This window comes from Nocardiopsis listeri (assembly GCF_020741345.1).
Classification (GTDB): Bacteria; Actinomycetota; Actinomycetes; order Streptosporangiales; family Streptosporangiaceae; genus Nocardiopsis; species Nocardiopsis listeri_A.
Map to the genome: position 1 here is coordinate 1 of NZ_DYZD01000008.1, position 43478 is coordinate 43478.

Annotated in this window: 41 protein-coding genes and 1 pseudogene; 17 read left to right on the forward strand and 25 right to left on the reverse strand. The window is 68.4% G+C overall.

Annotated elements, in window-relative coordinates; all coding sequences use genetic code 11:
* From K8V84_RS00250 to K8V84_RS00285, 8 genes are all read left to right on the forward strand, one after another.
* The coding region (locus K8V84_RS00250; protein WP_304069107.1) for an amidohydrolase family protein at positions 1-377 on the forward strand (377 nt) is incomplete at its 5' end.
* A gap of 1309 nt (positions 378-1686) precedes the next feature.
* Positions 1687-2637: a MaoC family dehydratase gene (locus K8V84_RS00255; protein ID WP_304069108.1), complete on the forward strand. Its 951-nt coding sequence runs from the start codon at positions 1687-1689 to the stop codon at positions 2635-2637.
* 38 nt (positions 2638-2675) lie between these two features.
* Positions 2676-4034 (forward strand): MFS transporter, encoded by a 1359-nt coding sequence (locus K8V84_RS00260; protein WP_304069109.1) that lies wholly within the window; start codon positions 2676-2678, stop codon positions 4032-4034.
* The gene (locus K8V84_RS00265; protein ID WP_304069110.1) at positions 4031-5026 is read left to right on the forward strand and encodes a MaoC/PaaZ C-terminal domain-containing protein; all 996 of its coding nucleotides are present in this window, start codon (positions 4031-4033) and stop codon (positions 5024-5026) included. Before K8V84_RS00260 ends, K8V84_RS00265 begins: the two co-directional genes overlap by 4 nt.
* 17 nt (positions 5027-5043) lie before the next feature.
* The gene (locus K8V84_RS00270) at positions 5044-6732 is read left to right on the forward strand and encodes a thiamine pyrophosphate-binding protein (protein ID WP_304069111.1); all 1689 of its coding nucleotides are present in this window, start codon (positions 5044-5046) and stop codon (positions 6730-6732) included.
* 16 nt (positions 6733-6748) lie between these two features.
* Positions 6749-7957, forward strand: coding sequence for a CoA transferase (locus tag K8V84_RS00275; RefSeq protein ID WP_304069112.1), 1209 nt, complete (start codon positions 6749-6751; stop codon positions 7955-7957).
* Positions 7957-8673 carry a GntR family transcriptional regulator gene (locus K8V84_RS00280; protein WP_304069113.1) on the forward strand — a complete coding sequence of 239 codons (717 nt, stop codon included), beginning with the start codon at positions 7957-7959 and terminating at the stop codon, positions 8671-8673. Before K8V84_RS00275 ends, K8V84_RS00280 begins: the two co-directional genes overlap by 1 nt.
* Positions 8670-10094 carry an FGGY-family carbohydrate kinase gene (locus tag K8V84_RS00285; protein ID WP_304069114.1) on the forward strand — a complete coding sequence of 475 codons (1425 nt, stop codon included), beginning with the start codon at positions 8670-8672 and terminating at the stop codon, positions 10092-10094. Before K8V84_RS00280 ends, K8V84_RS00285 begins: the two co-directional genes overlap by 4 nt.
* A 407-nt stretch (positions 10095-10501) precedes the next feature.
* Here K8V84_RS00285 and K8V84_RS00290 read toward each other — a convergent pair whose 3' ends face one another.
* Positions 10502-11398 (reverse strand): SDR family NAD(P)-dependent oxidoreductase, encoded by an 897-nt coding sequence (locus tag K8V84_RS00290; RefSeq protein WP_369696591.1) that lies wholly within the window; start codon positions 11396-11398, stop codon positions 10502-10504.
* A gap of 138 nt (positions 11399-11536) precedes the next feature.
* Here K8V84_RS00290 and K8V84_RS00295 point away from each other — a divergent pair, with 138 nt between their 5' ends.
* Both K8V84_RS00295 and K8V84_RS25785 read left to right on the forward strand, forming a co-directional pair.
* Positions 11537-12148, forward strand: coding sequence for a helix-turn-helix domain-containing protein (locus tag K8V84_RS00295; protein WP_304069115.1), 612 nt, complete (start codon positions 11537-11539; stop codon positions 12146-12148).
* A gap of 250 nt (positions 12149-12398) precedes the next feature.
* Positions 12399-12569: pseudogene (locus K8V84_RS25785) on the forward strand (ATP-binding cassette domain-containing protein); the annotation flags it as partial.
* Between the two features lie 180 nt (positions 12570-12749).
* Here K8V84_RS25785 and K8V84_RS00300 read toward each other — a convergent pair.
* Both K8V84_RS00300 and K8V84_RS00305 read right to left on the reverse strand, forming a co-directional pair.
* Positions 12750-12887 carry a hypothetical protein gene (locus K8V84_RS00300; RefSeq protein ID WP_304069116.1) on the reverse strand — a complete coding sequence of 46 codons (138 nt, stop codon included), beginning with the start codon at positions 12885-12887 and terminating at the stop codon, positions 12750-12752.
* Between the two features lie 147 nt (positions 12888-13034).
* Positions 13035-13994, reverse strand: coding sequence for a ketopantoate reductase family protein (locus K8V84_RS00305; protein ID WP_304069117.1), 960 nt, complete (start codon positions 13992-13994; stop codon positions 13035-13037).
* Positions 13995-14081: 87 nt separating this feature from the next.
* Between K8V84_RS00305 and K8V84_RS00310 the strand changes: the two genes are divergently transcribed.
* The 3 genes from K8V84_RS00310 (at position 14082) to K8V84_RS00320 (ending at position 16925) form a co-directional block, all read left to right on the forward strand.
* Entirely contained in the window at positions 14082-14645 is a 564-nt protein-coding gene (locus tag K8V84_RS00310) for a TetR/AcrR family transcriptional regulator (RefSeq protein WP_304069118.1), read from the forward strand.
* 1208 nt (positions 14646-15853) lie between these two features.
* Entirely contained in the window at positions 15854-16402 is a 549-nt protein-coding gene (locus K8V84_RS25790; RefSeq protein WP_369696592.1) for an Lsr2 family protein, read from the forward strand.
* A 184-nt stretch (positions 16403-16586) separates the two neighbouring features.
* Positions 16587-16925, forward strand: coding sequence for a hypothetical protein (locus tag K8V84_RS00320; protein WP_304069119.1), 339 nt, complete (start codon positions 16587-16589; stop codon positions 16923-16925).
* 619 nt (positions 16926-17544) lie between these two features.
* Here K8V84_RS00320 and K8V84_RS00325 read toward each other — a convergent pair.
* The 13 genes from K8V84_RS00325 to K8V84_RS00385 form a co-directional block, all read right to left on the reverse strand.
* On the reverse strand, positions 17545-17676 hold the full coding sequence (locus K8V84_RS00325; protein ID WP_304069120.1) for a hypothetical protein: 132 nt from the start codon (positions 17674-17676) through the stop codon (positions 17545-17547).
* A gap of 91 nt (positions 17677-17767) precedes the next feature.
* The gene (locus K8V84_RS00330; protein WP_304069121.1) at positions 17768-18787 is read right to left on the reverse strand and encodes a LuxR C-terminal-related transcriptional regulator; all 1020 of its coding nucleotides are present in this window, start codon (positions 18785-18787) and stop codon (positions 17768-17770) included.
* A gap of 454 nt (positions 18788-19241) precedes the next feature.
* Entirely contained in the window at positions 19242-20030 is a 789-nt protein-coding gene (locus K8V84_RS00335; protein WP_304069122.1) for a sulfotransferase, read from the reverse strand.
* Between the two features lie 2 nt (positions 20031-20032).
* Complete coding sequence (locus K8V84_RS00340; protein WP_304069123.1) at positions 20033-20905, reverse strand: sugar phosphate isomerase/epimerase family protein; 873 nt, start codon at positions 20903-20905, stop codon at positions 20033-20035.
* The gene (locus K8V84_RS00345) at positions 20902-21573 is read right to left on the reverse strand and encodes a hypothetical protein (RefSeq protein ID WP_304069124.1); all 672 of its coding nucleotides are present in this window, start codon (positions 21571-21573) and stop codon (positions 20902-20904) included. Before K8V84_RS00345 ends, K8V84_RS00340 begins: the two co-directional genes overlap by 4 nt.
* Before the next feature lie 92 nt (positions 21574-21665).
* A complete protein-coding gene (locus tag K8V84_RS00350; RefSeq protein WP_304069125.1) occupies positions 21666-22661 on the reverse strand; it encodes a Gfo/Idh/MocA family oxidoreductase in 996 nt (331 codons plus the stop codon).
* A complete protein-coding gene (locus K8V84_RS00355; protein ID WP_304069126.1) occupies positions 22627-23520 on the reverse strand; it encodes a glycosyltransferase family 2 protein in 894 nt (297 codons plus the stop codon). The genes K8V84_RS00350 and K8V84_RS00355 overlap by 35 nt, the downstream gene beginning before the upstream one ends.
* A gap of 2 nt (positions 23521-23522) precedes the next feature.
* A complete protein-coding gene (locus tag K8V84_RS00360) occupies positions 23523-24257 on the reverse strand; it encodes a polysaccharide deacetylase family protein (protein WP_304069127.1) in 735 nt (244 codons plus the stop codon).
* On the reverse strand, positions 24254-25768 hold the full coding sequence (locus K8V84_RS00365) for an Ldh family oxidoreductase (protein WP_304069128.1): 1515 nt from the start codon (positions 25766-25768) through the stop codon (positions 24254-24256). The genes K8V84_RS00360 and K8V84_RS00365 overlap by 4 nt, the downstream gene beginning before the upstream one ends.
* 33 nt (positions 25769-25801) lie before the next feature.
* A complete protein-coding gene (locus K8V84_RS00370; protein ID WP_304069129.1) occupies positions 25802-26215 on the reverse strand; it encodes a glyoxalase in 414 nt (137 codons plus the stop codon).
* A gap of 7 nt (positions 26216-26222) precedes the next feature.
* A complete protein-coding gene (locus K8V84_RS00375; RefSeq protein WP_304069130.1) occupies positions 26223-27410 on the reverse strand; it encodes an MFS transporter in 1188 nt (395 codons plus the stop codon).
* 54 nt (positions 27411-27464) lie between these two features.
* A complete protein-coding gene (locus K8V84_RS00380; protein ID WP_304069131.1) occupies positions 27465-28049 on the reverse strand; it encodes a peptide deformylase in 585 nt (194 codons plus the stop codon).
* 37 nt (positions 28050-28086) lie between these two features.
* Positions 28087-29421, reverse strand: a complete 1335-nt coding sequence (locus K8V84_RS00385) for a hypothetical protein (RefSeq protein ID WP_304069132.1) — start codon at positions 29419-29421, stop codon at positions 28087-28089.
* Positions 29422-30348: 927 nt separating this feature from the next.
* Between K8V84_RS00385 and K8V84_RS00390 the strand changes: the two genes are divergently transcribed.
* Positions 30349-31101: a MerR family transcriptional regulator gene (locus tag K8V84_RS00390; RefSeq protein ID WP_304069133.1), complete on the forward strand. Its 753-nt coding sequence runs from the start codon at positions 30349-30351 to the stop codon at positions 31099-31101.
* Positions 31102-31473: 372 nt separating this feature from the next.
* On the opposite strand, the gene K8V84_RS00395 is transcribed toward K8V84_RS00390, so the two are convergent.
* Positions 31474-32271, reverse strand: coding sequence for a CPBP family intramembrane metalloprotease (locus K8V84_RS00395; RefSeq protein ID WP_304069134.1), 798 nt, complete (start codon positions 32269-32271; stop codon positions 31474-31476).
* A gap of 24 nt (positions 32272-32295) precedes the next feature.
* Here K8V84_RS00395 and K8V84_RS00400 point away from each other — a divergent pair, with 24 nt between their 5' ends.
* Both K8V84_RS00400 and K8V84_RS00405 read left to right on the forward strand, forming a co-directional pair.
* Positions 32296-32928 (forward strand): TetR/AcrR family transcriptional regulator, encoded by a 633-nt coding sequence (locus K8V84_RS00400; protein WP_304069135.1) that lies wholly within the window; start codon positions 32296-32298, stop codon positions 32926-32928.
* Between the two features lie 229 nt (positions 32929-33157).
* A complete protein-coding gene (locus K8V84_RS00405) occupies positions 33158-33409 on the forward strand; it encodes a PLD nuclease N-terminal domain-containing protein (protein ID WP_304069136.1) in 252 nt (83 codons plus the stop codon).
* Between the two features lie 42 nt (positions 33410-33451).
* Here the strand turns inward: K8V84_RS00405 and K8V84_RS00410 are convergent, their stop codons facing one another.
* From K8V84_RS00410 to K8V84_RS00425, 4 genes are all read right to left on the reverse strand, one after another.
* On the reverse strand, positions 33452-33853 hold the full coding sequence (locus tag K8V84_RS00410) for a four-helix bundle copper-binding protein (RefSeq protein ID WP_304069137.1): 402 nt from the start codon (positions 33851-33853) through the stop codon (positions 33452-33454).
* Positions 33850-35208, reverse strand: a complete 1359-nt coding sequence (locus K8V84_RS00415) for a cytochrome P450 (RefSeq protein ID WP_304069138.1) — start codon at positions 35206-35208, stop codon at positions 33850-33852. Before K8V84_RS00415 ends, K8V84_RS00410 begins: the two co-directional genes overlap by 4 nt.
* A 68-nt stretch (positions 35209-35276) precedes the next feature.
* The gene (locus K8V84_RS00420; protein ID WP_304069139.1) at positions 35277-37301 is read right to left on the reverse strand and encodes a CocE/NonD family hydrolase; all 2025 of its coding nucleotides are present in this window, start codon (positions 37299-37301) and stop codon (positions 35277-35279) included.
* An 11-nt stretch (positions 37302-37312) separates the two neighbouring features.
* Positions 37313-38620: an acetyl-CoA carboxylase biotin carboxylase subunit family protein gene (locus tag K8V84_RS00425; protein WP_304069140.1), complete on the reverse strand. Its 1308-nt coding sequence runs from the start codon at positions 38618-38620 to the stop codon at positions 37313-37315.
* A gap of 288 nt (positions 38621-38908) precedes the next feature.
* Here K8V84_RS00425 and K8V84_RS00430 point away from each other — a divergent pair, with 288 nt between their 5' ends.
* Positions 38909-39874, forward strand: coding sequence for a TIGR03557 family F420-dependent LLM class oxidoreductase (locus K8V84_RS00430; RefSeq protein WP_304069141.1), 966 nt, complete (start codon positions 38909-38911; stop codon positions 39872-39874).
* Between the two features lie 60 nt (positions 39875-39934).
* Here the strand turns inward: K8V84_RS00430 and K8V84_RS00435 are convergent, their stop codons facing one another.
* The 4 genes from K8V84_RS00435 to K8V84_RS00450 form a co-directional block, all read right to left on the reverse strand.
* Positions 39935-41074, reverse strand: a complete 1140-nt coding sequence (locus K8V84_RS00435) for an aromatic acid exporter family protein (RefSeq protein ID WP_304069142.1) — start codon at positions 41072-41074, stop codon at positions 39935-39937.
* A 26-nt stretch (positions 41075-41100) separates the two neighbouring features.
* A complete protein-coding gene (locus tag K8V84_RS00440; RefSeq protein ID WP_304069143.1) occupies positions 41101-41952 on the reverse strand; it encodes a Rieske (2Fe-2S) protein in 852 nt (283 codons plus the stop codon).
* Positions 41953-42053: 101 nt separating this feature from the next.
* Entirely contained in the window at positions 42054-42410 is a 357-nt protein-coding gene (locus K8V84_RS00445; RefSeq protein ID WP_304069144.1) for a hypothetical protein, read from the reverse strand.
* Positions 42411-42458: 48 nt separating this feature from the next.
* Positions 42459-43478, reverse strand: a 1020-nt coding sequence (locus K8V84_RS00450) for a cbb3-type cytochrome c oxidase subunit I (protein ID WP_304069145.1), incomplete at its 5' end; no start/stop codon positions are given.

Sequence of the window (43478 nt, forward strand, 5' to 3'; positions counted from 1 at the left end):
GGGGGGTCTTCGACCGGCTTCCGGAAAGCCTGCGCATCTGCTTCGCGCACGGCGGCGGATCCTTCGCCTTCTGGCTGGGGCGGTTGGAGAACGCGTGGCATCGACGTTCGGACCTGATCGCGACCTCGCAGCTACCGCCGTCGGCCTACCGGCACCGGTTCAGCGTGGACACGGCGGTGTTCGAGCCGACCGCGCTTCGCACGCTCGTCGACACCCTCGGCGCGTCCCAGGTCATGACCGGAAGCGACTACCCGTACCCGTTGGGAGAGCGCCCGGTGGGCGACGTCGTACGACGCTCGGACTTCCTCACCACGCAGCAGCGGGAAGCACTGCTCTTCAGGAACGCCCAACGGTTCCTGGGCCGGCCCCAGGACTGAGCGGCCCGTTGCTCCCGTCCTCGGTCGAGGACGGGAGCAACGGGTCAGCGGTATCGATGTTCCTCGACCTGTGCCGACGGCTCCGGGGCCGAATCTCCGCCCGAAGAGATCACGAACGCATCCGGCAGCGCGAACGCGGGCGACCGATCGGATCCTTCTCCCTGACGGGCGCAGGTTTCCGGCGAAGACCATCCCGCTTCGGTGCGAGCCTGAACGCGGAGCGGGAACCCTGATCACCGTGGAGCGATCTCGTCACACCCCCAGGTGACGGGGGAACCCCTCGATGCGTTGCGGAAACCGCGGGCGGGACCGCGGTGGTCCCCGCGGCTCCTGTGAGTGCATCCCCTCGTGGGTATGGCGGGACCCGGAGATGGTGGACGCCGTCCGGAGCGCGACGCTCAGCGGGTGATCCGCACACCACGCCCGGACCCTCAAGCCGCCCCGCACTCACCAGCACAGGACACGGACGTCAGCAGGGCGCATGCCCGCCTCTTTTGCAATGCGGACACTCACGTCAGCGGACCTTTGATCCGATGGTCAACCTGGCCTGGCCACGAGGAGAGCCTGTGCCAGGCCGAGCGGACCGGTCACCCGCCGGGGAGGGCTACCGGCCCTCCCCGGCGTGGCGTGTGAACACCAACGGCTTCTTCTCTTGCTCCGCAAGCCCTCCGGCGGCGTGAGCACGCCCTTCGCTTGAATCGACCACGGCCGAAGGACTCGCCCTCGAAGTGGTGGCCGCGCGTAGACCCCGAGGTGTCCACGATCCGACTCCTCGACGCCCGGATCCGAACACCCCTCACGTCCGCGGCCACGACGGTCGCCGCCTGGCGTCGATCAGGTGATCGAGTTCGGCACTCCCCCTGGCCCGAACCACCGACCGCAAGGACCACCGCGAAAGGTGCTCACCCCAGGTCGAGTGACGGGAGGCTCTCCCGGCCGCGCCCGAGCCCTCATCGCACTCGGACGAAACCCCGGGCCCACCTCGACCGCGCCGCCCGGGCGGCTCGTGGTCACGTCCTCGGAAGATCCCGGTCCGGCACGCGTGCCGACGAGGGCCGCTCGTGAGCCCCCTTGTGCTGCGAACACGCCTCCCGCCTCAGGAACACATGCGCTCGGTCCGCCGGCGATCGACCTGGGAACCGGCATGCCCCTGCCTCGAGGGATCCGATGCCGGAGGGTCTTCCGGCGAAGCGAAACAGCGGTTCCTTGTGACCCTTGACACCACAGAAACCTCAGACGTAACATCCCTCTAGTTGTCTAGACATATTGCGTTGGTCCAGTCTTCTCCCTCACTCCAGCGGAGGACCCCATGGCATCCCTGAAGGAAGCGCGTTACGAACTCGTCGAGGTACCGGAACCCTTCGGCCCGGTCACCCTCCACGTCGACCAGCACAAAGTGCTGGACTACGCCTACGCTCAGCACGACTTCGGCGACTGGTACTTCCGCGAGTCCCCGTTCGGCGGACCGGTCGGTCACCCCCTGGTGCTCGCCAACGACCTGTTGTTCCTCTTCTACCAGGGCTACGACGGCAACACCGCCCAAGGACTGCACACCCACGAGACACTGCGCTTCCACTCTCCGGTCTCGGTGGGCGAGACGGTGACCGTCGACGGCGGCTACACCGAGAAGTACGAATCCCGAGGACAGGGCTACGTCACCCTGGAGGCCACGGCGCGCGGCGCCGACGGCCGAGTGCTCGTCGAGCACGTGGGCAAGGAGATCATGCGTACCGTGGCCGGCGACATCGTCGGCAAGGGGCGATCCTCGGAGTCCACCCGGGAACGCTCGGTGAAGGCCGTCATCGACGAGGGCGTCCCCGCGATCACCGTCGCCGTCCACGGCGCTCCCGTTCGAGCCGCGATCCCCGCCCGCACCGTGACCTTCACCCAGGACCAGATGTCGGTGTTCTCCTGGGCCGGCAAGGGCTACGCCAACGTGCACACCAGCCTGGAGAAGGCCGCCCAGACCGGCCTGGACCGCACCATCGTGCAGGCCCAGCAACAGACCGGGCACATCATCGCCAACCTCGTGGACGTGTTCGGGGCTAGCTGGTTCACCAGCGGTGAACTGGACCTGCGTTTCGTCTCCCCCGCCTATGTGGGCGACGTTCTCACCACCACCGGCGCGGTCCTGGGCGAGACGGACGGTCGCCTCGAACTCGAGGTGTGGGTCGAGAACGGTCAGGGCGTGAAGACCGCCGTCGGGTGGGCTTCGGCCGCCATCGATGACGCCCCGGCCCGTCCCACCCAACTGATCTGACCGGCACGTTCCGGCATCCCCCCAGCAGAGGAACCACCATGACCAACACCACGTCACCAGCGCCACAAACACCACAGGAACGGGCCAAGCTCGCCAGGCGGGCCGCCATCGCCAGCCTCGTCGGCACGGCGGTCGAGTGGTACGACTACTTCATCTTCGGTACCGCCTCAGCCCTGGTCTTCGGCCCCCTGTTCTTCCCCAACCCGGACGACCCGATCCTGGGCACCCTGTCGGCGTTCGCGGTCTTCGGTGTCGGCTTCGTCGCCCGGCCCCTCGGTGCCGTCGTCTTCGGCCACTTCGGGGACAAGTTCGGTCGCAAGGTCGCGCTCATCACCACGCTGATGCTCATGGGCGTGTCCACCTTCCTCATCGGCCTCTTGCCCACCGCCGACCAGATCGGCCTGTGGGCGGCGGCGATGCTGGTGGTGCTCCGCCTCGCTCAGGGCTTCGCCGTGGGAGGTGAGTGGGGCGGGGCCTCCCTGGTCGCCGTCGAGTACGCACCGGAGAACAAACGCGGTGCCTACGGCAGCTTCCCGCAGATCGGCAACGCGGTGGGGCTGGTGTGCTCCACCGCCATCTTCGCCGTCATCTCCCTGCTCCCCGACGAACAGCTCTTCTCCTGGGGATGGCGGATCCCCTTCCTGCTCAGCGCCGTGCTGATCGTCGTCGGTCTCTTCATCCGGTTCAAACTCACCGAGACCCCCTCCTTCCAGGCCGCTCAGGCCCGTCTGGTGACCGAGCGCGACAGCGCGAAGGCCAAGGAGAAGATGCCCCTCGCCGAGCTCTTCAAGAACTTCAAGAAGCCGTTGCTACTCGCGATGGGCATGCGTCTCGGCGAGGCCGTCTTCGGCTACATCGTGCTGACCATCGGCCTGACCTTCGTGGAGAACTACACCGACATCCCGCGCACCCACGTGTTGATCGCCTCGTCGATCGCGGCCGGATTCGCCATCTACACCTACTACTTCTTCGGCAAGTACAGCGACCGCATCGGACGGCGCAAGGTCTTCATCGGCGGGTCCCTGTTCGGCGCCGCCGTGGTCTTCCCCTTCTTCTGGATCCTGGCCGCCGAGAACATCCTGCTCATGTACGTGATCTACACGCTCGCCTACGCCGTCGGCGTCGGCGCGGTGTACGGGGTGGAACCCGCGTTCTTCTCCGAACTGTTCGGCACCAAGGTCCGGTACACGGGTGTCTCCCTGGCCGCACAGATCCCCTCGATCCTGATCGGCTTCTGGCCCATGCTCGCCACGGCCCTGTTCGCCGCCACCGACGGCGACCCCTGGCCCATCGCGGCGCTGACCGTGGTCTCCCTGGGCATCGGTCTGCTCTGCGCGTACCTGGCACCGGAGACCAACCGGTCGAACATCGACGAGGTCGGGGAGGAGGTCCGATGAGTTCTGAAAACGTTCGACGCGATCTCACCGACCCCCTCTCGGTGGCGGAGGGGGTGGACCCCGAGGCGGGCCTGAAGGAACCGCTCTTCGAGAACCTCGACATCCCGGAGGCGCTCGGTCCGGTGACCGTGCGGATCGACGACCACAAGATCAAGCGGTTCGCCTTCACCCAGGACGACCACCACCCGTGGCACCTCGACTCCAGCCCCTTCGAGGGACGGCGCATCGCGCACGCGGCGCTGCTGGGCAACGACCTCGTCCAGTTGTTCACCACGGTCTACGCGGCCAGCAGGGTCGTCGGTCTGCACACCGAGGAACAGCTGTGGTTCGACTCTCCGGCGTTCCTCGACGAGACCGTCACCCTGGCGGGCACCTACACGGAGGCCTACGAGCGGCGCGGCCAGGGCTACGTCGTCATGGAGGCCACCGCCACCGGCCAGGACGGACGGAGCGTACTGCGCCACCGCGGGGTCGAGATCCTGCGCACCAGACCGGGTGACATCGCGGGTCGCGGTTCCTCCGCACCCGGAGCAGGCTCGCGCCGTGTCACCGGGGAGGTGCCCTCCGACGCTCCCGCGTTCGACCCGGCGGCACCACGACCGGGCCAGGTCCTCACCCCCCTGGTCAAGTGCATCACCACGGAACAGGCCGCCGTCTTCTCCCGTGTCGGCGAATACGTGCGCAACATCCACAACGACCTCGACCTCGCCCGGAAGGCGGGGATGAGGGTGCCGATCGTGCAGGGGCAGCAACAGTTCGGGGTGCTCGCCGAGCTACTGACCCGGGCCACCGGCACCGCCTTCTTCACCGGCGGCTGGATACGCGCCAAGTTCCTCAACACCGTGGACGTGCACGAACCGATCGAAGCGGGCGGCGTCGTCACCGCGGTCGACCGGGACAAGACCGAGTTCGAGGTCTGGGTGCGTCGGGCGGACGGAAAGCTCAGCACCGCGGGGTGGGCCGGCGCCCCCCTCCAGACACCCAACAGATGAGAACGAAAGAGACCATAATGACGGAGATGACCGGCGGAGCGTTCGTCGTCAAGATGCTGGAATCGCTCGGCGTCACCCACGTCTTCGGTGTGGTCGGCGGACAAACGCTCGCCATCACCGACGCGATCATCGACACGGACTCCATCGAGTTCGTTCACACACGCCACGAGAACGCGGCAGCGGTCATGGCGGACGCCTACGGAAGACTCACCGGCCGCCCCGCGGTGGCGATCTCCACCACCGGGCCCGGCGCCACGAACCTGCTCACCGGTGTCGGTGGGGCGTTCCGTGACTCCAGCCCCGCGATCATCCTCACCTGCAACAACAACGGTGAGAACATCCACAAGGATGACGCCCAGAACGCGGACCACATCGACATCTTCCGCAACTACGTCAAGTACGGACGACTGGTCGCGCACTCCACGTCGATCAAGCAGGCCATGGAAGAGGCCTACATCAACGCCATGACCGGCAACCCGGGGCCGGTCCACCTGGACTTCGCCCGCGACACCATCGAGCAGCCGATGGAGAACCCGCCGGTCGTGCCCGCCGTGCACCCCGCGCGTTCCTGGGTGGGTGAGCGTCCGGTCGCGGCCAACGGTCAGGTCGAGGCGATCGCCGCCCGCGTGATCGCGGCCGAGAGACCGGTCATCTGGCTCGGCAACGGTGGGAACCGCGGTCAGGCGTCAGGCGAGGTCCTGGCGCTGGCCGACGCCCTGAACATCCCGGTCATCACCACGTTCAACGGCATGGGCGCGGTCCCCACGACCCACCCGCTGGTCTTCGGCGCACTGAGCCGCATGGGGACCAACCTGAGCACCCGGGTGATCGGCGAGGCCGATCTCGTGCTGGCGCTGGGCAACAGCCTCAACGCGGTCTCCACCACGCGCTGGCGCCGCAGGCTCCCCGAGGTCGTACAGGTGGACATCGACCCGGCCATGATCGGCCGGTACTACGCCGAGGTGACCACCGGAGTCGTGGGCGACCTCGCCTCCTTCGCCCGGGACCTGACCGCGGCCACCGCGGCGCAGGCCGAACGGGCCCGGGACTCCCGCGCCGACTGGATCGCGCAACTGCAAAAGGCCGAGCAGCAGTGGTGGGACCTCAGCTCCGGCGTCGAACCGGAGAACCCGGGCACCGTCTCCCCGGCCGTCGTCGTGCGCCGGCTCAGAGAGGTCACACCGGAGGACGCCGTACTGATCCCGGACGCGGGCAACCCCGGGGTGTGGTCGTTCCTGTGGGAGATGCCGCTCCCCTACCGCTACATCAAGCCGGTCGGGTTCGGGAACATGGGCTTCGCCCTCCCCGCCGCGATCGCCTCTGTGGCCGACGCACCGGAACGCCCCGTCCTGGCGCTGATCGGTGACGGGTCCCTCGGTATGAGCCTCGGTGAACTGGAGACCCTCGCCCGGGTCGGCGGCCCCGTGGTCATCGTCGTGCTCAACGACTCCAGTTACGGCAACATCCGTCAGGAGCAGGTCCTGCACTTCAACGGTCGTACGGTCGGTGTGGACTTCCAGGAGGTCGACTTCGCCCAGGTGGCCCGCGGGATGGGGTTGGAGGGGGTCCGGGTGACCGACCAGGAGTCGCTGGTGCACGCGGTGCGCGAGGGCTTCGCCTCCGGCGCGCCCCTCGTGGTCGACGTTGTCCTGGACCGCGAGGTGAACGCCTGGACCTACGAGGCTTTCACCCCCTACGAAGGCTGAGGAAGAGGAGACCGACATGGAACAGCAGGACACCGGGAAGGGCCCCGGGCCGCTCGACGGTGTGAAGGTCCTCGACCTCTCACGCTTCATCGCGGGCCCACTGTGCGCCCAGATCCTCGGGGACTTCGGCGCCGAGGTGGTCAAGATCGAGCGCCCGAGCGGTGAGGACTCCCGCCACCACGGCCCGTACTGGCAGGGCGAGAGCATCTACATGTTCCTGTACCACCGCAACAAACAGGCCGCGACCCTGAACACGCGGCATCCGCGTGCCAGGGCGATCCTGGAAGACCTGGTGCGGTGGGCCGACATCGTCGTCGAGAACTTCCGGCCCGGAACCCTGGAGAAGATGGGGTTGGGATACGAACGGATGAAGGAGCTCAACGAGTCCGTCATCCTCGTCTCGATCTCCGGTTTCGGGCAGACGGGGCCGGACTCCGAGCGGGCCCTGTTCGACGCGATCTCCCAGGCCTCGTCCGGTCTGATGAGCGTGACGGGCGAACCCGACGGCAAACCCACCCTGAGCGGGACCTACATCGCCGACTACACCACCGGGTACCAGGGCGCGATCGGTGCCCTGGCCGCGTTGACGCACCGAGAGCGGACCGGAGAGGGTCAACTGGTCGACATCGCCAGCTACGACACGATGTTCTCCGCTCTGGGCACCCGCCTGATCGCGGACCTCATGCTCGGGATGGAGATGCCCCGTTCGGGTTCGCGCGACCTGCTCACCGCCCCGGTGAACGTCTACGAGGCCGCCGACGGCCCGATCTACATTCAGGCCGGGACGAGCTCGTTGTTCCCGAAGCTCTGCTCGGCCATGGGCCGTGAGGACCTCTCCGAGGATCCGCGCTACGCCACGGTGGAGGGCAGGATGGACGACCAGGCCACCCTGGAGGCCGCCATCCAGCGGTGGGCCGAGGGACTGTCCCGGCAGGAGATCGCCCGTCGGCTCGACGCCGTCGGGGTGCCCTACGCCAACGTCGCCAGCATCCGTGAGGCCGCCGCCTCGCCACAGTTGGCGGCGCGTGGCATGATCGTCGAGGCCGAACACCCCTCACTGGGAACGATCCGCATGCCGAACAACCCCATCCACATGGAGAAGTCCCCGCCCACGGTGCGCAAGGCACCCCCTCGGGCCGGTGAGGACAACGACTACGTGTACGGGACCATCCTGGGGCTGAGCTCCGAGGAGATTCGGCTGCTGCGCGCAGAGGACGTCATCTGATGTCGCGCAGTGTCCTCTATCAGGTGATCTACGACGATCTCTTCTCCCAGATCACCTCGGGCACCCTGAAGGCCGGCTCGAAACTGGAGAGCGAGCCCGAGCTCGCCCGCCGGTACCAGGTGAGCCGTATGACCGTACGGCAGGCGCTCGACCTGCTCCTCGCCGACGAGCTGGTCACCCGCAAGCGCGGCAGTGGCACGTACGTGCGGGAGAACCCGCGCCGCGGGCGGCGTCTGAATCGGCTGCGCTCCTTCGCCCAGGAGCTCGCCGGTTCCGATGAGGCCGTCACCAGCCAAGTGCTCAAGGCCTCCGAGGAGAAGGCTCCGCAGGGGGTCGCCGAAGGGCTCGGCATGGAGGTCGGTGACGCCATGAGCCGGATCAAACGACTGCGGCTCGTCGGCGGTGTGCCGGCGGCGGTCCAGGACGCGTGGGTTCCCTACGCGGTCGCCCCCGGCCTGGCGCGGGATCCGCTGTTGGACGGTTCGCTCTACCGGACCCTGACGGAGAAACACGGCCTGAAGCTCCGTTGGGCGGACCAGACGATGACGGCGGCCCTGCTGGAACCGGGCGTGGCGGAGCCGCTCTCGGCGGAGGTCGGCGGAGCGGTGTTGCACTCTGTGCGCATCACCTACTCGGACACCGAGCGCGCCGTGGAGTACACCAACAGCTGGACGCTTCCGGAGTTCCCGCTCCTGCTCAGGGTCGACGCCGAATGAGCGCCCCCGAACCCACCGTGGTCTCCGTCGACGTCGGAACCTCCGCGGTGCGCTCCGGCCTGTTCGGCCTCTCGGGCGAACTGCTGCGCTCCGCGCGGGTTCCGCGCACCTCGGGGGCGGGTGACCTCTTCGACGCCACCGAACTCCTCACCGACGTCGGCGAGTCGCTGCGCAAGCTCGCCGTGGACTCCCGCCCCCGTGCGCTCTGCGTCTCCGCGCACATCGGTGGTGTCGCGGTGGACTCGCGCCTCGAACCGGTGCTGCCCGGGGGCGGCTGGTCCGACACCCGCGGCCTGGACCTGCTGCACCGGATCCCGGATGCGCGACGGGAGAGCCTCCTCCTCAGAGCCGGACGCCCCGCCCTTTCGGGCGGGGCCGCGGCCCTCGCCCTGGCGTTGGGCGAATCCGACCTCGGAGAACGGGTTCACGCGCTGCTGAGCCCCAAGGACTTCCTCGTGGCACGGCTGACCGGTCGTCTGGCCTGGGACACGGTGGACGCCGCCTACACCTTGGCCTCCGACGTGCGCACCCGGTCCTGGCAGGTCGACTCGCTTCATTCTCTCGCAATCCCGGATCACTGGTTCGCACCCCAGGTGGAACCGACGGCGGTGGTCGGGGAGGTCCACGCCCGCGGAGCGCGAAGTACCGGTCTACCGGAGGGGACCCCGGTGGTCTCCGGAGGGCCCGACGGTTCCGTCGGCATCGGCGTGCTGCTCGGTGAGAACCCCTCCGGGATCGCGGACGTGGCCGGGACGACCGATGTCCTGGCCCGTCTGATCGACGACCCCGCACGTGCGCGGCACGGCGCCGTGGTCAACCCCGCCATGGTCCCCGGGATGTGGACGGCGGGGGGTGCGACCGGGATGAGCGGCGGTGCGGTGGCCCGGTGGCGGTCGCTGGTGGGAGCGGTGGATGAGGAGGACCTGCGTGCCGTACCCGTGGGCGCTCACGGGCTACTCGTCTACCCCGGCCTCTCCGGGGAGAGGTTCCCCCGGTGGCGGCCCGACGCGCAGGGAGCGATCCTGGGCCAGGGCTCCCGGCATGGGGCGGCGGAGATCCTCCGCGCAGCCCAGGAGGGCGCCGGGTTCACGGTGCGGGAGGGGATCGATTTACTGGATCCTCATCGTGAACTGCCCGTACTGTTCGCGGGGGGTTCGGCCCGCTCGGCCCATGTGGCCCAGCTCCGTGCGGACATTCTCGGACGGGAGGTGCACGTCGCCGACGAACCCGACGTGACCCTGTTCGGAGCGGCCGCGGTCGCACTCGTGGGGGTGGGTGAGGTACCGGACCTCGACGAGGCTCGTGAACGACTGGGACTCACCTTCGACGTGGTGACACCGGACGATCGGCGCGGCTCCCGGTACGACGAGGTGTTCGACCGGTGGACCGCCGCACGTGAGTCCGGCCCCTCCGCCTTGTAGCCGCCGGACCGTGCCGTCCCCGGACCGGCCGGGGGCGGCACCACGTCTCGTACCGGGTTCGGTGAACGCGAACTCACCAGACCAAGCCCTGAGGGCTTTGAGCGCGTTCTTCGACCGATTGCGCGGACCCCGTACTCCTGCTCCAGGGACTCCTCCAGCGTGGACGGCCCGCGGGCACGGCGCAGCGTGTCCGTGTGGAAGGGGTCACCGAGCAGCCTCCCCTACACCGCGACCGTGTCCGATTCTCTACAGGACCACGACCGTCGCCGCGCCGGCCTCGCCACCGCCGTCCGCCGCGCCTTCACCCCCTGAGCACGCGCACTCCACCGGCCTGGCCGGATCGGTCACACGTTCAGCGGAGAGGCGGGCGCTCCCGGGTCAACCGGCGCGCCCGGTAGCGCTCCTCATCACGGCTGAAGGCCGACCAGTGAGGCGCTGTCCCGCCACAGAACGTCCCTCACCCTGTCGTCGCGAGCGAGCTTCGAGGGCTCGAGCCAAGTGAGCGCATCGCGCCGAACAGCCGCGTAGTAGCGCCCGGCGGGCGGGTTCACCCTCCCCAGTGCGATCGCGCCCAGGTGGGCACCGCCCGCCTCTTTGCTGTTGTAACGCCGCACCATCCGGCGGAGGAGACCGCCGAAGACCCGCCAGGCGATGTTGGCCACCGCAGGTGCGTTGCGAAGCAGCCCGGTTCCGGGCGTAGGGCCCGGGTCGTATGCCAGGACGGTCACATTCTTGGCCACCACCTCCGGCTGCAGCGCCAGCGCGCGCACAGCCAAGATCGTGCAGAGATTCGCCGCGGAGTAGGCCCTCCCGGCCGCCACACGCGGCTCGGCGTCACGGTCCGGGTCGCGGTCGGGGTGGGCCAGCAGGGCGGCATCGGCGTGACGAGGCGGGGGGAGCATCGTGTCCTCCTCCGGGTCATGCGTACCGCTCGTGGTCAGCGACACCACGGCTCCATCGGCCAGCCGGGGCGACAGCAACCGAAGCAGGAGGTAGTGGGCGAGGTAGTTGACGACGAAGCTCGTCTCGAACCCGTCGGGGGTGCGCCCATCACCGTTCGGCTGGTTCTCACCGGCGTTGAGAACCAGGGCGTCGATCTCGCTGGTACCGAGCCGGTCGTTCACCCCCTCGACGAAGGAGCGCACGTCCGCCAGCCTCGTCAAATCAAGACGGACGGACTCCGCACCGGCCGGTCCTCGTCCGCGTGTTCCAAGCAGAAGGCGTGTGTCCGGGGTGGCGAGGATCTGTCGCGCCGCCACTTCTCCGATGCCGGAGGTCCCACCGGTCATCACAATCGTTCTCATCAGAGAAACACCTCGATAGCACTAACATGAGTGGATACTCCGGTTAGCATAGTGAGTGAAGACTCGACTTAGCAAGAGTGCCGACATCCCCGCAGTAACGTGAAGCGACGAGGCAGGCGTTTGACGGAGATGAGACCGATGGAACGACAGACCCCGGAGACCACCCCTCGGCGGACGTCGCTGCGCGCCGACGCACGCCGTAACCGTGAACGAGTCCTGGAGGCCGCCGACGCCGTCTTCTCCGAGTTCGGCCCGGCCGCCTCCACGGAGGAGGTGGCCCGACGGGCGGGCGTCTCCATCGGAACGGTGTTTCGACACTTCCCCACGAAGGAGGCGCTGATCGAGGCGGTCGTGGTCGGGCGGCTCACACAACTGACGGCGGAGGCCGAGCGGCTTGCCGACGCCGTGGACACGGACGCGGCTTTCCTCGCCTTCTTCCATCGCTGGGTCGAGCTCTCGGCGACGAAGCACCAGTTCGCGGGGGCACTCGCGCACTCGGGAACCGACGTGCAAGAGATCGGGAACACCCATCCGGACGTCGGCCGGAGGCTGCATGACGCTGTGGGCGTTCTGCTCACCCGGGCACAGCGCACCGGTGGCATCCGGCGGGACGTGGGTGCCTCAGAGGTCATCGCACTGATGGTCGGAGCGTCTCGGGCGCACGAACACGTGGGCCTTGACGCCGACCAGCGCGCGCGTCTCCTCTCGGTGACCATCGACGGTCTGCGCAGGCCGCGATCGGCGACGTGAGCCGCTCCGGAATCGCTGGAGGGCGCGGGAGGACGCGAACGTCCCCCAATGGCGCCCAACCACCGGGAAGCCCCCTCAACGGAACCCTCTGACCTGGTCAAAGGATTGTCGAAGCAGGTCGATGTAGTGCTTGAACCACCTCGACTCGGTAGAGCTCACCGCAGACCGCGCATCAAAACGGCCCTGTTCACCCCACTCCTTGATCAACCGACCCCGGCGCTCCTTGCGGTGAGAACGAGCCGCTCCCTGCGTGCGCGACCGCGCGACCGAAGGGCTCGAGAAGCGCTTCGGTGAGGTCGAGGCCCTGCGCGGGGCGTCCCTCGCGGTCGAGCCCGGCACCGTCCTGGGGCTGCTCGGCCCCAACGGAACGGGGAAGCCCTCCACCATCGACATCCTCACCACCGCCCTGCGCCCCGGTGCAGGCACCGCACGGCGTCGCCGGGCACAACGTCGTCTCCGAGGCCGCGAAAAAGGGGACACGGTCCGGGACGAACCGGATGCCTTCGGACAGCGCCAGCAGGGCGGACACGTGCTCCGGTTCGACGACGCTGCGAGCCGGCCCTTCCCGCGCATCGGCACTCGCCACCGGGCCGACCTGGGACTATCGCGCGTCCAGCCGGGCCCGGTTGTCGGCGGGCCGGACCCGTACGTCTTGGAGCCCTGCCACGCCTTCGGCGATCTGCTGTCGTTGGAGGTCGAGGTCGTGTTGCGTCGCGAACCCGTCGGTGCTCTGCCTCACTCCGGGAATGTCGTTCAGGCCGTCGAGGAACGTCGCGAGGGCCCGCTCCTGGTCACTGGAGAACGGCGCGCCGGGAACCGACCGAGCCGCGAGAGCGGAGAAGCCGCGCGGGCATCCCCTTCCAGTGTGAGAAGTGAGGGGTCCGCGTCAGCGGTTCTGGCCAGGCGGGAAAGCGGGCGCCGCGGCGGACAGTCTGGGGGTCGGCACCCCGAGTCGTTGTGCTTTTGCGAGCACGTCGCGGCAAACGACGCGAGGTTCTTCCGCGTCGGGGTCGGCGTGCGCTTCGAACGCTCGGCGTACGATCGGGACCCTCTTGGTCGCAACGGAGAGGGCGACTGCGGGCAGCCAGGACGGCAGCCGGAACGACAGCGTCGTGGTCCGGTGTCGGCGGAGGTCGACGCCGCGAGCCTCGATCACGGGGAGCAGCTCGCGTCCGACCAGCATCGCCTCGCGCAGGGCGGCCGTGTCGCCGATCAGGTCGGCCATCGCACCATGTCGGAGCGCCTGCGAGAAGAGACCGGCGTCGGTGGCCGTGTGCAGAAGGAACCAGCCACGGATATCGGCCTGCTCACGCACCCGGAATCCTGCTTGGCCAAATGCGGCGCGCGCCGCGAGCTCGCGTTCCGTCAGCGCCTCGTTGAAGCTTCCGAACAAGACCGCGGGGAGCAACGTGGCGCGAAGGCGGCCTGCCTCGTCATACCCGCCACCTCCCTGCGGAGCGCCCCACGCCACCTGGTCCGGCGGCAATGGAGCGACGACGTCGAGCGGTTCCTCCCACATGTTGCTCAACATCAGAACTGTCGCGTTCCCGATCCGGGTCGACAGGAACTCGATCGCGCCGGGAAGACGATGGTGGGGAACACTGAGGACGATGAGGTCGAAGTCGTGCTCCGGCGGGAGCTCTTCGCGGTACCGCGGCGACCACGTCTGGCGGACCCACCGGCCGCTTCCCTTCCGGCGCGAATCCAGGATGTCCAGATCCAGCCAATCCCCATACGACTTCGCGCGCCCGGGCCGCACATAGAACTCGACGTCATGGCCGGCACCTGCGAGTGCCCAGCCGTAGGCGGCGGCGACGACGCCCCGGCCGAACATCAGGATCCTCATGCCGCCTCCGCGCAATATGATCAACCGGATATCATCTCCGCTTGGACGATACGGAGACGATCTCCGCTTGTCAAACCCGAGGTGACCATGAACACGCCCAAACCGCTCCGCGCAGACGCACAGCGCAACCGGGACGCGCTCCTTCGTGCCGCGCGCGAGATCTTCGCCCAAGAACAGACCGATTTCCCGTTCGAGGACGTCGCCCGCCGAGCCGGCGTCGGGGCAGGAACGCTCTATCGCCACTTCCCGAATCGCGACGCGCTGATCGCCGCCGTGTTCGAGGGCGAGGTCGCTGCGCTCCGCGATCGTGCCCAGCACCTGCTGGAGACCAATCCACCCGACGAAGCGTTGGCCGCCTTCCTTCGCGAGATGGTCGACCACATGTACAGTCAACGGGGTCTTGCGCGAACTTTCTTCGCCGCTTCGGAGATCGCAGGAGGCGATCTCTCCGACCAAGGACGGGTGCTCGAAGAGGCGGTCACCGCGATGCTCGGCCGCGGTGTCGAGCAAGCTGTGCTCCGTGACGACATCTCTGCAGGATCACTGATGCTCGCTCTCCACGGGATCGGCTTCGCGTCCGTTCATTCCGAAGGTCGCGTGGAGGCCGATGGCGTGGTTCGGCTCATGATCGACGGGCTGCGTCGCCGCTGAGGTCCGCGAGGCCGAAGGCCCGTGGACCACCAGTGGTCGGATGGACGGCCCTGGAGTGCCTGGTTCCCGAGAGCGGTGACCGAACTCCCGACCGACTTCTGGTCGCGTCGCTCCGCGGTGGGGCCGGCGGCCCCGCACCCTCCACATGCCTGCAGAGGAACCGCGCACTCGGCTCCCCGCGGCCACAGCGGTGAAACCACGCCGGCTGCCGCTCCCCGGAGGGCCGGCACCCGGGCAGGCACCGCTTCGGCGAGTTCAGTAGCCGGCGTAAAGACGCCTCAGGCCGGTCGCCGTCTGGATGGGAACCACGCCATTACCGAGGGCGGGATCGGTGACCCGACCGCCCGTCAGGCCCATGAGCCGTTCCCCGGAGGCGGGAAACGGTCTCGGCTCGGCCCACCGCGCTCGTTGCGGACCGCGGGGACCGGGGCGGGGCTCCCGACGGCCTGCTCCCATCAGCAGGTGCGGTTCGTCGACGGGTAGCGCGGTCAGCACATGTGGGCAAACGGCCAGAGTGGGCGACAGCGAGCCGGGGAGGCCCTCTCACCCCTTTTGCTCCAATCGAAAATAAGGGCTCTTGGTGTTCATCACGGAGCCTTTCAGGAACACGGGATGTTCGTGCAATGCCCCCTCACCATGGTGAAAATGAAAATAGCCTTAGAGGCCCTGCATGTCCTTGTTTCCCTGGAAAAACAGCCGGTCCTCCTGGAGGTTCCACGGACATGGTCCTTTCCACTCGGTGACGGAGACCCCCGCCTTGCACACAAGAAACCATCGGTGAGCTCCAGTCATCCCCGAGGACCCGTCCTCCTTACCTCTCACCCACTCTCTGATCCGCCACTCGTCACCCAAAACGCATGACGAACACCTCCGAATGATCGAAGACCAGGGATGCCCCCAACGAGCCATCCACACATCTCCCAGGGGCCTGCCCCAAGAGCAGGGATCCTGTGACAAGGAAGAAAGTAGGCGCCTGGACACCACGAGCTCCGAGCACCCCAGCGCACCCACCCGGGAACAAGCCGTCCGAGGGGTGATGAAGCGGCACCCACGGGGCAATCCCTTGGATTTCGAAGACGGCGACCTCCGGCAGGAAGCCCGGCACACCCGAGAGACCCCGTCCCCGGGAACCTCTTTTGTTTTTCCCTAATACGGGTGCCCCCAAGAAAGTAGTAGTATGACCGGAACCAACCACGGGGAGGAACCACATGGCACGCAAGGAAGTCATCACACTTGTGGACGATCTAGACGGATCTGAGGCTCAGGGCACAGTTCGGTTCGCTCTGGACAACAACGTCTATGAGATCGATCTGTCAGAGGCCAACGAGACGAAGCTTCGCGAAGCTCTCACCCCCTTCCTGGAGGCAGGCAGGAAGCAAAGGGACACCCCAGCCAGATCCAGGGCCTCTACGGCTGCCCGGTCCATCCAGTCCCGAGAGGAGATACAGCGCATCAGGACTTGGGCCAAGGAGAACGGCTACCCGATCAACGAACGGGGCAGGATTCCCCACAGCATCCTGGAGGCGTACCGTTCGGGCAGGAGTGCTCCCACGGCTGGAGTCCAGGGCAAGGCCCTGAAACTCCTGTCCACGGGCTCCATGTCCTCTGAGGGTCCTGCCAAGGCCACGATGCTCACCGACTCGGAGTTCACCAAGTGGGCTCAGCGTCTTCTGGAGGAGGAATCCGAGCTTCCTCAGGGCGACATCAGCTCTGTGGACTTCACCCGGCTCCGGGCTGACTTGAGGACCAAGGCATAGATGGCCCTGTGAGACGCTGAGGACCACGCAGCACGAAGAGAAGGCCCTTCCTGGACCACGTTTGTGTCCATGGATGGGCCTTTCCGTATTTTCGGGGGCGCTCCAGGGGCTTCCCCAGAGCTCTCCACCACTCTCGCTGTCAAAGGTGCGCACCGGCCTCTCGCCACTCGCAGACACGGCCCCCATGAAGCAGACGAAAGAAACCGAGCATTGGAACCTGGAATATGACACCCTACATTTTCATGCCGCTTTTGAAAATCTCCCCACAATCCTCCTCCTGCAAGAAGGACGGGATTCGGATTTCGAGAACCCCGAGGAATCCTCTCACGAGAAGCACTTGTCGAATGGTTTCAGGATCGCAGGCGCAGACGATGCCCTCAAGAAAATCGGCATGAAGCCGGAGCCAAGACCAAGAGGGGTTAAGGAAGTCAAACGAAAGGCCGACCAAGAGCCGCAACGCACTACGGCATCGGGACCACGAAGCCTCAGCCGCCACCATCGAAACCACCCCACAATTCCTTGAGTTCCTGGCGATCCTTGTCCACTAGAAATTCCGGGATGAACTGGAGTATCATGAACAAGATCCGACCAGCAAAGAAATAGAGCGAATCAGGCAAGGCACCGAGAAAACCAGGGATTCATTGAAGCCCGAAAGAAACGCGTTGAACCTGAGCGTGATACCGCCAAAGATATGGAAAACCGACTCTCGACCACCCGGTCCGCCTTGAGGCCTTTTTAAGCCTTCCGGAACCGAGCACAAGCGTCTTCTCCACCCAAGGCCCTGACATTTTTACTTCAACGGTGGACTCATCTTCTCAGATTCAGATAAATCTGAACCATGCATGGGGTCGGGCCGAGCTCCCCCGAGCTCGGTGGGTGGGGTTGCGCATGTTCGAACCCATCGGAGGAACCATCCGGTCGACGTCCGTCCCCCGCGGGTCCGGGCGGTGGCTCGTTCCTGGCCGAGGACGGACGGCTCACAGCCGACACGCGTCCGAGGACCCCGGTCGGGGTGGACCGTGGTGTCGTGATCGCAGCCACCACCGGATGCCCCTACGCTCATCCGGTTCCTGGGGTGGTTCGACTCAGATATCGAGGTGCTCCGCGCGCCCAGGACTTGGTGGACACACGGCGTTCCGGTCTCAGGCCGCGGCGAAGCGCAGCTCGGTGATCGTGAACAGGTCGATCCCGTGGCGGGCGTGGACCCGGGTGTTCCGAAAACGCGACCGCCCCCGCACGCGAACACCGACGTCCCACAGGTTCAAAGTGAGCACGGACCGCTCCGGGCCCCCGGCCAGGACGTGGAACGGCCCGCCGACGTCGTTCGCCTGATCGGTGAGAGAGCAGCCCTGCCGCACCCGGGGGTCAGACCAGCGCCGGCGACAGGCTCCCGGTCCCTTCCAGCCACCCCAGCTGCCGTGCCCGGCTACCCATCTGGAAACGGCTGCGAACACCCAGGTCCTCGTACAGCTCGGAGATGTGGCGGCCGAGTGTTCGGACGGAGACACTGAGCCGCTGCGCGATCTCCCGGTCGGACAGACCGGCCTCCAACATCCGCAGGATGTCCGCCCGGATGCGCTGTTTGGTGTCCTCATAACGGCTCTCCTGCACCGTGGAGTAGGGAGCCCCGGTGTCCCAGAGAGCCTCCCAGAAGCAGTGCAGGACCCCGATGAGCTCGCGTTGGCGGAGCACCAACGCACCACCGCCCTCTTCGGGGGCACCAGTCGACACAAGCGCGGTCTCCCCGTCGAAGACGATGACCTGGTTGGGAATGCCCGTGTTGGTTCTGACCTCCATACCCGACCCCGTCATCTCGTCCAGGTACTTGTGCATGTACCGGTGGCCCAGACAGGCGTGGGGGTACAGCGAGCGGACCGAGACACCGCGCCGCAGGGCTTGCTCCGTGCGCAGGCTCCCCTCGACCGCGATCCTCTCGGGCGGGACGGCGGGGTGCATGACCGTGATCTCCTTCTCCGCCTCCTCGGTCAGCCGGGTCACCTCGGAGCGGACCGCGTGGAGGTCGCCGATGATCTCCATCCCGGCCGTCCCGGACACAGGCACGTCCGAAAGCCGGGCCGCGTGGGAGAGTTTGGAGCGTATCTCGGAGAGTCGGAGACGACAGTGTTGAACCTCGGCCTCAATCGGCCCCACCACGTGCGCCATGGCGACCGCGGGGCTGTGCGGACGGAGAGTGGCGCCGTCGAGGAAGAGGAAGTTCCGATCCCGGAGCGCCTCGACAACGGATACCGCGGTGTCGAGATCGAAATCGAATTCCCGGGCTAATGATGGGGCGTCCACTTGCCCGTTCTGGATCGCCCATTGGTAGACGGAGAGATGGGACTCCTCCAGGAAGAAATCAGCATCCTCGATGACTCTTTCACTCATGGCGGACCATAATAGGTCTGGAGGATGGCCCGGTCAAGACAGAAATCGGGCACCCGGTTTCAATCGAAATCAACACCCAAAGAAACTCCTCGCGCATCTACCCGAAAAGTGAAGAAGGTGGAACCCCTATAGGGGTCCCACCTCTTACTCATGACCGATCGTTAGATGATACCGGCCTCGGCGAGCTCCATCTCCATTGTCACACCTCCTTCTCGACATCTGTTCATGAAAAGGTAACACCATTCGGCGTTTCCCTCTCTCGGCGAGTCAAATATGACAAGCCCAGGATCCGGGGTCAATGCATCCTCCGTGGCTATTCTCAGACGTCATACTCAAGACATCCGGCACGGTTCCCCGCTGAGGGGCCGGGCCTGATGGGGCGGCGCGAAGGCGTCGGCGCGGGCCCGCCCGGTTCCGGGCACAGCGCGGTGGTCGGTATCAGGGGCCCACCAGATCACACGTCCGAACTGACCAGCGTCCTTTCCTGAAGCCGACCCCACAGGCCATCGACCGAAGGAGGAAGCTTGCCGGTCGTAGAGCGCGGCGACCGGTGCAGGAGGTCCGCGTGGGGGGTCAGGTCCAGGCCCAGGAAGGCGCCGAGCCCCGTGAGTCCGCCGTCGCAGACCCGCGCGTAGTCGGCCACGTACAACCTGGAGGTGTCCTGGAAGAGCGGGTCCTCCATCAGCGGCTCGTGCCAGGCCCTCCACTTGTCCAGGGCGTCCTCGCGGGTCCGGGGCCGCCAGGGGCGGTCTCCACGCCAGGCCAGTACCGAGTCCGCGACCTCGGAGGGGTCACGGACAAGGAGGACGATGAGTGGGTCGTCGAACATGCGCCGGGGCACGGACAGGTCCAGGAGGTACTCGTTGTACTTGTCCCCGACGCGCTGTACCGGCCCGTAGCTCTCCCGAACGATCCACCGACAGAGTTCGTCGGGATCCTTCCACGCACCCGACGCGACCTCGGACGACGCCCTGGCCAGGACCTTGCCTACCTGCTCGGTCCATGCCCGGGCCCCGTCACCGTAAGGGGGTTTCCGGTGGAGGGCGCACAGGATCTCCTCCGTGCGCAGGTGTCGGCCTGCCAGGTCCCGTGCCCGACACCAGCGGTCCAGCAGGTAGGGAAGGCGTCCGTTGATCGTGAAGCTTCCACCGCTCCGGGCGAAGGCCCGTTCGAGGACGGAGGCCAGCCCCGTGGTCCCGGAACGCTGGGCCCCGACGAGGAGGACCGGGCGTTTTTCCCGCACCGTCACCTCCCCGCACCGTCCGTGGTCGTCGCCGTGGCGCGGTGGTACCACTCCGAGAGGAGCTCCATGCACACCGCACTGGCCTCGACACCACCGGTGGAAAAGCCCTCGCCCCAAGGCTCGTCACGTTCTCCGGCGGTCAGGATGCGGTCGGTCCGCCAGTGGGTCTCCAGGCTGACGTAGCCCTCGAAGCCGTCCTCGGCCAGCCGACCCAGGATCTCGGCCCAGGCGAGGTCGCCCTCCCCCAGCCTCACATAGGAGTCCTGGCCGGCGGGGTCCTTGACGTGGACGTGCCGGATCAGGCCGCGCACCGCTTCGTACTCTCCGGGGAAGGGGGAGGGTCCCCACCCGCTGAACACACTGTTGCCCGGGTCCCACAACACCCCGATGTCGGGGCGGTCCAGTACCTCTAGAAACTCCAGCAGGTGCCGGACGGAGGGGGTGTTGGTCCTGGTGCCGGTCTCCACCACCAGGAGTACCCGTGGAAAAACCCCGTCCAGGAGCCTGCGGGCCGCGTGGCCGGCGGCGACAGGGTCCGGGTCGCCCTCCCGGTAGAAGGCGAAGATCCGCATGGTGGGCGCCCCGATCAGTTCCGCGCGCCGCAGGCACTCGTGCAACAGCCGGGAAGCCTCCTCGAACTCCCGGTCGGTGACGGGCAGGGCGTGTTTGAAGACGGGGGAGGCGAAACCGGCGACCTCACGGCCTTGCCCACGCAGCACCCGCGCCACCTCGCGCAGCCGTCCGTCGCTCATCAGGTGAGGTGCGCGGCCCCACGCCGAACGTATCTCCACCCCCGGGAACCCGTGCCGGACGGCGAGGTCCGCCACCACCGCCGGGTCCTGGGAGATCTCGTCGCCGATGACGGCCAGTCTCATACCGTGTCCCCTTCCCGTTGCCCCTGCACCGGCACCTCCGTGCTCTGGGCGATACGCGCGCCGACCGTCGACCGCAGGAACCGTTTCAGGGTCCGCGCGTCGTCCTCCAGTGCCCCGGCCCGGGACTCCACGGTCACCCAAGGGGCGGTACAACCTGCGGCGTACAGCTCGTACAAGGGTTCTAGGTCGTGTTCGTCCAGGGGGCGGTGCCGGTGGGTGGTCCCGTCGAACCCCTTGACCTGGATCGCCCGTGTGAAGGAGGCGAGACGCCGATCCGGGGCGCGCCGCCCCCCGGGCGATCGGAACAACCCCAGCGTGTCCACGACCAGTCCGAGTCCCAGCTCCTCGCACAGGTCCAGGAGACGGGGGATCGGTGGTCCCCCGGCATGGGTCTCGACCCACACCTCCGGGGCCGTGGAACGGAGCCGTGCGAGGTCGGCCTCGACCTCCGGGCCGTCCGGGTCCTCCACACAGAAGACCTTGACCGGCAGGTTCCGTTCGCCGATCTCCCGGGGAACGTCGTCCTTGGGGGTGCCGTCACCCAGGTGGGCGCCCAGGCCGACGAAAGCCGTGTGCAGCCCGCTCTCGGCAACGGTGTCCAATCCCAGGCCGATCCCGTCGCCCTCCCAGCGGTGCCCCTTCCCCACCCGGACGTCGACGCAGGTCAAATGAGACTTCCTGGTGTGGGCGACGAGTTCCGGGGCGCGGGCCCGTGGCAAGGAACCGGTACTGACCCCGATGTGGACGGAGCACGGAGGGCTCATGGTGTTCCCCCGGTCTCGATGACGTCGCGAAGCATCTCCAACAGGGCGGTGGTGTCCCTGGCCCGCCGCATCGACGACAGGCCCAGTGGGCGCCCGTTCAGTACCGCGCCGGCGAACTCGCGGTAGACCAGGGAACGCAGCTCGTGTACGGGTCGCCGTTCGGACCGCACATCACTCCCCCCGATCCTTCCTCGGACCGACCCGTCGCACACCTCCAGCCAGTCCTGTCGCCCCAGGAGGGTGAGGCGCTCCATCCGGTGCTCGGCGTCGCTGGTGATGAGTGCGCGCAAGCGGTGACCGTCCTCGAACTCCACTCTCGCGGACAGGGTGGTCTCCACTCCCGGTGCCGCGTACCGGGCCTCCTCCACTCTCACCGAACGGGGGGTCCCCAGAAGGAGGCAGGCCAGATCGAGGTAGTGGATGCCGAGGTGGGTGACCACCCCGCCCCAGGAGGTGGCGGGGTCCGCTCGCCAACCGTTCCGGTAGTGCTCGGGAGGGCGGGGCCGGGAAATGATCAGTTCCGCCCGGGCGGGTCCGAAGTCGTTCTCGAACACGGCCTCGGGCAAGGCGTGCCGGTGCTGGAGCATCACCGCGACCGTGAGCGAGGAGGCCTCGGCGTGCCCGACCAGGGTGTCGAACTCCTCTAGGGTCCGTGCCACGGGTTTCTCCACCACCAGGTGTCGGCCCGCGTCCAGGATCTGGTGGGCGAGGGAGCCGCGTTCACCCGGGGGCACGCACAACGCCACGGCGTTGACGGAGGGGTCGTCGAGGAGCCCGCGCAACGACCGGAGTTCGGGCCCGTCCTGCGGGGTGCCGCCCGGCGCGGCAGACGCCCTCATGTCCGTTCCGGCCAGGAGGGTGGCGCCGTCGGACCCGTCGAGGACCTCGGCGTGCTGACGCCCGCTCGAACCGAGCAGCCCTATCACCCCGATCTTCAGGGTCGTCGGAGCGTTGGAGTCACGAGTGTTGGAGGGGGGTGGTCGCAAGTCCATGGGCGTCTCCTGTCCTGTGCTGCGTGCGGTGGTCCGTTCCGTTCGTGACGGGACTCGTACCGGGTCCGGACCGGGCGAAGGCGGCACCGAGTGCGTGCACGGTGCCCAGGGCCGTGTTGGCCATGCGCACCAGGGGGTCCGCCCCCACACAGCTGGACCTGATGCGGCCCAGGATCCGACGGCGGTCCCCGGACCGTCCCGCCGTCCGGCCCGCGCCCCAGGCCGCGGTGATCGCGGGGCCCCAGCCCTTGCCGTTCCGGTGGGCGATGACGAGGGAAGGCTCGAAACGGACCTCGTGCGCCCGTTCGCGGAGCTTGTCCACCAGGGCGTTGTCACTTCCGCTGCCGGTCGAGCCGAAACCCCCGGCACCGGTGAAGTCATCGGTCTTTACCGCGCTGTTGCCTCCGGCGAAGAAGTCGACCGGATCGCCCGGGCTCAGGTTCGCGTACCGAAGGTCGTACCTCGCCTGGCGGGCACGGGAGAGCAGTCCGAGGTCGAAGGGGAGCACCCGGCCGGTGATGGCGACGGCGCCGTCGCGCATGTTCTCGGCGATGACCGTCAACCAGTCACCGCGCGGTACGGCGTCGTCGTCGAGGAAGGCCAGCACCTCCCCCCGGGCCTGCGCGGCGGCGATGTCCCTGCTGCGGGAGGCGCCCACCGCGATCTCGTTGCGGAGCACCCGCACGGGCGCCCCGACGGTGACGGGCAAAGCGTCAGGGTAGGGGGAGGATGAGCCGTCGTCCACGACGACGGCCTCGACGAGCCGGCCCACGCACGGGTCCAGTTCGTGGGCGGACTCCGCCAGGCCGGAGAGGCAGCGGGCCAGGTCCTCCTCGCGGTCCTTGCTCGCAACGATCACTGTTATCCGTACCATTGGCGTTTCCAATCCTCGGCGAGGGAGACCCAGGTCTCCGGCAGGTCGGTGGGGAGGTAGGTCCGCCGGATCTCGTGCGGGGCGCTGTCCCAGGGGCGTGCGGGGGATTTGACGGTTCCGAAGCCGAGGACGGAGTCGGGCAGCACGGAGCTGTGGGCGACCTCCCCGTAGGGATAGGCGAAGGAGCGGGGGTACCGGCCGAGCACCGCCGTGATCCGATCGAAGGAACCGGCCACCTCCCGCTCGGCCTGGGCGCGGGTGAGCTCGGTCAGGTGGGGATGCGTGCGCGTGTGGGCGCCCAGGGTGTGCCCCAGACCGACCATGCGGGCCGTCTCCGCCCAGTCGAGGTAGGTCCGGCGCGGGGCCAGGCGGGCACGTACCCCATCGGTGAGCGAGGAGGCCTCGTCGATCCTGTCGGTGACGCAGAACAGCGCGGCGCCGACCCCGAACTCCGCGAGCAGGGGCGCGGCCCGGGTCAGGTTGTCCCGGTACCCGTCGTCGAACGTGAACAGCACGGTCGGGGCGTCGGGCGGTGCGATCCTCGGTCCCACCAGGGCCGGGTCCAGTGCGGGACCGAAGTGGGTCAGCACCGTCTCCAGGGCACGTCGGAACGCGTCCTCGGTCAGTGCCGTGTAGTGGTCGACCCGGGGGTGCACATGGTGGAAGTACAGGACCAGCGGCCACCCCGGAGCACCCCCGACCCGCGGGGATCGCGTACTCACGCCCCGGCCACCGCCGTTTCGGGGGGCGTGTGCCAACCCAGCTCCCCCAGCACCTGGTCGGGGACCAGGATCCCCTCCTCGCGGACGGCGGCCTCGTGGGCCCGCTCCATCTGGTCGGGGAACCAGTGGCCGTCCGGCACCGCCCCGTCGTGGCCCCGCAGGACGGCTTCCTCGAGCGAGGCCACAGCCGCACCGGTGTCCGCTCCGAAGGTGTCGGCGGACAAACCCAGGAAGAGCTGGGAGCATCCCATGACGCGGCCCGGTTCCTTGCGTTGTTTGGCGACGTTGGGGCTGACCGTGTTCCCGGCCAGGGCTCCGGCGAGGATCTCCACGATGAGGGTGGTGCACAGGCCCTTGTGGCCGCCGAAGACCGGGATGGACCCGCCCTGGTCCAGCAGGGAGGGGTCGGTGGCCGGTTTCCCGTCCGGTCCGGTCAGCCAGTCCGGTGGGACGTCCGCGCCCCGATTTCCGGCGTCGCGGATCTTCCCGGCCGCCACCACGCCGGTGGCGTAGTCGATGCAGAACGGTTCGTCGTACGCTCCCTTGGAGACCGGAGTGACCAGGCAGACGGCGTTGCTGCCAAGGGTCGGCCGAGCGGCGCCGGGCGGTGCCACGGACGGGCCGGAGATGTTGAGGATCAGCCCGACCACCCCGTGCCGTTGGAAGGGTCCGCGGTAGGCGGCAAGCATGCCCACGTGGTTGTTGGAGTGGACGTTGGCCACCGCCACCCCGTGGGCGGCGGCGGTGCGGGCGCACCACTCCGCGGCCTCGAAGGCCGCAGGCTGTCCGAAACCTCCACCGGCGTCGAAGGAGGCTCGGGTGGGACCGTGGTCGGTCCGCTCCGGGCCGGCTCCGGGACGAATACCCCCCTCACGCATCCTGCGCAGGTAGGTGGGCAACAGGGCGACCCCGTGGGAGCGGTGACCGCGCACCTCGGCGTCGACCAGCACCCGTGCGACCTCGTCCGCTATGCCCGGTGCGACCAGGTGCCCGGTCAGGGTCGCGTACACGGCCTCGTGCAGGCGTTCGGGGCTGAAACGTCCGGAACCGACGTCGGCGTTGGGGGCGGCAACGGCGGGTTGCGCGCCGAAAGCGCCGGGATCGTCGGCCAGGCTCCCGCCAGGAACGAACCGACCGCCCCGCAGCTCCCACCTGGGAGCCCCTGTCGGCACACCCGGGGCCTCCGTCCCCTCGGTGACCACCACCACGGTGTCACCGGGGCGCCTGGCCTGTGTGCCCGGCCGCGCCTCGGCGTCGATCACGATCGTGCTGGGCGGCGTCCCCTCGGGGAGCCGCACCGGCCCGATGACCGGACGCACCACGTCCACCTCCCCGTAGCTGGGCGCGCGGCGCGTCAGCAGCAGGTCGACCACCGCCCGGCGCGCGTCGGCGCCGAAGGTCCTGATCACAGAGGTCACGCCCTCGTCCACCTGTAGGTCGGCGCCGCGGAGTACAACGCCGCGAGCCCCGTCCCCGTCCGAGGTGTGCACCACGTCCCGCAGTCGGATCATCATCGCCTCCTCTGTTCCGGTAGCGGTGACGCCTCAACCGCGGGACATGAACTCAAGACGGTTCCCCACGTTGTCGAAGACGTAGAAACGCCGGTATCCGGGAAATTTGTCGTCCCAGGTCACGGCGTGGCCCCTCTCGTCCAGTCGCCGGCCGAGGGCGTCGAGCTCGCGGACCAGGATTCCCGGGTGAGCCTTGCGGGCGGGCCGGAAGTCCTGCTCCACTCCCAGGTGGATCTCCAGGGAATCCGCGCGTACCCACAACCCGCCGCGGGCGGCCAGGACCGGGGGCTTCTCCACCTCCGTGAACCCGAGGTCACCCAGGTAGAAGGTCCGGCAGTCGTTCTCGCTGCCCGGCGGGATGGCCAATTGCACGTGGTGCAGACCGAAGCCGATACCGGTACGGGGCTCGGCCGTCTCATACGGCTCGGGAGAAGGGAAGGATCCCATGTCTTCGTCATCCTTTCGCTTGGTTCGGATCGGGGTTCTGGGAGGTCTTCCTCCTGGCCGTGCGCAGTGCCAAGCCCCGATAGGCGAACGCCGCCGCCAGGGTGGTGGCCGCCAGCACGACCCACGCCCAGAACCCGAGCGGGATGATCAGGAAGGTGTAGGCGAGGGGGCCGAGCAACTGCTGGCCCGTGGTGCCCAGGGAGAAGGCGGCCAGGTAGGAGGACCTGGCGTCCTCCGGGGCGAGGTCGTAGGAGACCACCCAGGCCGACGTGGTCTGGCCGATCTCCCCGATACTCAGCAGCACGACCCCGGCGCACAACAGGACGACGGTCCACCAGGAGGAGGTCCAGGCCGCGCCTCCGAACAACAGGTAGGAGCAGGACAGAGCCACCGCCGCCCACACCACCGCGGAGGCGGCCCGGGGCACTCCCTCGATCCCGCGGCCGAGCCGGACCTGGAGGCCTACGACCAGTACCGTGTTCAGCCCGAGGAAGAGCGCCGTGATCTCGGGCTCCACACCCTGGGACAGCGCCCACAGGGGCAGGGCCACGACCAGGCCCGTCATGTGGAAGGCGAGCAGACCGTTGAGGGCGGTGAGGGTCAGGTACCCCGGGTCCCGGAACGCCGGAGGGGCCTTGCGTTGCCGGCCCCCGGTGGCGGAGACATCATGCGACCTTCTGATCCACCACAGCCCGGCACAGTTGACCAGGTAGGTGAAAGCGCAGGTGCCGATCAACAGAACGGCCCCGCCCTCCCCGAGAAAGGCCAGGGCCAGGGCGGTCATCCCGCTCCCGACGGCCATGCCCGCGTTGCGGGCGGCCCGCACACGGGCCATCACCAACACACGTTCCTCACGGCCGAGGACGGCCGCCACCACCGCCTGGTTGATCGGTGGGATGGCACGTCCACCCACCGCGGTCATCGTGGCCACCACCGCCAGCCCCAAGATGCCGTCGACACCCATGAGGATCACGAACGCGCACGCCTGCCAGGCGTTCAGCGCGATGAGGGCGGTAAGGGGACCGACCCGGTCCGCCAGGCTCGACACCGGGACGACGCAGACCAGGCTCACCCCGACGGACACGGACATGACCAGGCCGACCTGGGCCATGGGCAGGCCCAGACCCACGGTGTAGTGGATCATCGAAACGGCCATGAACATGCCCATGCCACACGAATTGACCAGGGCGGACACCAGGAACACCGCCCCGGGGGACGGTCTCAGTGACCCGCGGGTGGTAGGGATCAATCAAAACACCAGCTCACGGGCCGCGACCCCCGCGTCACCGCGGTAGAAGCGGTCAACGGAACCAAAGGTGCACAGGCTGCGGCCGGGTGCCCTGTCCACGATGAGCACACCGTCGAGGTGGTCGACCTCGTGTTGGACGACACGGGCCGCGCGCCCGCGCAGGAACCAGTCCACCCGTGAACCCTCCGGTGTGGTCGCCCGGTAACGGACGTACCGGCTGCGTTCGACGACCCCGGATATACGCGGCACGCTGAGGCAACCCTCGAAGTCCGCCGCGTACTCGGGCACACCGTGTTCCTCCGCGGCCACGGCCTCCCACGAGGGGTCGAGGTGGATCACGGCGTCCCGGTGCCCCACCCGGTCGGCGATCTGGCACATGTGGGCGGCGTTGAGGACGACCATCCGGATCGATGCGCCGATCTGCGGAGCGGCCACCCCCAGGGCGTCGCGGTCGAGGAGGACGGCGGTGAGGCGGTCCGCCAGGTCCTCCAGCTCGTCCCGCACCACGTGTGCGGTGGGCTCACAGACCGTTCTGAGCACGGGCGCGCCCAGCGACACCAGGGAAACCGAGGACGCGGTCTCCACGGGCGCAGCCCCGCCGAAGGACGGCACAAACCGGGGTTCAGGCTCCGGAGAGGGCACCGTCATGGTCCTCACCCACCCTCCGTGCGAGCCAGGCCTGGGTGGCGAAGAGTTCGAACCGGGGAGACTTGCCCGCGGCCGTCATCATCTCGGCCAGCGGGACCACTCGCACCCCCACCCGCCGCTGACCGGCGACGCGGGCGATCCGTTCGGACATCTCCTCCTTCTGCTGGAGGGGGAGCTCCGTCTCCGGGGTGCAGAGGACGTCCAGCTCTCCGGCCCGGGCCTGCAGGACCCGCCACCGGGAGAGCGGCAGCGAATCCAGGTACAGCTCGACCTGTTTGACGTTGACGAAACGGCCGTCGTCGGTGGCGATGAACGATCGCTGTCTGCCGGCCAGCCCCGATATCCGGGACAGGACCCGGCCGCAGGGGCACCGCTCCGACAGGAGGGTTCCTCGGTCCTCGGGGCGGTAGCGCGCCATGACCGAGGCCCGGTTGACCAGGTTGGTGATGAGCAGCGCTCCGTCGTGGTCTGTCTCCACCACGACCTTTTCGTCGTTGACGTGGTAGGTGCCCGCGGCCTCCGGGCACTCCCAGGCGATCATCCCGAACTCCTGGAGCCCGTACAGGTCCATCGGACGTTCCTGGAAGATCTCGGCGCAGACCCGGCGTGTCCCCTCGTCGAGGGAGTCACCGTGCGACAGCACCCGCGAAGGGGCGGGGAAAGCCGACAGGTGCTCGCGTAGTTTGCCCGCGAACAGCAACAGTTCCATGGGCTGGGCCCACAGGACCGGGGCCGCGTAGTCGCGCAGCAACCGCGAGACGTACTCCGCGTTCTCCCGGTCGATGCGGCCGGCGTTCAGGCGGATCATGCTCCCTCCCCCGGCCTTGCCGGGGAAGTCCACGAGGGGGTGTGAGGGGTTGCCGGAGATCCGCAGAATGCGGTCGGAGACGCCGATGCCATAGGCGTCGAACGTCCGCAGCCTGCTCGCGGCGGCGTGTACCAGGTGCTCTTCGGAGTGCTCGAACACCGCGGGCCGGCCGGTCGTTCCGGAGGTGCGCACGCGAATGACGTCGAGAGGATCGACCTCACCGGTGCGATAGTCCTCCATCCGCCGGACGAAGTCCGACTTGCGGGTCACCGTCGCGGTGCGCGGCCACTCGTCGTCGACCTCACGGTAGGCGGCCGTCGAGCGGGCCCGCTCGCGCAGCTCGGCCAGTCGCTCGGAGCGGTACGCCTGGAGGGCGCCCGCGTCGAACTCGGTGTGCCGGTAGACGGAGTCGTAGAGGTCCCAGGCCTGCCCCTCGGCTGCGGTGACCCGCATGTCCTGCGAATCCCACCAACGTTTACGCGGTGATCGCGATGCGCTCATGTGCGGCTCCAGGGGCTCGTTCTCTCGCTCCTCCAAGGGCGTGTCCGGCGACCGCCCCAGAAGACACCCGTGCTTTCGACCTGTGGCTTTTTCCGCTCACCGACACGACGGACCGGAGGGGCGAGTGGGTCCGCGCCGGTACGTGCGCCGTTCTCCGGGGAGGGGGAACAACGGTTCCGCCTTCCAAGGGCTGCCATCAGGAGCTCAACAGCGTGCCTGGGCAAGTCTCGTGAACGCCGATCCCGTGTTCAATGGTTCGCCGATGTCCACTCTTTGACGACATGGTTCGGTCAACCACCGGGGAAGGCGGGGTAGCGAGTTGGTGCGTGATAGCGGGTAAGGCTTCACAGCGGGTCGTGGCATGCTCTGGTCGTGACGATCAAGGTCAATCGTGCGCTCCTGGCCCATCCCTGGCTCACCTCGCTGGTGAAGGTGCTACTGGACGAGGGGTACCTCGGTCTGCGGCGCGACCACCCCCATCAGGCCCTCACCCCGCCGCGCAAGCCGAACAAGAGCGCTCTGCCCGAGTTCCACGAACGGTGGAAGTGCCACCGCCACGCGCATTCCTCAGGTCGGATCACCGTCGAGAACGCCTTGGCCGACCACAAAACCTGGAAGCAACCGATGCGCCGGGCCCACCGACGGGAGAACCTCCCGGCGACCCACCGCGCCATCACCGGGATTGGTCTGCGACCGGACCCCGAACATCTGACAAGCACCACGGACGGGACCACCATGTCCCACCCGCTATCACGCACCAACTCGTTATTCCGACAAGGCCGTGCACCGGGCCTTCCTCTCCTGCGGCCAGGAGGCGTTCCATGAATGCCACACCCACGCGGCTGCTATTGATCGCGCGTGCACCGGAAGGACGCTGCCCAATTTGACCTTCGAGTCATATCGAAGGTTTACGGTCGTGGTATGGATATGATGCGTATTTCCCAGCTCACCGAGCGTTCCGGCGTGCCGGCCACCACTTTGCGGTTCTACGAGAGCGCAGGGCTTTTACCCGCCGACCGCTCCCCCGCCGGCTACCGCCTCTACGGTGAGGATGCCGTGCAGCGTTTGGCGTTCATCGCAGCGGCCAAGCATCTGGGGCTGCCGTTGGGGGAGATCGGCGAACTGCTGAGAGTGTGGGAATCGGGAGCCTGCCGGGAAGTGAAGGCCGACCTGCGTCCCCGCATCGCTGCCCGAATCGCGGACGCCGAGAACCGAGCAGTCGAATTGTCGGCGTTCACCGCCGTACTGCACGGGGCTCTGGAACACCTTGATGTGCTTCCCGAGCGCGACCATCGCTGTGACGCGCAGTGCTCCCTCCTCTCCCCTGGTCGCACCACGTCCGGCGCGCGGCCACCTTCCTCAGGCGGTCTCGGGGCTGGGGCTGAGCGGTGGCGCACACAGGCGGTGGCCTGCTCCCTGGGCGAGAGCGTCCCCGAGCGGGCCGGGCAGTGGCGGCGGCTGCTGTCGGGAGCCCGCCGTGAGGAGATCGAGGACGGTGTGCGACTGCTCCTGCCCTCTGAACGGACCAGTGAGATCGCCGCCCTGGCCGCGACCGAGCAGCAGTGCTGCCCCTTCTTCGACTTCCGCCTCCACCTCGACGGACCCGTCCTCGGCTTGGAGGTTCGAGCCCCGGCCGAGGGCGCCGGCATGCTCGCCGAGCTGTTCACCACGGTTCCCTGATCGGCCCCGGTGGCCGAGCGTCCCCGACCCCGCAAGGGACATGTTCGCTGTCGCGGTCACCCGGCCTGGTCGAAGGGACGGAACGCCACCAGGTCGCCATCCACATAGGAGGCACCGGCGGCCAGGGCCTGGTGGGCTTGGCCGCCCCGGACGCGGCCCGGGGCCGGAACACGCCATCAACCCCGTGCCGGCGGCTCGTTGGGATCTCGAACAACGACCTCACACCACCGGGCACCTCCACACCGATGCGAGTCGACCTCTCGAGGAGGTTGTGGAGCCCGATTCCGGACCATGAAGGGCTCCTCTCCTTGCTCGGGTGATGGCGGAGGCCCGTTCTGTTCCTTCGGCACGATCCCGTACGAGCAGGGTGCGTCAGCGCGACCCGGCGCTCCGGGGCGCGAACAGGGCGGCGGCGCCCAACAGCGGCACCGCGGTGATTCCGGTCAACAGCCACAGGGTCGCCGGCTCCAGGCCGTCGACGTCGGTCAGCAGGTTCAGGGCCGAGAACGGCAGGGCGTGGGCGAAGACCGCGGGCCACACGCTGCCGAACCTGGCCACGACGGCGCTCAGATACAGGCCCAGCGGAAACAGTCCCACGGTGGAGACCAGCGCGATGTCCCAGGGCAGGACTCCCTGGACTGCCATGGTTCCGTGCAGGGGCACGTGGAAGAGCACCCACACCGCGGAGACCACCGCGGCCGAGCGCCAAAACCCCCAGGAGTCCAGGGCACGCTGCAGGAAACCCCGCCACGCGGCCTCCTCCCCCAGGGTGCTCAGGGAGAACAACAGCACGGCCGGGATCAACAGGACCGCGACCTGTGCCAGGGCGGGCCATGGTTGTGGTTCGGCCGCTCCCAGGGCGACCACGGGCAGCACGCTCAGTGCGTAGACGGCGACCAGCACGGCCACCGCTGTGGCGCCACCGCCCAGGAGACGGCGCCATCCGCCGGGGCGTAGGGACCACCACGTCGGGAGTCCGCCTTCGAGGGGCACCAGGCGGAGCACCAACAGGGAGACGAGCGCCGGCAGCCAACGGCCGACGATGACGAACCACTCGGGGATCGGTACGTCGAGGAGGAGGAAGGCGCCGCAGATCAGGGCGATCGAGAACAGGACCAGGAGGGTGAACAGACCGGCCGCTCGCAGCGGCCGCTGATTTGTTCGCTGCACAAATAGGGACGTTAGCATGGCGCGATGACGGAACAACGACGCAGACGTGGCCCTCGGGGGGACATCAGCGCCGAGGATCTCCTGGTGGCGGCCGAGCACGTCCTGAGGTCGGGCGGGCCCGGGGGGCTCAGTCTCAGGTCGGTGGCGCGTCGAGCCGACGTGACACCGACCGTGCTGTACACCTACTTCGACGACATGGCGGATCTGCGCAACCGGCTCGGCGACGACTTCCTCGGTCGGCTCGACCTGACCCTGTTGCGCTCGTTTGCCCCGCGGGAGGCGCTGCGCCGTTTCCTGCACCACCTGTTGGCCGTCTTCCACGACTCCCCCGGGCACGTGGCGCTGTTGGCCTCCCAGCGGGTGATCGGCCCGCACGCGTTGGCCCTGAACGAAGCCCTCCTGGGGTTCTTCGTCGAGGTCGTCGGGCACACGCCCGAGCGGGCCGCCGCCCTGACCATGTTCGCCACCGAGTGGGTGCACGGGCGCCTGTTGCTCTGGCCGTCCAATCCGGTCACGGAGGGCTTCACCCGGGCGATGTCCAGGATCGATCCGGCGCAGTTCCCGCGTACGACGGCCTCGCTGTCGGCGTCCGTCGAGGACGAGGGGGTGGAGTTGCTGGTGTCGGCGGCCGTCCCCGAACCGTCCGGGTCCGGCTGATCCTCGAAGAGGAGATCAGGCCTCACCGGACCCGGGCGTCCGTACCCCCGACGAAAGTCGGTACCGCGCATCGACCATGGCGACACCGCACGTCGAAACCGCGCGGCCGAAGGCACAGGCGGGAACGTCCCGGCGGTGGATGTGGAGGCGGGTGCGGCGCTTCTAGCGTGGACAACGTCCCCGGCGGTCACGGAATCGACCGCTTTCCCGAAGCAGAGAGGCAATGATCATGACCCTGGAGAACCTTCTGGCCGAGGCCTCCACCGAGACCCTCTTCGGCCTCGGATTCGCGGGGGTGTTCCTGGCCGTCGCTCTGGCGGTGGTCGTGCTGGTCGTCGCCGCGGTGTTCAGCGTCCTCTTCTCGCGGATCGGTTTCGGGATGAAGGTCGTCTGGTTGATCTTCGTCGTCATCGCACCCGTCATCGGGGCGCTGCTGTGGTTCCTCATCGGCCGCAACCACACACCGGTCCGCCACTGGTGAGGGACCCGGTGGGAGGCCCCCTCCGGGCCCCGTTCCGGCGTCTCACAGGGCGTCGAGAAGGTCCTGACAGGCCCGTGAGCACGCGCGGCACGCCTCGGCGCACACCCGACAGTGTTCGTGGTGTTCGGCGTGTTCCTCGCACTCGCGCGCGCAACGATCGCACGCCTGCACGCAGGCTTGCAGGACCGACGCGACGAATCCGTCCTCTTCGGCGGTCCTGCGCACGAGCACCCTCTGCGTGGCCTCGCACAGGTCCGCGCAGTCCAGGTCGGAACGAGCGCAGGAGACCAACTCGGCCACCGTCTCCTCCCGCATGCACGCGTCCGCGCACACCACGCACACCTGGGCGCAGAGTCCACACGCCTCGACGACGGCACGCACCTTCTCCCCCACACCCTCCGGATCGTCGGGATGGGCGTACAGCATCTGTCCGACCACGCTCATAGGTCGATACCTCCTTGTGCCGTGCCTTGGTAGGAGAAACGCAGGGTGAAGTGGTCGAGGGAGGCGGGCAGCTCGTGCCGACGCAGTGGCGGTGCCTCGTCCACCCGGTGCAGCGGACCGCCCCGTAGCAGCGCTCGCAAGAAGAAGGAGACGGTCATCGGAACCAGGTCACGCCCCGGACATCCCGCCGGACCGTAGCCGAAGGGCAGGATGGCGGGTTCACGTTCGGCGCGTCCGTCCGCCCAGATGGCCGGTTCGAAGGAGTCGGCGTAGGGCAGACGGCTGGCATCCCGGTGGAAGTAGCCGCTCATCACCAGGAACGCCGTGCCCGGTTCGATGGTCCGCTCACGCCAGGTGGTCTCGCGCAGGCTCTCCCGGATCACCATCAGCGTGGTCGGCCACAGCCGGACGGATTCGCGCAGGGTCGCCCGCAGCAGCGGCAGGTCCAGGCCGTCCTGGGTGAGACCTTCCACGCGGGCGGTCTCGGCCGTGGTCCCCTGGGACGTCAACAGGGCCAGGGCGCGGAAGGTCGCGATGGCCGCCGAGTCGAAGGCGAAGAGCCAGTGGGCGGCCTGGTCCTCCGGACGTTCCTCAGAGCACGGCCGGCCCGGACGTGCGGCCAGGGCGTCGGGGTCGGCGCGGTCGACGTCGGCACGCACCCGGTCCAGGAACGAACCTCTGGTGCGCCGGTCCACCGGCGACAGGTACGACCGGTTGGCGCGGGCCCGTAGGCGCCGCAGCAGGTCGGTGGTTCGTCGATCCCGCGCCGCGAACGCCCCGAAGACCACCCGGCGCGCGAGCGCGTCGAAGGTGCGGGAGAACCTGGCCCAGTCCAGGACACCACCCAGCGATCCGGCGTTGCGCAGCGCCGCCACCAGGGCCCGTGCCTCTTCGTCCGCGTGCGCGGCGATGGTGCGGGCCTCGGGGTGGATGGTTCGGCCCAGGGCCAGGGCCTGCTCGTTGGCCTCTCGACGTCGGGGCCGGTCCTCCTGCGCGAAGACCAGGGCTCCGTGTGGTTGGAAGTGGGCGAGCGCGCCGCGCTTCTCCGCTCCTACGGGAGAGAACGGGTCCGGTGTGCCGCGCAGGAGCACGCGCACGTCCTCTGCCGCCAGGACCAGGGCGATGCGTCGGCCCGTGTAGCTCAGGGGCAGCGGGTCGTCGCCGTGCCGTTCGCGGAGCGCGCGCAGTGTCGATATGAGTCTGCGGTCGCCGCCGGTGGCCGTGGCCAGGGCCTCTCCGACGGGGCGGCGCACGACGGCGCCGCGCGCGACGACGGGCAACAGGACCGACGACAAGGCCCCCAGGGTCTCCCCGGGGTTCGTGCCGTTCGCTTTGTGGTGCGACTCGTTCTGCATGGGTCGAGGCTCTTCCTGGTTCGCCGTCACCGGCATGCGCGCTCGTGTGGTCTCGTCCGGCCATGTGGTCACACGTGGTCACGGGGCAGGCTCTCGGTCCATTGCCGGGAGAAGATCCGTTCCCCGGACTCGTAGGCGTCGAGGGTGGCGTGCACACGGAACTCCTCCTCGGTGCACTCCAGGGCCGTGTAGGTCTCCGTCCTGGTGTGCCAGTCCCCCCGGGAGAAGCACATCGTCCACGCCGTTCGGCCGCACACCGCCGTGAAGTCGTCCCCCACCGCCTCGTAGGTCTCGTGTGCCTTGCGGGTGACGTCGAGGTCGACCTCCTCCAGGTGCAGGACGCCTCCGTCCTTGACGATCCGCAAGGTGAACCGGTTGTCCACCAGGTCACGGTGCACCGACCAGTCGTGCTCGCCCTCGCGGGTGCGCCTGGTGCGAATCGCGGGTGTGGCCTCGGGTGGGCCGAACACCTCCTCGTGCGAGTCCTCCTCCGGAACCTCCTTTCGCACCGGCAGGACGAGGGCGCTGTTCTCGGGATGGACCGACATCAGTGCCGGCCGCGGTGGTGGCCAGGCCAGCGGCCAGTAGGAGGTGGACAGCGACAGTCGTATGCGGTGGCCGGGCGGAAAGGCCTGGGCGACACCGTTCATGGTGAGCTCCACACGGTAGGTCTCCCCCGGCACCAGGGGTTCGGGGCGCTGGTGCCCGTTGCGGTGGGTCAGGTTGAGCAGACCGTAGGTCACCCGGGTGGCGCTGCCGTCGGGTGCCACGTCGCACAGACGCGCCGCGACCATGGCGACCGGTTCGGTTACCGAGAGTTCGAGGACGACCTGGACGGGCCCCAGGATCTCGACCCGCTCCTCCAGGGGTTCGGTGTCGTAGACCAGGGAGCCTCCGTCCTCCTCTCGTTGGTCGTAGGGCAGGTCCGGCGGTGCGCTGTAGGAGGCCCACTTGCCGGCGAACTGCCCCACCGACAGGGGCGAGAGGATGCTCTGTTCCGCGGTGCTGCCCTGTTCCCCGTGGACGCCGAGCCGGTTCTCCGACAGCGTCAGGGAGCGGTGTTCGACACGGTCGGACGGCCAGTGGGGTTCGTGGATCCAACGTCCGGGGCGTTCCTCGTAGGAGGTGGAGGGCGGGACGCTCTCCTGCATCCAGAGCCAGAGTCCGGTCTCCTTTTCGACCCCGTTGTCCTCCCCCTTGGTCCATCGGTCGAGCCAGCGCACCACCTCCTGGAGGTAGCCGATGGCCGGTCCGGGGACCCCCATGTGCGGGTAGCGGTGGGACCAGGGGCCCACCAGGCCCTTGACCGGGGTGTCGAGGTTCTCCATGAGTCGCATGACCGCGTTGGAGTAGCCGTCCGCCCAACCACTGGAGGCCAGGACCGGGCACCGGATCCGGCTGTAGTCCTCGCTGACGGAGGCGTGCCTCCAGTAGCCGTCGCGGCGCTGGTGGCGGAGCCACTCGACGACCCAGGGGCCGTTGGCCTCCAGCCTCTCCAGCCACATGCGCCGCCAGGCCGGGCCGACGATCTCCGGGTCGGGTGGGCAGGTGCCGTAGGCGAAGGTGGTTCCGGACTCGGCCAGGTTGTCCGAGAGCAGGCAGCCGCCCATGTAGTGGAAGTCGTCGGCGTACCGGTCGTCGGTGAAGGAGCTGATGGCGATGGTCCGCAGGCTCTCGGGGCGTCTGGCGGCGACCTGGAGTGCGGAGAACCCGCCCCAGGACAGTCCCATCATCGCGGTGTTGCCGTCGCACCAGGGCTGCTCGGCCAACCAGGCCAGGACCTCCTCGGCGTCCTGCTGTTCGCGCTCCAGGTACTCGTCGATGAGCACGCCCTCGGAATCGCCCGTGCCCCGCAGGTCGACACGTACGCACGCGTAGCCGTGCCCCGCGATGTAGGGGTGGTGCATGGAGTCGCGCACCGCCGTCAGGTCACGCTTGCGGTAGGGGATGTACTCCAGTACCGCCGGTACGGGCTCCCGCTCCGCCGACCGTGGTCGCCACAGTCGCCCCGCCAGACGTACCCCGTCCGACATGGGTATCCAGAAGTGGTCCTCGATCCGGATCTCACACGGCAGATCCTCCACCAGACGCATACGCACCTCCCTCAGTTGCCGGTGACGCCCTCGACCCGTTTGTGGCCGCCCTCGTCGTCCTCGAACTCGAACCGCAGGCCCTTCACACAGCGTTCGTACTTGGCCTGCATCTCCAGCTCGCTCGCACCACCGATGATGATCTTGGCCAACTCGAAGCTGTAGCTGTCCTGGGCGAGCATCTCGGAGAGGCGTTGGCCCACGCTCGGAACGATGCGGACCCTCACACCCGACAGTTCCTTCTCCAGGGCCTCCACCTCCTCGGTGGTGGGCACCCGGGTGACCAGTCCGTCCCGGAAGCGTCGGTGGTACCACTCCGCGGCGAAGGAGAACTCTCCCTTGAAACCGTCGGCGCGCGCGGGGTCCTCGTTCAGTGCCAGGCAGAGCATGCGTTCGTGGTTGGACACGCCGTCCACGAGTTCGAAGAGGGCGGAGTGGCTCTGGGAGAGGCGGGGGTTGATCTCCACGATGCCGAGGTCGTCCTGGAGCAGGTCGTAGAAGAACTCGACGCTGAAGGTCGAGTGGTCCAGACCGTGTCGTTCGATGACGCGCACGGAGATGTCCCTGATGTGTTCCTGGACCTTCTCGGGAAGGCTGGAGGGGTACTGGTGACGCAGGAAGGACGGGTTACCGGGGAAGTCCACCGAGTCCAGAACCGCGTACACGTTGACGTCACCGTTGTGGACGTAACCCTCGGCTGCGGTCTGGAACCCGTGCAGGGCGCCCTCGGCCAGGCAGTGGTGTCGTCCCGCCGCCGCGACCTCCGGGGGCAGCTCCACCCGTTCCAGGACGCTCTCGAAGGGGCGACCGATCCTGTCGACGCTTCGCCGAATGCGGGCCGCCGCCGTCTCGAAACCCTGGTCGTCCTCCACTCGGTAGGCCAGTTCGGAGGAGGCGGACTTGATGGGCTTGAGCCACAGGGGGTAGTCCAGGCCGTGTTCGGGGGTGTCCGCGTCCAGGTCGACCAGGGAGAAGGGCGGATGGGCTTGGGTCACCTGCGCCTGCAGGAACCGGCTCCAGTACTTGTGCTCACATCTGACCACCGCCTCCAGGTCCGCTGCGGGCAGCCCGCGCTCGGCACACAGGATCGGCACGAGCAGGGTGATCGGAAAGTCGCGGTAGCCGATGATGGCGTCCACCGTGCCGTCGAACCCGTCGAGCACGGCCCGGGCCGCGGCGAGGGTCTCCTCGATGTCGATCTCGCCTCGTTGCAGTTCCTCGATCCCCAGGAGCTGGTGGAACCGGCAGTCCCGACCGGTCGGTGTCCTCGCCAGCAGTTCCCGGTTGCGTTCGTCCAGACCCATCACGAACACGTTCTTCACGTCCTCGCACCGCCCTTCGTTCGTCGATGTCGATCGGGGGACGTGAGGGGATGTCCTCTGTACTGGCGCGCCTACCCGTGCCCCACCCGTCCCATACGTACACCGGTGCGCCGTTTGCCTTCCGATGAAGGTGGGGGCGACCGTGCCGGTAACAGTGCGCAGGTCGGGCCACCGTTTTCCCGGCCAGGGTTCCGGGTAGCCGACCCGCTACGGCCTCCGCGGCGGCACTCGCGGCCAGGACCGCCCCCTTCTCCCTCGTCGACGACCCGTCCAGACCGGGAGGACACCATGACACGGTTCGGATACTTCCTCGCGACCGAGGAACACGGCCCTCAGGAGTTGGTACGCCAGGCCAGGGCCGCGGAAGACGCCGGCTTCGACGCCCTGTGGATCTCCGACCACTTCCACCCCTGGCTCGGCTCCCAGGGGCAGAGCTCGTTCGTGTGGTCGGTGGTCGGGGCGATCGGGCAGGTCACCTCCCTGCCGGTGGCCACCGCCGTCACCTGTCCGACCACCCGGATCCATCCGGCCATCGTGGCCCAGGCCGCGGCGACCTCCGCGGCCATGACACGCGGCGGCTTCGGCCTCGGTGTGGGTACCGGAGAGGCGCTCAACGAGCACATCCTCGGCGATCCCTGGCCGCACGCGGCCCGGCGGCTCGCGATGTTGGAGGAGGCCATCGAGGTCATGCGCGAGCTCTGGTCCGGGCGGACGGTGAGCCACCACGGCGAGTTCTACACCGTGGACACCGCGCGCCTGTACACCCTTCCCGAGGAGCCTCCGCCGATCCTCATGTCGGCCTTCGGGCCGAAGGCCACCGCGTTGGCCGCGCGTGTGGCGGACGGTCTCGTCCAGGTGGCCCCGGCCCCTGAGACGATCGACCGTTTCCGGCGGGAGGGCGGCGCGGGCAAACCCGTCCAGGGCGGGCTCAAGGTCTGCTGGGCGCCGAACGAACAGGACGCGGTGCGCACCGCCTACGAACGCTGGCCCAACGAGGCGTTGTCCGGTGAGGCCCCGCAGGTGCTGCCCTCGCCCCGCCACTTCGAACAGCTCACCCAGGGGTTGGTGACCCCGGAGATGGTCGCCGAGGAGGTCACCTGTGGTCCGGACCCCGAGCGGCACGTGGCCGCGATCGAGACCTACCTGGAGGCGGGGGCGGACGAGGTGTACGTGTGCCAGGTCGGGGACGATCAGGACGGCTTCTTCGGGTTCTACTCCGAGGAGGTCCTGCCCCGGCTGCGCGGGGCGCGCTGAGGAGGGCCGCGTCGTGCCCGCGCTCAGGGGTCCGGAGTCCGGCCGTGGTTCGTGGCCCGGTCAGCCGACGGCACGGCTGCTGTTCTCCTGTCCCTGGTCGATCTCCTCCAGGAGTCGCTCGGCATCGGTGAGCAGGGCACCCTGGATCGGCCACCGCTCGTCGTCCCAGGAGCGGAGCATGCGTTCACGTTGCTCCACCACCTGGTCCAGGGCCTCCGTCACCAGGGCCTTCAGCGCGTCGGAGGGGACGTGGTTCTCCGGTTCCTCCGCGTCCCGAACGAGCGCGAAGGCCCGCGAGACCCGTTCCATCACCAGTGCCAGTTCTTGGAGGAAGGGGTCGTCGGGCGCGGGAGAGCGGGTGCCGGAGCCCAGGGCCTCCCGCAGGGTCCGCACCAGGGACATCATGTGCTGGGAGGCGCGGCTCAGGGCGTAGATCCAGTTCCGGTAGGTCCTGAGCCGCCCGACCGGTACGCCCCCTCGCCTCATCAGGCGCCTGGGATTCAACCGGAAACGGTCCTCCTGGCGGCGGACCGTCTCAAGGGCGTTGCGCGCGGTGTCGTCGAGCCTTTCGGAGGCCTGGTCCCAACGGTCCAGGTCCAGCCCCTCCTCCCCGCCACGCAGCCCTTCGGCGACGTCGCCGCTGAGCGAGGACAACCCGTCCGCGAAGTCCAGCACGGCGTTCTCGGCGTCCCTGAAACGAATGGCCGGAGCCATGAGGGTGTTGACGATCAGGGCGCTCACCGAACCGACACAGACCATGAGCAGCAGCGACCCCAGGTCCTCGACGTCGGTCGCCGCCCCGCTCGCCAGGGCGAAACCGGCGATCACCGCGATCTGACCACCCTGGCCGCCGAAGTACCTCAACTGGCCCACCAGCAACGCCACCACGATGGCCAGGGCCAGCGACCACAGGTGCGTTCCCACCGTGAGACCGATGGCCCCGGCCAACAGCGCGCCGAGGAACACGGCCACCACGTAACGGCCGGAGTTCAACACCGACCCGTACACGGTGGGCCGGACCACCAACAGCGCCGCGAAGAGCGCGAATCCCAGCTGGGACTCCTCCCCCAACAGGACACCCACCGCGTAGGCGACGACGGAGGCGATCGCGGACTTGAGGACGAAGAGCAGGGTCTCCCGCTCGAAGCCGCGCCTGCGGTAGGCGCGGCGCAGCGTTCTCGTCAGATGCTTTTGGAACATCTCCCCTCCGGCAGGGTGTCTCCGTGTCAGGTGGGGGTGAGTCTGACCCACAGCCGGCCTTCCACGATCGACGTCTCCAGGGGTTCCACCGGGGCGGTCGCGGGCCCGTGGACGACCGTTCCACCATCGAGTCGGAACTCACTCCCGTGCCAGGGGCAGCGCACGCACCCGTCGGTCAGCTCCCCTTCGGCCAGGGGCGCTCCCATGTGCGGGCAGGTGCCCACCAGCACCGACACCGAACCTTCCGTGCGGGCCACCACCACCGGAACGCCCTCGATGTCGTCGCCGGCCGGGTCTCCCTCAGGGAACCGCTCCAACGGCCCCAGGTCGTGCCACCCCTCGGGCACCAGATCGACGAGGTGGTCGGCGCTGTTGGCCCCGCCCGCGCGGTGGTAGGCGATGTGCCCGCCCAACGCGCCACCGAGACCGATGGCGCCGAGGCCGGCCAGGGCCAGCGTCCTGCCCCGGCCCCACCTTCCACGGGCACGCGCCAGGGAGGAGGCGCCGAACAGCAACGTCCCCACCCCGTTGACGGCCGCGTGCACCACCCCCACCCGCTGCTGGCGCTCGTGCTGCTGAGCCCAGTCGGCCAGCCCACTGAGCACGGCGGGTGAGACGGTCAACAGACCGATGTCGACCAGGGCGCGGGCTTCGCGGCGGTGGTCCCCCGGCAGCAGGTCCAGCAGGACGGCGGCCGTCCACGTGCCCATGGGCAGGTGGATCAGGATCGGGTGGAGCGGGTGCCCCAGTGGGACGCCGTTCAGGACGTCGCGCACGGTTCCCGAGGGCAGCCGTCCGGCGAGGCCCTTCAGACGGGCGACCATCGGGTCGAGACGATCCTCGCGTTCGATCTTGCGGATGCGTTCACCGAGTCTCATGGTCGCTCGACTACCCGGACGACCGCCCCCACAGTCCCTCCCCGAGCGACATCCCGTGAGCCTTGACCGGTATTTTTCCGCGCTCTGGGAACGTGCGGGGCTCAGTCCGGGCCCGGCGTCTGCCCCTGGTAGAGGAGGCTGCGATGGCCGTCGACCGCGTATCTGGCGCCCCCACCGCCATGGGTGTGCAGGACCAGGACGTCCGTATCGGGACCCACGGTGTCGACGGGCACCCGGGCTCCGTCCCAGGGCCCGCCGATCACCTCGAACATGGCGTGTTCACGGCCCCACACGAAGAGCACCACGATGGCCAGGACCGGGACCGCGCTCGAGAGGAGGAACATCGTCTCCCCCGTCCAGGTCCAGATCATGTTCAGCGCGACCATGCACAGCAAAAGGACGCAGACCGTGACGGCGCGGCCTCTCTGGGACGGCCCTCGCCTCGGGTGGGCGCTCATGTCCACGATCGACCCCTCCTCCTCCCGCGCCGCGCCCGGCCTGGTTCCTCAGTCCTTTCGCGCACGTTCGGGATCGGTCCAGGCGGAGGCCGCCACGTACGGATGGTGCAGGTCGAAGGCCGGGCGCTCGGACCGGATCCGCGGCAGCGACGTGAAGTTGTGCCTGGGCGGCGGGCAGGACGTGGCCCACTCCAGCGAGCAGCCGTAACCCCACGGGTCGTCCACCTCCACCAGCGGCGCCTTCTTCGCGGTGACGTAGATGTTCCAGAAGAAGATCAGCGTCGAGGCCGCGAGCACGAAGGAGGAGATGGAGGAGATCTGGTTCAGCTGGGTGAACCCGTCATCGGGCAGGTAGTCGGCGTAACGACGGGGGAAGCCCGCCACGCCCAACCAGTGCTGCACCAGGAAGGTGCCGTGGAAGCCCAGGAACAGCAGCCAGAAGTGGAACTTGCCGAGCTTCTCGTTGAGCATCTTGCCGGTGAACTTGGGCCACCAGAAGTAGAAGCCCGCGAACATCGCGAACACCACGGTGCCGAACACCACGTAGTGGAAGTGCGCCACCACGAAGTAGGAGTCGGTGACGTGGAAGTCCAGCGGCGGCGAGGCCAGGATGACGCCGGTGATGCCACCGAACAGGAACGTCGCCAGGAAACCGATCGAGAACAGCATCGGCGTCTCGAAGGTGAGCTGCCCCCGCCACATCGTGCCGACCCAGTTGAAGAACTTCACACCGGTCGGGACCGCGATGAGGAAGGACATGAACGAGAAGAACGGCAACAGCACCGCGCCGGTCGCGAACATGTGGTGCGCCCACACGGTGACCGAAAGCCCCGTGATGGCGATGGTCGCCGCGACCAGGCTCTTGTAACCGAAGATCGGCTTGCGGCTGAACACCGGCAGGATCTCGGTCACGATGCCGAAGAACGGCAACGCGATGATGTACACCTCGGGGTGACCGAAGAACCAGAACAGGTGCTGCCACAGGATGGCACCACCGTGCGCCGGGTCGAACACGTGGGTGCCGACCATGCGGTCGGCGCCCAGGGCGATCAGGGCACCGGTCAGGAC

Excerpts from the sequence above, each read along its gene's own strand:
- K8V84_RS00430 (WP_304069141.1), top strand. The coding sequence starts at position 38,909 with ATGACACGGTTCGGATACTTCCTCGCGACCGAGGAACACGGCCCTCAG.
- K8V84_RS00370 (WP_304069129.1), bottom strand. The coding sequence starts at position 26,215 with ATGGGATCCTTCCCTTCTCCCGAGCCGTATGAGACGGCCGAGCCCCGT.
- K8V84_RS00405 (WP_304069136.1), top strand. The coding sequence starts at position 33,158 with ATGACCCTGGAGAACCTTCTGGCCGAGGCCTCCACCGAGACCCTCTTC.
- K8V84_RS00320 (WP_304069119.1), top strand. The coding sequence starts at position 16,587 with ATGAAGCAGACGAAAGAAACCGAGCATTGGAACCTGGAATATGACACC.
- K8V84_RS00435 (WP_304069142.1), bottom strand. The coding sequence starts at position 41,074 with ATGTTCCAAAAGCATCTGACGAGAACGCTGCGCCGCGCCTACCGCAGG.
- K8V84_RS00390 (WP_304069133.1), top strand. The coding sequence starts at position 30,349 with ATGATGCGTATTTCCCAGCTCACCGAGCGTTCCGGCGTGCCGGCCACC.
- K8V84_RS00280 (WP_304069113.1), top strand. The coding sequence starts at position 7,957 with ATGTCGCGCAGTGTCCTCTATCAGGTGATCTACGACGATCTCTTCTCC.
- K8V84_RS00415 (WP_304069138.1), bottom strand. The coding sequence starts at position 35,208 with ATGCAGAACGAGTCGCACCACAAAGCGAACGGCACGAACCCCGGGGAG.
- K8V84_RS25790 (WP_369696592.1), top strand. The coding sequence starts at position 15,854 with ATGGCACGCAAGGAAGTCATCACACTTGTGGACGATCTAGACGGATCT.
- K8V84_RS00305 (WP_304069117.1), bottom strand. The coding sequence starts at position 13,994 with ATGAGGATCCTGATGTTCGGCCGGGGCGTCGTCGCCGCCGCCTACGGC.
- K8V84_RS00265 (WP_304069110.1), top strand. The coding sequence starts at position 4,031 with ATGAGTTCTGAAAACGTTCGACGCGATCTCACCGACCCCCTCTCGGTG.
- K8V84_RS00290 (WP_369696591.1), bottom strand. The coding sequence starts at position 11,398 with ATGAGAACGATTGTGATGACCGGTGGGACCTCCGGCATCGGAGAAGTG.
- K8V84_RS00440 (WP_304069143.1), bottom strand. The coding sequence starts at position 41,952 with ATGAGACTCGGTGAACGCATCCGCAAGATCGAACGCGAGGATCGTCTC.
- K8V84_RS00255 (WP_304069108.1), top strand. The coding sequence starts at position 1,687 with ATGGCATCCCTGAAGGAAGCGCGTTACGAACTCGTCGAGGTACCGGAA.
- K8V84_RS00260 (WP_304069109.1), top strand. The coding sequence starts at position 2,676 with ATGACCAACACCACGTCACCAGCGCCACAAACACCACAGGAACGGGCC.
- K8V84_RS00330 (WP_304069121.1), bottom strand. The coding sequence starts at position 18,787 with ATGAGTGAAAGAGTCATCGAGGATGCTGATTTCTTCCTGGAGGAGTCC.
- K8V84_RS00285 (WP_304069114.1), top strand. The coding sequence starts at position 8,670 with ATGAGCGCCCCCGAACCCACCGTGGTCTCCGTCGACGTCGGAACCTCC.
- K8V84_RS00400 (WP_304069135.1), top strand. The coding sequence starts at position 32,296 with ATGACGGAACAACGACGCAGACGTGGCCCTCGGGGGGACATCAGCGCC.
- K8V84_RS00410 (WP_304069137.1), bottom strand. The coding sequence starts at position 33,853 with ATGAGCGTGGTCGGACAGATGCTGTACGCCCATCCCGACGATCCGGAG.
- K8V84_RS00275 (WP_304069112.1), top strand. The coding sequence starts at position 6,749 with ATGGAACAGCAGGACACCGGGAAGGGCCCCGGGCCGCTCGACGGTGTG.
- K8V84_RS00350 (WP_304069125.1), bottom strand. The coding sequence starts at position 22,661 with ATGGACTTGCGACCACCCCCCTCCAACACTCGTGACTCCAACGCTCCG.
- K8V84_RS00270 (WP_304069111.1), top strand. The coding sequence starts at position 5,044 with ATGACGGAGATGACCGGCGGAGCGTTCGTCGTCAAGATGCTGGAATCG.
- K8V84_RS00310 (WP_304069118.1), top strand. The coding sequence starts at position 14,082 with ATGAACACGCCCAAACCGCTCCGCGCAGACGCACAGCGCAACCGGGAC.
- K8V84_RS00365 (WP_304069128.1), bottom strand. The coding sequence starts at position 25,768 with ATGATCCGACTGCGGGACGTGGTGCACACCTCGGACGGGGACGGGGCT.
- K8V84_RS00445 (WP_304069144.1), bottom strand. The coding sequence starts at position 42,410 with ATGAGCGCCCACCCGAGGCGAGGGCCGTCCCAGAGAGGCCGCGCCGTC.
- K8V84_RS00420 (WP_304069139.1), bottom strand. The coding sequence starts at position 37,301 with ATGCGTCTGGTGGAGGATCTGCCGTGTGAGATCCGGATCGAGGACCAC.
- K8V84_RS00385 (WP_304069132.1), bottom strand. The coding sequence starts at position 29,421 with ATGAGCGCATCGCGATCACCGCGTAAACGTTGGTGGGATTCGCAGGAC.
- K8V84_RS00340 (WP_304069123.1), bottom strand. The coding sequence starts at position 20,905 with ATGAGACTGGCCGTCATCGGCGACGAGATCTCCCAGGACCCGGCGGTG.
- K8V84_RS00295 (WP_304069115.1), top strand. The coding sequence starts at position 11,537 with ATGGAACGACAGACCCCGGAGACCACCCCTCGGCGGACGTCGCTGCGC.